Source organism: Nisaea sp., from assembly GCF_034670185.1.
GTDB lineage: Bacteria > Pseudomonadota > Alphaproteobacteria > Thalassobaculales > Thalassobaculaceae > Nisaea.
Genome location: NZ_JAXMNY010000001.1, coordinates 1879844 through 1936228 on the forward strand (window position 1 = coordinate 1879844; position 56385 = coordinate 1936228).

55 protein-coding genes and 1 riboswitch (2 of these 56 only partly in view) are annotated in these 56385 nt (G+C 59.9%); of the genes, 29 read left to right on the plus strand and 26 right to left on the minus strand.

Going from position 1 to position 56385, the window contains the following annotated elements; all coding sequences use genetic code 11:
• The 3 genes from VOI22_RS08905 to VOI22_RS08915 form a co-directional block, all read left to right on the plus strand.
• Positions 1-205, plus strand: partial view of a pentapeptide repeat-containing protein gene (locus VOI22_RS08905; protein WP_323796151.1) — the 3' portion only. 1052 nt of this gene lie to the left of the window's left edge; the window shows 205 of its 1257 coding nt (coding positions 1053-1257); its start codon lies beyond the left edge, outside the window; the stop codon is at positions 203-205.
• A 157-nt stretch (positions 206-362) separates the two neighbouring features.
• Positions 363-716: a hypothetical protein gene (locus VOI22_RS08910; protein ID WP_323796152.1), complete on the plus strand. Its 354-nt coding sequence runs from the start codon at positions 363-365 to the stop codon at positions 714-716.
• A gap of 88 nt (positions 717-804) precedes the next feature.
• A complete protein-coding gene (locus VOI22_RS08915; protein ID WP_323796153.1) occupies positions 805-2055 on the plus strand; it encodes a pentapeptide repeat-containing protein in 1251 nt (416 codons plus the stop codon).
• A 6-nt stretch (positions 2056-2061) separates the two neighbouring features.
• On the opposite strand, the gene VOI22_RS08920 is transcribed toward VOI22_RS08915, so the two are convergent.
• On the minus strand, positions 2062-3126 hold the full coding sequence (locus tag VOI22_RS08920; RefSeq protein WP_323796154.1) for a GntG family PLP-dependent aldolase: 1065 nt from the start codon (positions 3124-3126) through the stop codon (positions 2062-2064).
• 107 nt (positions 3127-3233) lie between these two features.
• Between VOI22_RS08920 and VOI22_RS08925 the strand changes: the two genes are divergently transcribed.
• Positions 3234-3647 (plus strand): hypothetical protein, encoded by a 414-nt coding sequence (locus VOI22_RS08925; RefSeq protein ID WP_323796155.1) that lies wholly within the window; start codon positions 3234-3236, stop codon positions 3645-3647.
• Here VOI22_RS08925 and VOI22_RS08930 read toward each other — a convergent pair.
• Positions 3644-4147, minus strand: coding sequence for a GNAT family N-acetyltransferase (locus tag VOI22_RS08930; protein WP_323796156.1), 504 nt, complete (start codon positions 4145-4147; stop codon positions 3644-3646). The genes VOI22_RS08925 and VOI22_RS08930 overlap by 4 nt on opposite strands.
• Before the next feature lie 460 nt (positions 4148-4607).
• Between VOI22_RS08930 and VOI22_RS08935 the strand changes: the two genes are divergently transcribed.
• The 4 genes from VOI22_RS08935 to VOI22_RS08950 all read left to right on the plus strand — a co-directional run bounded on the left by VOI22_RS08935 (position 4608) and on the right by VOI22_RS08950 (position 10560).
• Positions 4608-6263 (plus strand): ABC transporter substrate-binding protein, encoded by a 1656-nt coding sequence (locus tag VOI22_RS08935; protein WP_323796157.1) that lies wholly within the window; start codon positions 4608-4610, stop codon positions 6261-6263.
• Positions 6264-6376: 113 nt separating this feature from the next.
• Positions 6377-7312 carry an ABC transporter permease gene (locus VOI22_RS08940; protein WP_323796158.1) on the plus strand — a complete coding sequence of 312 codons (936 nt, stop codon included), beginning with the start codon at positions 6377-6379 and terminating at the stop codon, positions 7310-7312.
• A gap of 16 nt (positions 7313-7328) precedes the next feature.
• Positions 7329-8483, plus strand: a complete 1155-nt coding sequence (locus VOI22_RS08945) for an ABC transporter permease (protein WP_323796159.1) — start codon at positions 7329-7331, stop codon at positions 8481-8483.
• Positions 8484-8496: 13 nt separating this feature from the next.
• Positions 8497-10560, plus strand: a complete 2064-nt coding sequence (locus tag VOI22_RS08950) for an ABC transporter ATP-binding protein (protein ID WP_323796160.1) — start codon at positions 8497-8499, stop codon at positions 10558-10560.
• A gap of 102 nt (positions 10561-10662) precedes the next feature.
• Here the strand turns inward: VOI22_RS08950 and VOI22_RS08955 are convergent, their stop codons facing one another.
• Positions 10663-11139 carry a helix-turn-helix domain-containing protein gene (locus VOI22_RS08955; protein WP_051284277.1) on the minus strand — a complete coding sequence of 159 codons (477 nt, stop codon included), beginning with the start codon at positions 11137-11139 and terminating at the stop codon, positions 10663-10665.
• A 477-nt stretch (positions 11140-11616) separates the two neighbouring features.
• On the opposite strand from VOI22_RS08955, the gene VOI22_RS08960 reads away from it, so the two are divergent.
• Complete coding sequence (locus tag VOI22_RS08960) at positions 11617-13167, plus strand: trimethylamine methyltransferase family protein (protein WP_323796161.1); 1551 nt, start codon at positions 11617-11619, stop codon at positions 13165-13167.
• A 51-nt stretch (positions 13168-13218) separates the two neighbouring features.
• Here VOI22_RS08960 and VOI22_RS08965 read toward each other — a convergent pair whose 3' ends face one another.
• Positions 13219-14184, minus strand: a complete 966-nt coding sequence (locus tag VOI22_RS08965) for a fatty acid desaturase (protein ID WP_323796162.1) — start codon at positions 14182-14184, stop codon at positions 13219-13221.
• A 129-nt stretch (positions 14185-14313) separates the two neighbouring features.
• Here VOI22_RS08965 and VOI22_RS08970 point away from each other — a divergent pair, with 129 nt between their 5' ends.
• From VOI22_RS08970 to VOI22_RS08985, 4 genes are all read left to right on the plus strand, one after another.
• Complete coding sequence (locus VOI22_RS08970) at positions 14314-15174, plus strand: helix-turn-helix transcriptional regulator (RefSeq protein WP_323796163.1); 861 nt, start codon at positions 14314-14316, stop codon at positions 15172-15174.
• Positions 15174-15977 carry a phosphate/phosphite/phosphonate ABC transporter substrate-binding protein gene (locus VOI22_RS08975; RefSeq protein WP_323796164.1) on the plus strand — a complete coding sequence of 268 codons (804 nt, stop codon included), beginning with the start codon at positions 15174-15176 and terminating at the stop codon, positions 15975-15977. Before VOI22_RS08970 ends, VOI22_RS08975 begins: the two co-directional genes overlap by 1 nt.
• A 73-nt stretch (positions 15978-16050) precedes the next feature.
• Positions 16051-16755, plus strand: coding sequence for a glutathione S-transferase N-terminal domain-containing protein (locus VOI22_RS08980; protein WP_323796165.1), 705 nt, complete (start codon positions 16051-16053; stop codon positions 16753-16755).
• Between the two features lie 29 nt (positions 16756-16784).
• Positions 16785-17333 carry a carboxymuconolactone decarboxylase family protein gene (locus tag VOI22_RS08985; protein ID WP_323796166.1) on the plus strand — a complete coding sequence of 183 codons (549 nt, stop codon included), beginning with the start codon at positions 16785-16787 and terminating at the stop codon, positions 17331-17333.
• Between the two features lie 366 nt (positions 17334-17699).
• On the opposite strand, the gene phnE is transcribed toward VOI22_RS08985, so the two are convergent.
• The 3 genes from phnE to phnC all read right to left on the minus strand — a co-directional run bounded on the left by phnE (position 17700) and on the right by phnC (position 20621).
• A complete protein-coding gene (phnE, locus tag VOI22_RS08990) occupies positions 17700-18617 on the minus strand; it encodes a phosphonate ABC transporter, permease protein PhnE (protein WP_323796167.1) in 918 nt (305 codons plus the stop codon).
• Between the two features lie 93 nt (positions 18618-18710).
• Positions 18711-19727, minus strand: a complete 1017-nt coding sequence (gene phnD, locus VOI22_RS08995) for a phosphonate ABC transporter substrate-binding protein (RefSeq protein WP_323796168.1) — start codon at positions 19725-19727, stop codon at positions 18711-18713.
• 33 nt (positions 19728-19760) lie between these two features.
• On the minus strand, positions 19761-20621 hold the full coding sequence (gene phnC / locus VOI22_RS09000; protein ID WP_323796169.1) for a phosphonate ABC transporter ATP-binding protein: 861 nt from the start codon (positions 20619-20621) through the stop codon (positions 19761-19763).
• Between the two features lie 225 nt (positions 20622-20846).
• On the opposite strand from phnC, the gene VOI22_RS09005 reads away from it, so the two are divergent.
• Complete coding sequence (locus tag VOI22_RS09005) at positions 20847-21158, plus strand: hypothetical protein (protein ID WP_323796170.1); 312 nt, start codon at positions 20847-20849, stop codon at positions 21156-21158.
• A gap of 8 nt (positions 21159-21166) precedes the next feature.
• On the opposite strand, the gene VOI22_RS09010 is transcribed toward VOI22_RS09005, so the two are convergent.
• Together VOI22_RS09010 and VOI22_RS09015 are read right to left on the minus strand one after the other, a co-directional pair.
• On the minus strand, positions 21167-21625 hold the full coding sequence (locus tag VOI22_RS09010) for a MaoC family dehydratase (protein ID WP_323796171.1): 459 nt from the start codon (positions 21623-21625) through the stop codon (positions 21167-21169).
• Between the two features lie 4 nt (positions 21626-21629).
• A complete protein-coding gene (locus tag VOI22_RS09015; protein WP_323796172.1) occupies positions 21630-22694 on the minus strand; it encodes a tartrate dehydrogenase in 1065 nt (354 codons plus the stop codon).
• 156 nt (positions 22695-22850) lie between these two features.
• Positions 22851-22954: riboswitch (TPP riboswitch) on the plus strand.
• Positions 22955-23030: 76 nt separating this feature from the next.
• Here VOI22_RS09015 and VOI22_RS09020 point away from each other — a divergent pair.
• The 10 genes from VOI22_RS09020 to VOI22_RS09065 all read left to right on the plus strand — a co-directional run bounded on the left by VOI22_RS09020 (position 23031) and on the right by VOI22_RS09065 (position 33026).
• Positions 23031-24146, plus strand: a complete 1116-nt coding sequence (locus VOI22_RS09020; protein WP_323796173.1) for an ABC transporter substrate-binding protein — start codon at positions 23031-23033, stop codon at positions 24144-24146.
• A 26-nt stretch (positions 24147-24172) separates the two neighbouring features.
• The gene (locus VOI22_RS09025; RefSeq protein WP_323796174.1) at positions 24173-25066 is read left to right on the plus strand and encodes a branched-chain amino acid ABC transporter permease; all 894 of its coding nucleotides are present in this window, start codon (positions 24173-24175) and stop codon (positions 25064-25066) included.
• Positions 25059-26726, plus strand: a complete 1668-nt coding sequence (locus tag VOI22_RS09030; protein WP_323796175.1) for a branched-chain amino acid ABC transporter ATP-binding protein/permease — start codon at positions 25059-25061, stop codon at positions 26724-26726. Before VOI22_RS09025 ends, VOI22_RS09030 begins: the two co-directional genes overlap by 8 nt.
• Positions 26723-27442, plus strand: coding sequence for an ABC transporter ATP-binding protein (locus tag VOI22_RS09035; RefSeq protein ID WP_323796176.1), 720 nt, complete (start codon positions 26723-26725; stop codon positions 27440-27442). Before VOI22_RS09030 ends, VOI22_RS09035 begins: the two co-directional genes overlap by 4 nt.
• Positions 27443-27497: 55 nt before the next feature.
• Positions 27498-28184 carry an orotate phosphoribosyltransferase gene (locus VOI22_RS09040; RefSeq protein ID WP_323796177.1) on the plus strand — a complete coding sequence of 229 codons (687 nt, stop codon included), beginning with the start codon at positions 27498-27500 and terminating at the stop codon, positions 28182-28184.
• Positions 28185-28210: 26 nt separating this feature from the next.
• Positions 28211-28834: a glutathione S-transferase family protein gene (locus VOI22_RS09045; RefSeq protein ID WP_028464419.1), complete on the plus strand. Its 624-nt coding sequence runs from the start codon at positions 28211-28213 to the stop codon at positions 28832-28834.
• An 89-nt stretch (positions 28835-28923) separates the two neighbouring features.
• Complete coding sequence (locus tag VOI22_RS09050; RefSeq protein WP_323796178.1) at positions 28924-30624, plus strand: peptide ABC transporter substrate-binding protein; 1701 nt, start codon at positions 28924-28926, stop codon at positions 30622-30624.
• A 38-nt stretch (positions 30625-30662) separates the two neighbouring features.
• A complete protein-coding gene (locus tag VOI22_RS09055; RefSeq protein ID WP_323796179.1) occupies positions 30663-31631 on the plus strand; it encodes an ABC transporter permease in 969 nt (322 codons plus the stop codon).
• Complete coding sequence (locus tag VOI22_RS09060) at positions 31628-32563, plus strand: ABC transporter permease (RefSeq protein WP_323796180.1); 936 nt, start codon at positions 31628-31630, stop codon at positions 32561-32563. The genes VOI22_RS09055 and VOI22_RS09060 overlap by 4 nt, the downstream gene beginning before the upstream one ends.
• Before the next feature lie 76 nt (positions 32564-32639).
• The gene (locus VOI22_RS09065) at positions 32640-33026 is read left to right on the plus strand and encodes a hypothetical protein (protein ID WP_323796181.1); all 387 of its coding nucleotides are present in this window, start codon (positions 32640-32642) and stop codon (positions 33024-33026) included.
• Positions 33027-33041: 15 nt separating this feature from the next.
• Here VOI22_RS09065 and VOI22_RS09070 read toward each other — a convergent pair whose 3' ends face one another.
• The 5 genes from VOI22_RS09070 to VOI22_RS09090 all read right to left on the minus strand — a co-directional run bounded on the left by VOI22_RS09070 (position 33042) and on the right by VOI22_RS09090 (position 36485).
• Entirely contained in the window at positions 33042-33653 is a 612-nt protein-coding gene (locus tag VOI22_RS09070; RefSeq protein ID WP_323796182.1) for a hypothetical protein, read from the minus strand.
• 98 nt (positions 33654-33751) lie between these two features.
• Positions 33752-34186: an antitoxin Xre-like helix-turn-helix domain-containing protein gene (locus VOI22_RS09075; RefSeq protein ID WP_323796183.1), complete on the minus strand. Its 435-nt coding sequence runs from the start codon at positions 34184-34186 to the stop codon at positions 33752-33754.
• Between the two features lie 237 nt (positions 34187-34423).
• A complete protein-coding gene (locus tag VOI22_RS09080; protein ID WP_323796184.1) occupies positions 34424-35230 on the minus strand; it encodes an ABC transporter permease in 807 nt (268 codons plus the stop codon).
• Positions 35227-35826, minus strand: a complete 600-nt coding sequence (locus tag VOI22_RS09085; RefSeq protein WP_323796185.1) for an ABC transporter ATP-binding protein — start codon at positions 35824-35826, stop codon at positions 35227-35229. Before VOI22_RS09085 ends, VOI22_RS09080 begins: the two co-directional genes overlap by 4 nt.
• Before the next feature lie 14 nt (positions 35827-35840).
• Positions 35841-36485, minus strand: a complete 645-nt coding sequence (locus VOI22_RS09090; RefSeq protein ID WP_323796186.1) for a cysteine hydrolase — start codon at positions 36483-36485, stop codon at positions 35841-35843.
• 165 nt (positions 36486-36650) lie between these two features.
• On the opposite strand from VOI22_RS09090, the gene VOI22_RS09095 reads away from it, so the two are divergent.
• Positions 36651-36965 (plus strand): multidrug efflux SMR transporter, encoded by a 315-nt coding sequence (locus VOI22_RS09095; RefSeq protein ID WP_323796187.1) that lies wholly within the window; start codon positions 36651-36653, stop codon positions 36963-36965.
• A gap of 10 nt (positions 36966-36975) precedes the next feature.
• Here VOI22_RS09095 and VOI22_RS09100 read toward each other — a convergent pair whose 3' ends face one another.
• Genes VOI22_RS09100 through VOI22_RS09110 form a run of 3 tightly spaced genes read right to left on the minus strand, consistent with a single transcriptional unit; the run spans position 36976 to position 40452 of the window.
• Positions 36976-38148 (minus strand): M20 aminoacylase family protein, encoded by a 1173-nt coding sequence (locus VOI22_RS09100; RefSeq protein WP_323796188.1) that lies wholly within the window; start codon positions 38146-38148, stop codon positions 36976-36978.
• Positions 38149-38206: 58 nt separating this feature from the next.
• Positions 38207-39478 carry an amidohydrolase family protein gene (locus VOI22_RS09105; protein ID WP_323796189.1) on the minus strand — a complete coding sequence of 424 codons (1272 nt, stop codon included), beginning with the start codon at positions 39476-39478 and terminating at the stop codon, positions 38207-38209.
• Between the two features lie 59 nt (positions 39479-39537).
• Complete coding sequence (locus VOI22_RS09110; RefSeq protein ID WP_323796190.1) at positions 39538-40452, minus strand: ribokinase; 915 nt, start codon at positions 40450-40452, stop codon at positions 39538-39540.
• A gap of 67 nt (positions 40453-40519) precedes the next feature.
• On the opposite strand from VOI22_RS09110, the gene VOI22_RS09115 reads away from it, so the two are divergent.
• Both VOI22_RS09115 and bluB read left to right on the plus strand, forming a co-directional pair.
• Positions 40520-41947 carry a mannose-1-phosphate guanylyltransferase/mannose-6-phosphate isomerase gene (locus VOI22_RS09115; RefSeq protein WP_323796191.1) on the plus strand — a complete coding sequence of 476 codons (1428 nt, stop codon included), beginning with the start codon at positions 40520-40522 and terminating at the stop codon, positions 41945-41947.
• The gene (bluB, locus tag VOI22_RS09120) at positions 41944-42594 is read left to right on the plus strand and encodes a 5,6-dimethylbenzimidazole synthase (protein WP_323796192.1); all 651 of its coding nucleotides are present in this window, start codon (positions 41944-41946) and stop codon (positions 42592-42594) included. Before VOI22_RS09115 ends, bluB begins: the two co-directional genes overlap by 4 nt.
• Positions 42595-42600: 6 nt before the next feature.
• Here bluB and VOI22_RS09125 read toward each other — a convergent pair whose 3' ends face one another.
• Positions 42601-43188 carry a GNAT family N-acetyltransferase gene (locus VOI22_RS09125; RefSeq protein ID WP_323796193.1) on the minus strand — a complete coding sequence of 196 codons (588 nt, stop codon included), beginning with the start codon at positions 43186-43188 and terminating at the stop codon, positions 42601-42603.
• A 206-nt stretch (positions 43189-43394) separates the two neighbouring features.
• Here VOI22_RS09125 and VOI22_RS09130 point away from each other — a divergent pair, with 206 nt between their 5' ends.
• A complete protein-coding gene (locus VOI22_RS09130) occupies positions 43395-44012 on the plus strand; it encodes a TetR/AcrR family transcriptional regulator (protein WP_323796194.1) in 618 nt (205 codons plus the stop codon).
• 10 nt (positions 44013-44022) lie between these two features.
• Here the strand turns inward: VOI22_RS09130 and VOI22_RS09135 are convergent, their stop codons facing one another.
• From VOI22_RS09135 to pobA, 4 genes are all read right to left on the minus strand, one after another.
• Positions 44023-45639, minus strand: a complete 1617-nt coding sequence (locus tag VOI22_RS09135) for a hypothetical protein (protein WP_323796195.1) — start codon at positions 45637-45639, stop codon at positions 44023-44025.
• A 97-nt stretch (positions 45640-45736) separates the two neighbouring features.
• Positions 45737-47299: a hypothetical protein gene (locus VOI22_RS09140; protein ID WP_323796196.1), complete on the minus strand. Its 1563-nt coding sequence runs from the start codon at positions 47297-47299 to the stop codon at positions 45737-45739.
• On the minus strand, positions 47286-48941 hold the full coding sequence (locus tag VOI22_RS09145; RefSeq protein ID WP_323796197.1) for a tetratricopeptide repeat protein: 1656 nt from the start codon (positions 48939-48941) through the stop codon (positions 47286-47288). Before VOI22_RS09145 ends, VOI22_RS09140 begins: the two co-directional genes overlap by 14 nt.
• A gap of 67 nt (positions 48942-49008) precedes the next feature.
• Positions 49009-50184 carry a 4-hydroxybenzoate 3-monooxygenase gene (gene pobA, locus VOI22_RS09150; protein ID WP_323796198.1) on the minus strand — a complete coding sequence of 392 codons (1176 nt, stop codon included), beginning with the start codon at positions 50182-50184 and terminating at the stop codon, positions 49009-49011.
• 154 nt (positions 50185-50338) lie between these two features.
• Here pobA and VOI22_RS09155 point away from each other — a divergent pair, with 154 nt between their 5' ends.
• Positions 50339-51256: a helix-turn-helix domain-containing protein gene (locus VOI22_RS09155; protein ID WP_323796199.1), complete on the plus strand. Its 918-nt coding sequence runs from the start codon at positions 50339-50341 to the stop codon at positions 51254-51256.
• Between the two features lie 9 nt (positions 51257-51265).
• On the opposite strand, the gene VOI22_RS09160 is transcribed toward VOI22_RS09155, so the two are convergent.
• The 4 genes from VOI22_RS09160 to rpe all read right to left on the minus strand — a co-directional run.
• The gene (locus tag VOI22_RS09160; RefSeq protein ID WP_323796200.1) at positions 51266-53221 is read right to left on the minus strand and encodes a nucleoside-diphosphate sugar epimerase/dehydratase; all 1956 of its coding nucleotides are present in this window, start codon (positions 53219-53221) and stop codon (positions 51266-51268) included.
• Positions 53222-53320: 99 nt separating this feature from the next.
• Positions 53321-54346, minus strand: coding sequence for a glycosyltransferase family 4 protein (locus VOI22_RS09165; protein ID WP_323796201.1), 1026 nt, complete (start codon positions 54344-54346; stop codon positions 53321-53323).
• A 45-nt stretch (positions 54347-54391) separates the two neighbouring features.
• Positions 54392-56014 (minus strand): heparinase II/III family protein, encoded by a 1623-nt coding sequence (locus tag VOI22_RS09170; protein WP_323796202.1) that lies wholly within the window; start codon positions 56012-56014, stop codon positions 54392-54394.
• 27 nt (positions 56015-56041) lie between these two features.
• Positions 56042-56385, minus strand: partial view of a ribulose-phosphate 3-epimerase gene (rpe, locus tag VOI22_RS09175; RefSeq protein WP_323796203.1) — the 3' portion only. 322 nt of this gene lie beyond the right edge of the window; only the last 344 of its 666 coding nucleotides appear in the window; its start codon lies beyond the right edge, outside the window — the gene reads right to left on this strand; it ends in the stop codon at positions 56042-56044.

Consider the following 56385-nt stretch of genomic DNA (forward strand, 5'->3'; position numbering starts at 1 on the left):
ATGGCCGGCCAACCTGTCCGGCACCAAGCTGGTGAATGCAAACCTCAAGGACGCTGATCTGAGGAACGCAAACCTCGCCGGGGCGGATCTTTCTGGTGCCGATCTCTCCGGCGCGGATCTGACACGGGCGAATTTGACGGACGCGATCTTTAAAACCGAGCAACTTGCAGGCGCTAAAACCGATGAGAAAGTCGGCGATAGCTAATCTTGAAAAATCACGAAATCAAGCGGCACAACGACTTCGCACGGCCAGTTTCCAAGGAAATTCTTCTTGACCCTAGGGCATGGAAACGTGCGAATGCTTCGCTTGAACAAAACGTAATGTTTTACTCTACAGACTGGCCATTCGGGATTGCCCCGCATTGATTGATGAAGAGCAAAAAGCCGAGCAACTCACCCAGCTCAGCAACGAGATCGAAAAGCTTATTGATCGCGTCGCCGATGATGTGAGGGAGCAGAGAGGCGCAGAGGAGGAACGACGGGCGAGCGGATTCGTGATCTATCTGCTAAGAAATACCGAGAACGCGCCGTTTCAGACTCTTCTGCTCAAGAAAGTGGGTATCGCCACGAACGATATAGCCCAAACTCCGGGCTTCACAGCCCTCAAGGACTATTGCGAGCGCCTTAGCTTGCAGGCACGTGTCGAGGATGCCATCAGGCCATCTCGTGAATTTATCAATCCGTGCCTTGGTATTATCGTGGACGGTTGGCCATGATCGTTGTTGAGCTGAACCGGACTTTCGGGGGGGCTCTATACTGTCCGTTTATTGGCGACCCCGTACTGATGGAAAGAAATCTTAGTCGATGACGCCGGACGATATCCTTAAAGCCATTGAGAGCCACGAGCGCTGGCTGAAGCGAAAGCCGGGCGGCGTGCGCGCCGATCTGTCCGGCCTCGAGGTCACGGGCTTTCAACTGGCACGCGTGAACCTGCAGTCCGCGCGTCTGTCAGGCGTCAATTTCTCAAACACGCTGCTGTCCGGCGCCGACCTCAGTTATGCAGACCTGTTTTGCGCCAATCTGGATGATTCGGACCTGACGAACGCTGTCCTGATGCGTGCCGATCTGCGCGGTGCGAGCATCCGGGGCGCAAATCTCGGTGGGGCCAATCTGAAGGAAGCCGACATGCGTGGCGGCGCCATCATCAATGACCTCACAGGCGAACGGCCGACCTTTATCCGCGCCGATGCGTCCTCCTCGACCATGGATGACGCCGACATCAACAACGCCAATCTGTCCGGAACCAACCTGTCAGATTCCAGCATGATCGGCGCCAACCTGGAAAATACCCTTCTCTGCGGCGCAAACCTCAGCGGTGTAAACCTCGAAAATGCAAACCTGACAGGAGCGGATCTGTCCGGCGCCAACCTCGCGAATGCAAAGATTATCGGCGCGAATCTCAGAGGCGCGAACCTGCGCGGCGCCCTGATTTCAGAAACTAGCTTTGCCGGATCCGACCTCAGCAGCGCAATTCTTGAGCGCGTCAATCTTTCGACCGCAAATCTCAGCGGCGCCCAATTGGTGACGGAGTCAGGAGACCGCAGCCGCTCTCTCCGCGACATCGTCAACGATCATGAACTCTGGATACGCGAACAAGGACGCGGCGGCACTCGCGCGCAGCTCGCCGGAGCGAACCTGAAAGATGTCGATCTGAGCGATATCAACCTGTCCGGCGCTGACCTGCGCGACGTGGATTTGTCCGGCGCCAAGATGCGCCGCGCCCAACTGGTGATGACAGACCTCACCGGGGCCAAGCTCAACCGGGTCGATCTTCGGGATTCGGATCTCTCCGGCACGAAGCTGATGTCAGCCGACCTTACGGATGCACAGCTTAATGGCGCATTGCTTTATCCGGTGGAACTGAAGGACGCCAATGGCAATCCGACCGGACGGTTCTGGCCGTCCGACCTGGAAAGCGCCCTGCTCCGCAATGCCGATCTCTCGGGCGCCAAGTTCAAAGGCGCCAATCTTACCGGAGCAGACATGAAAGGTGCCCGGACGGTCGGCACCCAGTTTACGGACACCGACCTTGAGCAGGCACTGACGGACGCCTGAGGCTACTTAGGCCGCTTCCATCACAGCCTTGAGTGCCGTCAACGCAAGCTCAATGCCGCTGCGTGTGACATCGATATGGGTCACGGCGCGCATACGGCGCGGTCCCATTGAGCCGATCCGCACCTTGTGCTCCCGCATCAGGCGCTCGGACAACCCCGCGGCATCGAGATCCGGTGCTGTCACATCGAAATACACCATGTTGGTCTCGATCTCGTCGAGCGCGACGGACAATCCCGGGATCGACGCAATTCCTTCGGCAAGATAATGAGCGTTGGCGTGATCCTCGGCCAGCCGGTCGATATGGTGATCGAGAGCATAGACGCCGGCGGCGGCGATAATTCCTGCCTGCCGCATCGCTCCACCGAACTGGTGCTTGAAGAGCCAGCTTCGATCGATGAATTCTGCACTGCCGGCCAGCACGCCCCCGACCGGGCAACCCAAGCCCTTCGAAAGATCGATCCAGAGAGAGTCGCACAGAGCGCCATAGGAGGATGCCGGCGTCCCGGACGCAACAACCGCGTTCAGCAGCCGTGCACCATCCATATGGACCTTGAGCCCGTGCCCACGCGCACAATCGGCAACTTCGGCAACGGTTTCGAGCGGCCAGACAGCGCCTCCGCCGAGATTGGCCGTATTCTCGATATTCACCAGTTTCTGGCGCTGACCGTGGTGGCCACGCGGCGCACGAATGACGGTCTCCAGGTCGGCCGCATCGAAAATACCGCGGCGCCCTTTCAATGTCCGTACCATAGCCCCCGCAAGAGCTGCGGGTCCGCCCGCCTCGAAATGCAGCGCATGTGCACTCTCTTCGAGGATGATCTCCTCTCCCCGGTCGACCCAGACCCTGTAGGCTATCTCGTTGCACATGGTTCCGGACGGAAGGAACATCGCGGCTTCCGTACCCAGCAAGGCAGCGACGCGCTCACACAGAATGTTTACGGTCGGGTCTTCCATCGCCTGCTCGTTTCCCACTTCCGCCTCGGCCATCGCCTGCCGCATCGCCTCAGTAGGACGCGAGACCGTATCGCTGTACAGATCGACCGCCGGGCGGCTTGCTTCGTTCGTCATCATTGATACGTTTCCTCACCGGCCGCCCCAGCGACGCGCCTATTGAATGATCAAGTTATCGATCCAACGTTAAGAGCGTCATCCCGAAAGGGAAAGGAACAGGACTGCACATGGCCGAAACAAATCCGAACAACAGCAATCAAGTCACCCGGCCGCGAACGCTCCCGTTCTCCCTCGAGCTTTCGGAGAACGACCGCCTCGCCGTCCATATTGTCTACGGGCTCTATGGCGCCGCGATCGTCTTCGGCTTGCCATCCGTTTTCGGTGTCATTCTCGCGTATCTGAAACGCCGCGATCTGGACGGCACAGAACTGGCTGGACACATCACTTGGCAGATCCGCACCTTCTGGATACAGGTCATCACCATCGTTCTGACAGCAGCTTTAACGGCAACATGGATACTGATCCCGTTTGCCTGGCTGGTTGGCGGCCTCGGCTGGCTCTGGTTCGTCTACCGCGTGGTCAAAGGCTGGGTCCGGCATTCGAATGACCATCCGATACGAGACCCCTACGCCTTTTTCTAATTCTGCATAGTATTCCCGCTCAGGTCCATCGCCAGAAGAGAGACTTCCTTGGTCCCACCTTCCGTTTCCTGACGGCCGACCTCTGTGAAGCCAAATGCATGGTGAAAGCGGAGGGAGCCCTCGTTTGGCGGCCGCACATTGACCTCACAGGTCAGCCGCTCAGCCCGGCCCTCCGCGAATTTGGCAAAATCCTCATAGAGTTTTCGCCCGACGCCCAGTCCACGTGCTGCAGGCGAGACAACGATCCGGTCCACATAAAGAAATGACGCATACCTGTCCCTAAACCACCGATAGTTGAGGCTGTCATAAGCACGTCCGGGCAGGAAGCCGATGAGGAAACCCGCAACCGTGTCACCGTCCCTGGCGACACGAAAATAATCAGCCGTCTCCAGGAACCAGATAAAACCGCTATTATCGATACTGTTGACATGCGGGATCTCGGCTTCGTTCAGAATACCGACGAGGGCCAGATCTTCTCTCAGAGCGTCTTCTACGCGCATTCTACGTCCTTTTTTGAACAGTTGCGGATCGGCGGAATTCCGCTCTCACACCAGTCGATTCGGTTCTCCGGCACACTCGATGTCGCTAATAGATAAATTCTTTGACATCGGCATTACCCGTTGCTCATGATGACTATTAAATAACGAAACGCAGCGTCTTTGCGGTCATTCGAACATGAATGCATGCCGTGCTAACAGTGTTGAATCTGCGTTCGCAGTCGAACAGTGAGAATAATATAGAAATGAACAAAGCTCGCTCACACGTTCGATTTCAATGGATCTGAACAGGAGGCGAAATACCGGCAGGAATGTTCCGATAACCTTGAACGCCTGCTGCAGCGTTATTTAGCACTACTGGCCATCAAATGTTCCACAAACGACACTTTGTCTGTCGCCTTGAGAGCATTAAGATCTGCGCCACGCGTGCTCCGGCGCACCATTACAAAACTGGGAGACAAAAATGAACAGGGAATTCAAAGACCGTTCTGGACGGCCGCTGCACCATATGGTCAGCAGCTGGGCGACCGACACGAAAAAAGGCAAGATGGACCGGCGCGAATTCCTCGCGCTTGCCAGTGCGTTCGGCGCGACAACGGCAACCGCTTACGGCCTGCTCGGCATGGCGGCACCCAGCACAGCGCAGGCCGCTGGCAAGAAGGGCGGCACGCTGAAGGTTTCCATGTCTGTTCGCCGTGTGGTTGATCCCCGGATCTTCGACTGGTCGGAGATGGGCAACGTCGCGCGGCAGGTTTGTGAGAACCTGGTAAGCTACACATCGGCTTACACTTTCGAGCCCGCGCTGCTTGAAGGTTGGGAAGTCAACGAAACCGCGACCGAATATGTCCTGAAGGTCCGCAAGGGCGTTACCTGGAACAATGGCGATGCATTCGATGCGGATGACGTCGTCTATAACATCACCCGCTGGTGCGAAAAGGACGTCGAAGGCAACTCGATGGCCGGCCGCATGGCAACGCTCATCGACCCGAAGACAAACAAGGTACTCGACGGGGCTGTGACCAAGGTCGACAGCCACACAGTCAAACTCACCCTGCCGAAGCCTGACATCAGCATTATCCCGGGCATGACTGACTATCCGGCGCTGATCGTGCATCGCGACTTCGACAAGAACGGTGCAGATCTGTCCAAGGCTCCGGTCGGCACAGGCCCGTTTGAGCTGGACTCGCTCGAAGTTGGTGTCTCTGCCCGCTGCGTGCGGCGCAAGGATGGCAAATGGTGGGGTGGCGAGGCCTATCTCGACGCCATCGAATGGACCGATTACGGCACCGATCCGGCGGCCGAGGTCGCAGCCTTCGAAGCAGGCGACGTCCACGTCAACTACCAGACCACGGCGGATTTCGTCGAAATTCTCGACAGCCTGGACCTGAAGAAGTCGGAAGCGATCACCGCGGCGACCATCGTTGCCCGCATGAACGTCTCCAACAAGCCTTATGACGACGTTCGCGTTCGTCAGGCTCTTCAGCTTGCCGTCGATAATTCCATCGTCCTGCAGATCGGGTATGGCGGAGCCGGCAGCGTGGCCGAAAACCACCATGTCGGACCGATGCATCCGGAATACTTCAAGCTGCCGATGATCAAGCGGGATCCGGAAGCAGCGAAAAAGCTTCTGGCAGATGCCGGTCAGTCCGATTTCGAGCATGAGCTGATCTCCATCGACGATGACTGGCGGAAGAACACCACCGACGCCATCGCCGCCCAGATCCGCGATGCCGGCATCAAGATCAAGCGGACGATCATTCCGTCATCCTCGTTCTGGAACAACTGGACGAAATATCCGTTCTCGACGACCAACTGGAACATGCGCCCGCTCGGCGTGCAGGTTCTGGCGCTGGCCTATCGCTCGGGCGAAGCCTGGAACGAAGCCGGCTGGTCCGATCCGGAGTTCGACAAAACACTCGAAGAAGCCCTGTCCATTGCCGACGCCGACAAGCGGCGTGCGGTGATGGAGAAGCTGGAAAAAACGCTCCAGGATGCGGGCATTATCATCCAGCCTTACTGGCGGGCGCTCTACAAGCACATGGCCGAGTCCGTTCAGGGCGATGCGATGCACCCGACCTTCGAGATGCATTTCGAAAAAGTCTGGCTCGACGAAGCCTGATCCGACATTAACGAGCCCGCCCCGGCCTGGACCGGGGCGGGCTTTTAACTCCCGAAAAGGGAGAAGAATAAGGGCAAACAAGGCCCGCCCGGAACGGGGCACACGGGGGCAATATGCTGCTATTCATCCTGAGACGACTGGGGGTCATGGTCGCGACCATGATCTGCCTGACGTTCGTGGTTTTCTATCTGGTCAATCTCGAGCCCAACCTGAAGAAGCTCGCGCTTGAACAGAACAACAACCGCATGACCGAGGAAGCCGTCGAAAGCTGGCTGCTGAAGGAAGGCTACAGACGGCCTATCCTGGAGCGCTATGCCGTATGGATTGGTAACGCGGCAACAGGCGATTTCGGCCACTCCACCCGCTTCCGCAAACCGGTCGCAGAGGTTCTCGCTCCCCGTATCGGATATACCGGAACCCTGATGTTCTGGGTCATGATCACCATGGTGCCATCCGCCCTCGTCATCGGTGTGCTGGCAGGGATGAGAGAGGGATCGAAAACAGACCGGAGCCTCTCGGTCGTGGCCATCGCCTCGACGGCGACGCCCGAATATGTCTCGGGCATCCTCTTTACGGTTCTGTTCGCCTCCTGGCTCGGCGTCCTGAAAGGCGTCTCGAAAGCCGGCGGCATCGACTTCAACAATTTCGCGCTGCCCGTCATGACCATGGCGATCTACGGCACCGGATATATCGCCCGCATGACCCGCGCGTCGATGGCAGAAGTCATGACGGCGCAATATATTCGCACGGCGCGTCTCAAGGGATTGTCATTCCGCGCCCAGGTGCTGCGCCACGCGCTCCGGAATGCGCTGATTGCCCCCTTCACCGTTATCATGCTCCAGTTTCCCTGGCTCCTGACCGGTGTTGTCATCGTTGAAAAACTCTTCAACTACAAAGGCTTCGGCTGGACCCTCGTGGAAGCTGCAGACAATAACGACATTGATCTGCTGCTTAGCTGCTCATTGGTGTCGGTCGTCGTCGTGCTGCTCACGCAGCTTATTTCAGATATCGGGTACGCCTATCTCAACCCGCGCATTCGCGTGAATTGAGGGGGGAGATAAGGCAATGCTGGAATATATCGGATTCTTCGAAATCTGGGGAACAGTGATCAGCCAGTTCTGGCCGGTCTGGCTGTCTCTCGCGGTCATCCTTTCCGTCAGCTACTACTTCCGCCACAGCCTCAACCTCTACGGTCGCCTGTTCGGCAGCACCATCGGCATGGTCGGGCTTGTGATCGTACTGTTCTGGGTCATGACGGCTATTTTCGCCAACTGGGTCGCGGTCTTCGATCCGTTGCAGCAGTTCGCCATGCTGAAACGCAAGGCGCCCGGGGTGATCGACGCTGAAACGGGCAAGGCCCTGCTCTTCGGGGCAGACAATCTCGGGCGGGACCTGTTCAGCCGGATGGTGCATGGCTCCCGTTTTGTGCTCATCATCGCGCCGGCGGCAACGTTGTTCGCCTTCATCGTCGGTATTACCATCGGCCTCCCGGCTGGCTATTACGGCGGCAAGATCGATGCGATCATGTCGTTCCTCGCCAATCTGGTGCTGGCTTTCCCGGTGATTCTGCTGTTCTACCTGCTTGTCACACCGGGCATCCGGGAAACCCCCATTCCTGTGGCCATGGCCGGGTTCTTCTTCATCTTCCCGATCATATTCTTCAGTGTGCTGTTCTACAGCCGATACGCTACCCGCCCCGGATTGCTGACGGTCCAGCTCATCTGCGTGCTTCTGATCGGCGGCTGGCTCTATTCCGGACTGGTCTTCAATGCCGACCCTCTGAGCATCATCACTCTTGAGCCGAACGAGCTGAACATCTTCGCCTCGGTCGTCTTCGTGAATGCGCCGACAGTGTTCCGTATCGTCCGCGGCATCACCATGGACATCAAGACACGTGACTATGTCGCCGCCGCCCAGACACGGGGAGAGAACGCCTGGTACATCATGCTCTGGGAGATTCTGCCTAATGCTCGCGGCCCGCTGATCGTCGATGCCTGCCTGCGGATCGGCTACACGACGATCCTGCTCGGCACCCTCGGCTTCTTCGGCCTCGGCCTTGCGCCCGAAAGCCCTGACTGGGGATCGATGATCAACCAGACCCGGGCCTTTATCCGGATCGTTCCCACCATCGCCCTGCCTCCAACCCTGGCCCTCGCAATTTTCGTCCTCGGACTGAACCTGCTGGCCGACGGACTGCGCGAGCAGTCACTGAAAGATTGAGGGAGGCACGACAATGACAGAACCGATCCTCGAGATTACGAACCTTTCGATCTCCTTCTTCGTTCGCGCCGGCGAAATCCCGGCCGTGATGGACTTCTCCTGCAAGGTTATGCCGGGTGAAGCCATGGGCCTGGTCGGTGAATCCGGTTGCGGTAAGTCCACAGTCGCCCTCGGCGTCATGCGGGACCTCTCCAACCGGGGAAAGATCACCGCCGGGTCGATCAAGTTCAAGGGGCGCGAGCTGACCACCATGAGTGAGAAAGAGCTGCGGAAAATCCGCGGCTCCGAGATTGCCATGGTCTATCAGGAACCGATGGCCAGCCTGAACCCCGCCATGCGGGTCGGCAAGCAGCTCATGGAAGTGCCTATCCTGCATGAGAACGCCTCAGTGGACGAGGCCTATGACCGGGCTCTGGAGATGATGGAACTGGTGCGGTTGCCCGATCCGGAGCGGATGATGGATTCCTATCCACATCAGCTTTCCGGAGGCCAGCAACAGCGCATCGTCATCGCCATGGCGCTTCTGTCGAAACCGGCCCTGCTGCTCATGGATGAGCCGACGACAGCCCTCGACGTGACGGTCGAAGCGGGTATCGTCGATCTGGTGAAAGAACTCGGGAGCCGTTTCGGCACATCGATGCTGTTCATCTCCCACAATCTTGGCCTGATTCTCGAGACCTGCGACCGGATCACGGTGATGTATTCCGGTGAGGCAGTTGAGACCGGGTCCGTGAAAGATGTCTTTGACCGGATGCGGCATCCCTACACCCAGGGCCTATTCCGATCGATCCCGCTGCCGGGCGCGGACAAATACTCTCATCCCCTGGTCGCCATTCCCGGTCAATTGCCACTGCCGCACGAGCGGCCGAACGGCTGTAATTTCGGACCACGCTGTTCCTTTTTCGAAGCCGGAAAATGCGATGTCGGCGAGATCCGGATGCACGATACCGGCATGGCTGAATCCCACTTCACGCGCTGCGAGCGGGTGTCGGAAATCGATTGGGACGCGCCGCTTAAACACGAGGGCGTCGTCGAGGCAACGGTTCCGGGAGAGACCATCCTCTCGGTCGATGGCCTGAAGAAGTATTACGAGGTTGCCGCGAACCAGATGTTCGGCGGCGGCGAGACCCGCGTCGTGAAAGCCAACGAGGAAATCACCTTCTCGGCCCGCGAGGCGGAAACCGTCGCAATCGTTGGCGAGTCCGGTTGTGGAAAATCAACACTCGCCAAGATCCTGCTCGGCCTTGAGACCGCGACGGAAGGCACCGTTACCCTCGGCAACACCGATATCGGCGGCACCGATATCGGCGACCGGGACACCGGCACCATCAGCTCCATCCAGATGGTGTTCCAGAACCCGTTCGATACCCTGAACCCGAGCCACACGGTCGGCTCCCAGATCGTCCGCACGCTTGAACGCTTCGGCATCGGCAGCACCCCGAAAGAGCGCGAAGACCGGATGCTGGAGCTGCTCGATCTCGTCAAGCTGCCCCGTGAATTCGCCAAGCGTATGCCGCGACAGCTTTCCGGCGGCCAGAAACAACGGATCGGCGTGGCCCGCGCCTTTGCCGGGGCGCCGAAAGTCGTGGTAGCGGACGAGCCTGTATCCGCCCTCGACGTTTCCGTTCAGGCGGCCGTGACGGAGCTGCTGATGGACATTCAGCGGGCTTCGCGCACAACAATGCTGTTCATCAGCCATGACCTTTCCGTCGTGCGCTATATCGCTGACCGGGTGGTCGTGATGTATCTCGGCCATATCGTGGAACAGGGCACGACCGAAGAAGTCTTCTCCCCGCCCTATCATCCCTATACCGAGGCCCTGCTTTCGGCGATCCCGATCGCGGACACGAAGGTGGTGAAGAAGCATATCGTGCTGGACGGGGACATCCCGTCGGCCATGAACCCGCCGTCCGGATGCCCGTTCCAGACCCGGTGCCACCACAAGAGTGAGGTCCCCGGGAACAAGTGCGAGACGGAGCTCCCGGCAACGCGAACGCTGGCCGGCGGTCACCGGGTCAAGTGCCACCTGGCGGACGACATCCTCGACAAGATGGAGCCGGTTGTCGCCCTCGCCTGAGCCAGAGCGCTGAGCCGCGATGCGACCGAAAAAAGAAAGCGGGCGGCCAATGGCCACCCGCTTCTCTCGTTCAAGGGCCTGTTTCCAGGCCTTTGGAACTGTTTATGCGTCGCCCGGCAGAGCCTGGGAGACGGACTTCACCATTTCGGTGATGCGCTTGCGCACACCGACATTGGTGATGTTGTAGTAGGCACGAACCAGCTCCAGCGTTTCACGCCGCGCCATCGGGTCGTTCGGCTTTTCCTCGTACTCGGTCGTCGAAGAACCAGACCGCACTTTGCGCGGAGAGTTCGCCGCCGTGTCGTCCGTCATGTCATCAAAGAAGAAGCTGACGGGAACGTCGAGGATCTGCGCGATGTCCCACAGGCGGGATGCGCTGATGCGGTTGGAGCCACGCTCGTATTTCTGGACCTGTTGAAAGGTAATATTCAGCGCCTCTCCCAGTTGTTCCTGGCTCATGCCAAGGAGAGTGCGGCGCAACCGAACACGCCGTCCCACATGGACGTCAATCGCGTTGTTGTTCGTAACGCGATAGTTCGGATCATCACTACCATTCAGTGCTTGCTTTGCTGCGGCCATTCTCAGTCTCTAGCGGTTGAGTGAAGTTGATTCTCAGTCACGATATTCAAACATAGGACCGAGAGTGCCGGGTTTCTACAACGCCTCGGTGTTATTTCCAACAAAAACTAAAGGATTCGTAGAATAGTATCTGGTGACAACCAAATTAACACTAAACAAAATTAACTATAATTCTTAACTAGGTTTAAAAGTTTCACTTACAACTCAAAAATAAAGAAAATTACTCTTAATTTATCTTTGCTTTTTTTACGTTACCGCAACGAACGCCCGATATAGCGCGGTTTCACAGGAAGTAGAAATCAAAAATAGAGAGAAGAGAAATCTGAACGATCATTTCTTCATTCTGATTTCCATCACCTCTCGTTCCAAATGCGACCACCGGCATTAACGTTTTGTCGCCGCATGGCTAGACAGTTACCCCCTCAAAATGGGCACCATTAAGGCAATAAAAAGGTCTTTTTGGAGGCGCCAATAACAATGACCGAAGCTCCGAACCGTACAAGAAAGCGCGAACGAACAAGAAAACGCTCGGATTCGGCCGTCACGGATCGGAAAATCAGACAAGCTGAATGGCACCGGCTTCGCTCCCCCTATCCCCCGATGGGTATCATCTCGGAGGATGAGCTGGAGGCCATCCACACCACGTCGCTCCGCATCCTGAGCGAGATCGGAATTGATTTCCTCGACCAGACGGCACGCGACATTTTGAAGCAGCACGGTGCTGAGGTCGAAGAAGGCTCAGAGCGCGTCCGCTTCGATCCGGGGATGGTGCTTGAATATGTGGCCAAGGCTCCTTCGGAATTCACGCTTCATGGAGGCCGGCAGGAACGGGATCTCGTCTTTGGCGGCAACAACATCAATTTCGCCAGTATCGCCAGTGCCCCATTCTGCAGCGATCTCGAAGGTGGGCGCCGGGACGGCAATTACGCCGACTTCCAGAACTTCGTCCGCATGGGCCAGACCGCGAACATCATCCATCTGTTTGGCGGCTATCCGGTCGAACCGGTAGACCTGCCGCCCCAGACCCGGCATCTGGATTGCCATTATTCCTTCCTGACTCTGTCAGACAAGGTGCATCACGCCTATTCGCTCGGGCGGCAACGGCCGAGCGATGCAATCGACATGCTGTGCATCGCCCGCGGAGAAACCCGCGACACTATTGTCGACCGGCCCGGTCTGCATTCCATCATCAACACCTCCTCGCCTCTCCGGGTCGACATCCCAATGCTGCAGGGCCTGATGGAGATGACCAGTCATGGCCAGGCGATCTGCGTCACCCCATTCACCCTGTCAGGCGCAATGAGCCCGGTGACCATCGCCGGCGCCCTTGCCCAGCAGAATGCGGAAGCTCTCGCGGTCATCGCCTTTACCCAGATGATCCGCGCCGGTGCCCCGGTGATCTATGGCGGCTTCACCTCGAACGTGGACATGCGCAGCGGCGCTCCCGCCTTCGGGACACCGGAATATGCCAAGGCCGCTTTTGTCGGTGGCCAGCTTGCCCGAAAATACGGACTGCCCTACCGCTCGACAAACGCCAACGCCTCGAATGCCGTCGATGCGCAAGCAGCCTGGGAATCCATGATGTCGCTCTGGCCCGTTGTGCTCGGGCAGGCCAATCTGGTGATGCATGCCGCCGGATGGATGGAAGGAGGCCTCACCGCCTCGTTCGAGAAGTTCGTGACCGACCTTGAACTCCTCCAGGGTATGGCCGCGTTCCTGCAACCGCTGGAGATCAACGAGGCGAGCCTCGGCCTGGATGCGATCCGCGATGTCGGCCCTGGCGGGCATTTCTTCGGTACCGCGCATACGCTGGAACGCTATGAGACAGCTTTCTACCAACCGCTGCTCTCTGACTGGCGCAATTACGAAAGCTGGGAGGAAGCCGGCAGCCCGGATGCGTTGACGCGAGCGAACCGGACCTACCGCGCCATGCTGGAAGAGTTCGAGGCACCGCCAATCGACCCGGCGATAGACGAAGAGCTGAAAGCTTATATGACCAAGCGGCGGGAAGATCCCCGGATCGAATAAAGGTCCAATAAAAACGGCGGCATTCAAATAAATCCGCCGTTCTTTACTGGATCAATAATGAGGGTGTGCCGGGTGTTCTTTCGGCCGGAACAGCCACCGACGCGCCACGTCCCGGTATCCTCGATAGACCCGCTCCTCGCGGCGGCCAGTCAGACGTCTCCGGAGCACTTCATAGCGCGGCAGCGCGTACCAGGGCACGCCCGGGCTGGCATGGTGCGCGACATGTAAATTGTTGTTCAGGAAGAGCAGCGCCAGCGGCGCTTCCGCTTCGACAATCGCCGTCCTGTCCACCGCTTCGGGCGCCGCGTGATGTTCGGCGAACGAGCGAAGCAGCAACACCCCCGTCCCCGGATAGGCAAAGCAGATTACATAGAGCCAGAGCGGCATGTCGCAGACCCCGACAATCCAGACCGCAAGCACGGCCAATCCAATGGCATGGCCGGTCCAATCCTTCAGACGCCCCTTTCCTCGCGAAAAGTCCCACGCCTCACGCCAGAGAAACAGGCTTGCGACAAAGAGCGGACCGAGCACAAGCCGTCCAGCGAGCGTGTTCACGGCGCGATAGACCATCCGCCGCGGCTCGGAGAACCTGCTCCATGCTTCGGGCGTGACGTAAAAGGATTCAGGATCCTCGATCGGATCGGTCAGATATTCGTTACGGTGATGCTTGAGATGGCTGTCCCGATAGATGCCAAACGGCACCCAGAGTATCAGCGGCAGCCCGGCAAGCAGGGTATTGAGCCAGCCAATTCTGGTCGGATGACCGTGAATTGCCTCGTGCTGGTAACTCGCATGCCAGGCGACCACCGGCGCCCCAAGAAGGGGCAACAGCCATATAGGCAGTGCAGCATGCCAATAGGTCAGCGCGGCGAAAAGGCCGTGAATAACGCTCCAGAGTGTGACGGTCTGCCACTCGACCGACGGGATGGACAGCGTAAAAGCGGAGTCAACATTACCAGGAGAAACAGGTACTTCCGGGACTTGCTGAGAAATCTGTGCGGGATGACGTTCAAACATGCCGCAAAGCTATGCTGCACCGCACAGCCGCAACAACGGGTGTTTGCGCTATTTTTGCAGCGTTTGTTGACTATTTTCTCAATATGCAGATAAAACACAACATTGCTTATTTTCCCATCGGGAACTGCCTTGGACCGCCGAGACACAGTCGAAATCTTCCGGACCCGCCTCGCGGAAAGCATGGAACGCGCCGGTGTGAACCGGTCCGGCCTTGCCCGGCGTGTCGGCGTTGACCGCTCGACACTGTCCCAGTTGCTGTCACCCGACAATGAACGCCTGCCCCGCGCGGATACCGTTGCGGCGATTGCCTCGGCACTGCAGGTCAGCCTGGACTGGCTGCTCGGTCTGACCCAGCAGGAGCAGCTCGGCGCCGAGATCCTGCAGCGCTCTATCCACATCACCGAAGCGTCACGGGCTGCCGTGGATCGAAACATCGCGGAATGGCATGCGGAAGCCGCCGGGTACAAGATCCGCTATGTCCCGAGCAACCTGCCCGATCAGGTAAAAACACCGGAGATCCTGGCTTACGAGCATGGCGTCGTTGAGGCGTTCGAGCGGGACAGCGCGCTGGAACGGACACAGGACCAGCTCGCCTACACACGCCGCCCCGAAACCGATATCGAGATCTGTATGTCGCGGCAGGCTCTGGACGATTTCGCCGCCGGGGCCGGTATCTGGCACGATCTGGCCCCGGCGCTCCGATACGAGCAGCTGCGGTACATGCGGCAGTTGCATGACGAGCTGTATCCCAGAATGCGCCTCTACCTGTTCGACGGACGTAGAGTGTATTCCGCCCCACTGACCATCTTCGGCCCGCTGCGCGCCTCACTCTTCCTTGGCCAGAGCTTCTTTGTCTTCAACACCACCGAACATATCCGCACCCTGACCCGCCATTTCGATCAGCTGATCCGCGACGCGGTCGTCCAGAGCCATGACCTGGACGACTATATCGAGGGCCTGCTCTCGCGCTTTCCGGAACACACCGCCTGATGATCGCCACGCTCGACATGTACGACTTTCCGGAAACTCGGGAAGCGACGAACTCTTGGTGGGAAGCACTGGCGCGCGGACTTGCCGCCGAAGGCCTGTCCGGAATTCCGCCGCACCGTACGCGCTCACCGGAAGAGAGCGCACCATGGTCGGCGCCGAACCTGTTCTTTACCCAGATCTGCGGCTATCCACTGCGCAAGCGGTATCGTGACGCGCTGCGCGTCGTCGGCACGCCGTGCTACCGGGCAGAGGGTTGCGACGGGCCGCGATACAGCAGCGTGGTGATCGTTCAACGCGGTGCCGGGATTACGTCGATTGAGGCTCTTGAAGGTGCACGGCTGGCCTATAATGGTGCCCTTTCACAGTCCGGCATGAGTGCCTTCCGCGCCCTGCTTGCGGACCGTGGGATCGAGCCCGGTTTTTTTGGCGACGCCGTATGCAGTCGCGGTCATCGGGCAAGTGTTTCGATGGTCACCTCGGGAGAAGCCGACACGGCCGCAATCGATTGCGTCACCTGGGCCCTGCTGCAGAAACATGCCCCACAGGAATGCGATTCGGTCGAGGTTCTTGCCAGGACACCTAATGCGCCGGGCCTGCCCTATGCAGTCCCCGCCAGCATCGATGACCAAACGCTCGCTGCCTACCGGCGCGGAATCGAACGGGCGATCGCCGACCCGTCCGGACAATCCGCCCGCGATGCGCTCCTGATCGACGGATTCTCTCCGTTGAACGATGCCGATTACGAAGAAATCGACGCCATGGAAACACGTGCGCGAGAGCGAGGACTGCCTTCCCTCTTCTGAGCTTGTTGCATCGCGCCCGGCACGGCAAGATCGCCACCGGAAAGACAATCGCCGCTTGTGAAGGAAACACACCATGGCCATTACCTTTTACGATCTGTCCGCCAGGAATGGTGCCCGCTTCAGCCCCTTCGGATGGCGTGCCCGCATGGCCCTGGCCCACAAAGGCCTCGAGGCGGATGCAACGGTCGAACACGTTCGTTTCGGAGAAAAGGACAAGCTGGAATTCAGCGGTCAGAAACTCGTCCCGGTTCTGAAAGACGCCAACACCGTGATTTGCGATAGCTGGGACATCGCCTGCTATCTCGAGGAGAACTATCCGGACAGCCCCAGCCTTTTCGGCGGCGAGGCCGGTCGCGGCGCTGCGCTTTTCATTACCGAATGGACAAACCGTACCATCAACCCGTTGGTTGCCGGCTGCATCGTCCATGACGTCTACCTCGCCTGCGACGAGCGCGATCAACCCTATTTCAAGGAATCTCGCGAGGCCCGCTTCGGAAAATCGCTGGAAGAAATACAGAAGGGGCGTGAGGACAGGCTTCCCGATCTGCACAAGGCCCTGGCTCCAGCACGGGCCGTGATAGAGAAACAGCCCTATATCGGCGGCACGGGTCCGAGCTTCTCGGATTACGCGCTCTTCGGAACGCTCATGTGGGCGCGGATATCCAGCCCGTTTGAGCTGCTTGCCGAGGATGATCCTCTCTGGGCATGGCGCGAACGGCTGCTCGACGCCCATGATGGGTCCGCCCGCAAGGAAAAGCTCTGCGCCGACGCCGCCTGAGCCAAAACAAAGAACTGGAAATCAGCACCATGTCACGCGTACCCGCCCTCAAGCCCGAGGACATGTCCGACGCGCAGCGGACCATCCACGACGCCATCGTCAACGGCCCCCGCGGTCGTGTCGAAGGTCCCCTGAAGATCTGGCTGCATAGCCCCGCCCTGGCCGACAAGGCACAGCAGCTCGGCCAGTTCGCGCGTTTCGACAGCACGCTCGAACCGCGCCTTTCCGAGCTTGCCATTATGATCACGGGCCGGTTCTGGGGAGCCCAGTTCGAGTGGTCCGTGCACAAGCCTTTCGCCCTGAAGGCAGGCATCTCGGAGGAAATACTGGACGCGATCCGGGACAGGAAAACGCCACCCTTCAAGAAGACGGATGAGCGGGTCGTCTATGACGTTTCCCGCGCGCTGCATGAAACCCATAAGATCGGCGACGCTCTCTATGCCGAAGCTATCGAGATACTGGGTCAGCAGCGGGTCATCGATCTTGTCGGGTTGCTCGGCTATTACACTCTGATCTCCATGACAATCAATGCTTTCGAGGTTCCTCTCGAAGGCGATCAGGTGGCCGAACTCGATTAAACCCAATGCCTTGCAGGGCGCAAATGACCAACGCGCCCTGCAATCACGGTAAAAGCCATTATTTTAATAGTAAATTATTTTTCAATTTTAGAACTGGTTAATATTGCATTAACTCCCGGCCCACGATAGCATTGTCACCAGTGAGTAGGAGAGTGCACATGATAACTCTTGCGATGGTGATAGTGACGTGGTGCGTGGTCGCACTTGTCGGTGGCGTGCTTCTCGGGCGCGGTATCCGCGAGAACTAATCGCGAATTAAGCTCCAGTCTCCTGTTCCAGGTTTCCATACCCGGCTGCCGATTCCTGGAACGCTTCCTTGATCCTGATCGCCTCAATCCCGGTCTTCTTTGCAGGCGGGCTCTTTCGTCAAAGAGGCCCGGCTCTCAGAACGATTTCAATTCCAATGATAATCGCGGTCAGCATCGCCAGATAGCCGACGAACTGCGCGTGATCCTCACCATCGATCACCACCTTGCGCAGCCGCGCACCAAAAATATCGAACAGTGAGACAGTCGCCAGAATGATCAGCAGGATCGCGGCGCCTGAACCATAGTCGAAGCCCCGCAAGGATTCAGACAGCGACATGCCAATGCCTCCTGCCCCGACGATCCCCAGCACTGTGGCCGAGCGCACATTCGCTTCGAACCGATAGAGCGAAAAGGAAATCCATAGTGGCAGAACCTGCGGGATCACCCCGAAGACAATTTCATGCAGGCTCGTCGCCCCGGTAGCCCGGATACCTTCGACCGGTCGCGGATCGATGGCTTCAACCGCCTCGGAGAAGAGTTTGGCGAGTGTGCCCGTTGTATGAATGGCCAGCGCCAGCACCCCGGCAAGCGGGCCGAGCCCGACAGCAGCGACAAAAACCAGTGCGAAGACCAGCTCGTTGATAGCCCTGAACGCATCCATCAGGCGCCGCACCGGAAAACTGAGCCAGGTCGGAGCCAGGTTTGACGATGCCATCAGACCAAAGGGGACCGCGAACACGACCGAGAGGAACGACCCCCAGACCGCCATCTGCACGGTCTCCAGCATCAGATCGAGATAACTCCGCCAGTAACGGAAATTGGGCTCCAGAAAATCGGACAGCAACATCGCCATGTTACCGCCGCCGCTGAACACATCCCCGATACGATTCATGTCCGACGGCACGAAGCTCCAGACCAGCATGATCAGGAAAGTGCCCCAGAGCAGGTAGTCGAACGCCTGCTCCTGGCGGCCACGGCCGGGCACGACGATGTCCTCCAGGCGGGGCTGGGTTCCGTTGGCGGCACTATTATTCATGGCTGACACTCATGGGACTTGGTTCCCGAAAAGAAGCGGGGGCCATGTGGCCCCCGCATATCGGCCCGGCGAAACACCGGACCAGGATCTGGGTTACTTGCGAGGGCGAGCCTCGGCGGCGCGGCGGATATCCGCGATCTTCTCGTCGATCTTGGCGATCTTCTCTTTCTTCTCGGACTGGGAGAAAGTGTCGTCGCCCTCGATGGACATGCGCTGACGGATTTGGTCCATCTCATAGAATGGCCAGAGCTGGGCATTCGAGGACGGCACGAACGGGCCCATATCGATCATGGCGAGGATTTCACGAGCCGTGGTCACTTCCGCATCGCTGCCGAGGCGGCCATAAGTCATGAAAAAGCTCATGATCTTGGCTTTCAGACCCTTGTTCAGTTCCGGGCGCCAGGCCATCGGATCGGACGCGATCAGCGGGGAGCGCCAGATTTCCTTGATCTCGGCAAACAGTTCCGGTTTGGCGAATTTCAGACGCTTGTAGAGGCCACCGGAGGACGCAACGGCCGCATCGACCTGCTTGGTCGCGACGGAGATCAGGTTGGTCTCATGGTTTGCATTGCGGACAATCTTGAAGCATTCCTTCGGATCAACGCCTTCCTTGGCGAAGATAAAGGTAGACGGCACCAGGAAGCCCGAGGTTGAGTTCGGATCGCCAAGGCCAAAATTCAGGCTCTTGTCGCACTTCATGACGTCTTCGTAGCTCAGACCAGAATCCTTGTGCGTGACCATGACCGACCAGTAACCCTGATCGCCGTTGGATTCGGTCGTCTGTGCAAAGATCTCGGCACCGGCGCGGTCGACAGCGACCATGCCGGACTTGTTGCCGTACCAGGCGATATCGACCTTGTCGAAGCGCATGGCCTCGATCACACCCGCATAGTCAGCCGCGAAGAACGGCTTCACCGGCATGCCGAGATCCGCTTCGAGCGCCTGCAGGAACGGCCCCCACTTCTCGCGTTGGGCGGAGCTGTTCTCCGTAGCGATGATGCCGAAGTTGATTTCCTTCGGGTCTTCCCTGTCGGCCAGGGCCGGCACCGCGCTTGCGGCAAGGCCTGTGGCCAGAACCGCGGCGGCGGTCAGGCGGGTGAAGATGGTCATGGGATCAGCTCCTCTTGATGCTGGAAAATGGTTTCAGGCGGACACAGCAAGCCGCTGCTCCGCCACTTCATGTGCCTCTGCGAAATCCTCGGCATCGGGGAGGATCAGCTCTTCGCTGGCCTCGCCGTAGATTTCACGGAGAAAAGCAGTGGTGAGATCGTGGGACGGCCCGTCGAAAACGACCCGGCCGTCCCGCATGGCGATAGTGCGCTTGCAATAGCGCCGGGCGTATTCGACCTGATGCAGCGAAACGAGCACGGCCGTGCCTTCCGTCCGGTTGATATCGGAGAGCGTCTCCATCACCCGGCGGGCGGAGGCCGGATCGAGAGAGGCAATCGGCTCGTCGGCGAGAATGGCTTCGGTTTCCTGCACGAGACATCGGGCGATGGCCGCACGCTGCTGCTGCCCGCCAGAAAGCGTCGCCGCGCGCTGCCGCGCCGTCGCCGCGATGCCAACCCGCGTGAGTGCCTGCATGGCGCGCTGCTTTTCCAGTTGGGAGAACTGCATGAAAACGCCGCGCCATTTCGGCATTCGGCCGAGACGGCCTGCCAGCACATTGGTCAGCACCGTCAGACGCGGCACCAGATTGAATTGCTGGAAAATGACACCCAGGCGGCGGCGCACCTGCGACACGTCGCCGGTCAAGCGGCCACCGGCCTGCACCTGATCGCCAAATACAGCGATTGAGCCCCCGTTATCGCCTTTATTGGCGACGATCAGGCCGCCAATATGCCGGATGAGTGTCGACTTACCGGAGCCGGAGGCTCCGATCAGCGCCACCATCTCGCCCGCTTCGAGCGCAACCGAGACTCCGTCGAGCGCCCGGCGCCCGTTCGGAAATGTTTTGGAGACGTTCGTGACCTGAATAACAGGTTGGCTCTGAGTATGTGACATGCGGCCCCTTCCCAAGGACCGCGACATTACTCAAGAGCGTTGACCGGCATGCCGCAGAGTTATGACGATTTCAGGACTCCATCGTGACTCAATCCCCACAAAAAGACGCGGAAGAGTCCCTGATATGTCATGTACGGCCGGACAATCCATAAACTGAATCATTTCAGCCAAGAGACTTAATGGTTCTATATTGGTAGAATTAACTCTCTCTTAGGGGGTAATTTCATGGAAAATTTGGCTAAATTCGTGTTCGAACGCACTATGATAAACATTGTGCCGATTCTGATTGGTGTATTGGTTGGCATCGCAATAGTCAGGGGTGCTCTCGCCAGTCGAGGCTCGATATTTAGATCCATCGTTGTTGGGGTTTGCGGGTATTTAGCTGGTGTCGTCAGCTATTCAGTTTACGATATTCCAGAGCGCCCTATAGAGCTGGTTGAAGCGCTTACGCTTTCGATAGGAATGTTTGGGCTGCCATTCCTAGTCGCATTGATGATCTTCCGAAAACGCAAAATAAACATTGCGTCAGACCAGTAACGCCAAAATTAATCACCTTTTCCTCGGCAAGAAACGATCTGCGGGCACTCCATCGTCATGACCGCTTCGCCATCCTGATTGAACGTCGTGTATTTGAACCGGACAAAGCCCCTGTCCGGTTTGGAGCGGGACTGACGTTTCTCCAGCACTTCCATCTCCAAGCTCAGAGTATCGCCCGGCCGCACCGGTTTCAGCCAGTTCAGCTGATCGATGGTTCCGGCACCGAGATTGGTCGCCTGCAGTCCGTTCGCCTGCCAGGCCAGCCTGAAGCTGACGGCAAGGGTCTGGAAACCGCTGGAGATGACGCCGCCGAAATGGCTCTCCTCGGCATCCGGCACGCTGATATGGAAGGGCTGCGGGTCATACTTCCAGGCAAAATCGATGATCTCGGATTCCGTCATGGTCTTGCGCTGGGAACGGAGGACCTGGCCGATTTCCAGGTCCTCGAAATAAACAGGAGACTGCATAAGCTCAGTCCCGAAGCACGGCGGCGATGGCATCGCCAAGATCGGCTGTCGTGGCCTGACCGCCAAGATCCGGGGTCTTCGGCCCACCACCTGAAATCACCGTCTCGCAGGCAGCAACGATGGCGTCCGCCGCTTCCTGATGCCCATGATGCTCCAGCAGCATGGCGCCGGACCAGATCTGGCCGATCGGGTTGGCAATCCCCTTGCCGGCGATGTCCGGGGCAGAGCCATGCACCGGCTCAAACATGGAGGGATACTTCTTCTCCGGATTGATGTTCGCGGACGGCGCGATAGCGATGGATCCGGCAACGGCCGGGCCGAGATCGGACAGGATATCACCAAACAGGTTGGAGCCGACGACCACATCGAACCAGTCCGGATGCAGCACGAAATTCGCGACCAGAATGTCGATATGATACTGGTCCGTCGCGAGATCCGGGTATTCCTTCGAGATCGCCGCGAAGCGCTCGTCCCAGTAAGGCATGGTGTGAATGATGCCGTTGGATTTGGTCGCCGAGGTTACCTTCTTCTTGCCGGTGCGTTGGCAAAGCTCGAATGCGAAACGCATGATCCGGTCGGTTCCGGTCCGGGTGAAGACGCTTTCCTGCATCGCCATCTCACGGTCCGTACCCTCGAACAGGCGCCCGCCAATGGACGAGTATTCGCCCTCGTTATTCTCGCGCACGACATAGAAGTCGATATCTTCCGCCGTCCGGTTCGCCAGCGGACAATTCATGCCCTTGAGCATCCGGATCGGGCGCAGGTTCACATACTGCTCCATCTCCCGGCGGATCGGGATCAGCAGGCCCCAGAGCGAAACATGGTCCGGCACACCCGGAAAACCGACGGCGCCGAGGAAGATCGAGTCGAATTCCTTCAACTGCTCGATCCCGTCGATCGGCATCATCATGCCGGTCTTCTTATAGCGCTCGCAGCTCCAATCGAATTCGGTGAAATCATACTCAATGCCGAACTTCGCCCCCGCTGCCTCCAGCACCTTGATGCCTTCCGGAATGACCTCCCAGCCGATACCGTCGCCCGGGATCACCGCGATATTGATTTTCGACATTGGGTTTTTCCTCCGCATCAGATTTTCTTGTTGGCCGCATAATAGGCTGGGGACGCGGTCGGACAAACCACTCCGTGGAACTAATCCGGTTCAATCTGCTCACGGCTTCTTCCCCGACCGTCTCTTGACAAGTTTATGACCGGGCCGCAGGTTGGCCTCGTGATGCTGGGGTGTTTCGGAATTCGTAGCCGGAACTGAGAGGATACCCATCGAACTTGATCCGGGTCATGCCGGCGCAGGGAGACGTCACGAGACTGCAGATGCGGTCGCGTTCATTCCTCTCGCCCCGATTTTGAATCTGCCGTTCCGTCGAACGGACCTATTGGAGTGCCGGGAATGTTCCTGAAAACCGCCGCCGTCGCGCTGACCGCGCTTATGGCCATAAGTCTGACCGCAAAAGCCGAGACAATCCCCGTGCTGGTGCCGATCACCGGCTTCCTGTCTCTTGAAGGAACATCCCAGCGCAACGGCGCGGTACTGGCCATCGAGCGTTATGGCAAGGATCTCGATCTGGAACCCGAAGTGACCGACACAGGCACCTCTCCAGAAGGTGCCGTCACCGCGTTGCGCCGGGCGCTGGAGGGCGAGCCGAGTGCCGCCGTTGCCTCCATGCTTGGCACGCAAATGCTGGCCATGCTGCCCATCGCCGGTCGCGCCGGCGTTCCGCTGCTCACCGTTTCCGGCACGGCGAAGATCACCGAGATCGGCATTCCCTGGGTGTTCCGTTTCTTCCCGGGCGACAGCGTGGTGAAGGTGGCGCAGGCCCGGTACGCTATCGAGGAACTCGGCGCCAAACGCCCGGCTCTGCTCCATCAGACCACTGCCTACGGGCAGAGCGGTGCGGAGCATTTGCGCCGGATCATGAATGATCTCGGGGCGCCGCTGGTGTTTGAGGAAGCCATCGACGTCTCGGTGAAGGACATGCTGCCTGCCCTGACCCGGATGCAGGAGGCCAAACCCGACCTGATCCTGCTGCACCTGCATTCCGGCTCTACCGCTTTGGTGATCCGCCAGGCCAGGGACCATAACATCGCCCTGCCGATCCTTGCCGGCTCCGCCATGCACCAGCCGACCACGGCCGCCCTGCTGGACCCGAAGCAGCTCGCCGGTGTTTGCGCCGAAAGTGCGTCCTCGCCGATTTCTGAGCCAGAAGGTCCGGTTGAGGATTTTACATCGGAATATCGAGCCCGTTTTGGAACCGAGCCCGACGCTTTCTCGCTGGCCCAGTATGACGGCGCGGCCATGATGATCGCGGCGCGGAATTCAGGCGCCAGAACCGCAGAAGAAGTGCGAGACTGGCTGGCCAGCAACAGCTATGACGGGCTCGCCATGACCTACAAATCCGACGGCGAGGGCAACATGGCGCATGACGCGGTCATCGTCTGTTACGATGGCAAAAGCGCGGTACCGGCGATCAAGCGGCGCTACGAGAATGTCAGCGGCGTGAAATAGAGCCGCACCCGGCACCCGCCCCAGCCATGTCAACCATTGCTCTCACCCAGATCCTGCTGAACGGTCTCGCCCTCGGCGCCGCCTATGCCCTTATCGCGCTTGGCTTCGTCATCGTGCTGAACGCCGTGGGGGCGGTGAATTTCGCCCAGGGCGAGCTGGTCATGGCGGGCGGTTTCGCCGCCATCGCGCTCGCCCCGTTGATCGGCGAAGCGACGGCGCTGCCAGGGCTGCTCCTGCTGCCGCTGGTGATGGGGCTGATGGGACTCGTCGGGGCCGGCTTCGCCTGGATTGCCTATTTCCCCGTGCGCAAACGCCATCAGGTCGCGGTCTTCGTCAGCACCATCGCCGCCGGACTGGTGCTGCAGCATCTGGCGAACGCCCTTTTCGGCGCCGCGCCCCGGGCCGGGCCTCCGCTCATCGCGGGCGCCCCTATGACCATTGGCAGCCTGTCCATCTCGCTGCAGCAACTCGCGGTGATGGCCTGTGCAGCCGCCCTGATCTCCGGGACTGGCCTGTTTCTCGGCCGGACCCAGACCGGGCGACACATGCGCGCCGTGGCACAGGATTCTGAAATGGCGGCCGCCATCGGCATCCACCCGAAGCGTATGATCACCCTCTCCTTCGCGCTCGCCATCGCGCTTGCGGGCGCGGCCGGATTGCTGCTGTCCAACCAGTTCTTCGTCAGCCCTAACGATGGCGGATTGTTCATGCTGAAAGCCTATATCGCGGTAACCATCGGCGGCTGGGGCAGGCTCGACGGGGCGGTGATCGGCGCAATGTTGATCGGCATTTTCGAGACCCTTGTCGCCGCGCTTACCTCCTATCTGGTAGCAGAGGCCCTGCTCTATGCGCTGCTACTGGTCATGCTGGTGTTCCGACCGTCGGGGCTTCTGCCGGAGCGGGCACGCGCCCGTGTCTAACCCGCGCTCCCGTCTGATTCTCGGCGCCGTAGTTGCCGCGCTGGCGCTCTATGCCCTGTTCTACGCAGGCGATTACGCTCTGCATGTCCTGACCCGTGCCGGGATCTATGCCATTGCCGCGATTGGCTATCAGCTCATCTTCGGCCGCCTTGGTGCACTGTCACTAGCTCAGGGCTGTTTCTTCGGGCTTGGCGCCTATGCGGCAGGTCTTGGTGCGCTGGAACTCGGCCTTGGATTCCCCCTGACACTGGCCGCAGGCATCCTGTTGCCGAGCGTTCTGGCCGCCCTCATCGCAATTCCCGTGCTCCGTCTCGCCTCGCACTATTTCGCGCTCGCCACCCTCGGCATCGCCCAACTCGCCCTCCTCGTCGCCACGAACTGGACAGAGGTCACCGGCGGCGCGAACGGCCTGTACGGAGTGCCGCCCATCGAGATCGGCTCGGTTTCCTTCGGGCACGGCTTGCCGCTGACCATACTGGTCTGGGCCTGTGTCGGCCTGGCACTCCTTATTTCGCACAGGATGACAGCCGGACGGCTTGGGCTGGCGGTCGAGACCCTGCGGGAAGCGCCTCTGGCCGCCACCACGCTCGGTATCGACGGGGCGGCAATCCGTTTCCGATTCTTCATCGCCAGCGCGGCTTTTGGCGGACTTGCCGGAGCGCTGCAGGCACACGCGGTCGGCGTCGTTTCACCGGACGTCTTGCAGTTCCACGTCCTGGTACTGATCCTCGCCATGACCGTGATTGGCGGACGCACCTCACCCGTCGGGGCCGTGCTTGGCGCCCTGCTGCTGGTTCATCTGCCGGAGTGGTTCCGGGATTTTGCAGATTATTATCTTGTGGTCTATGGCGCGGCCCTGCTCGCCGCCATCGTCTTCCTGCCGCGCGGACTTGCCAGTCTCTTTTGGGAAAGCAAGGCATCCGCAATCGTAACAGGCGACGCTGCGGCACCGCATGCGCCCGCTCCGCTCAGCCTGTCCGTGGAGACTGTGTCCAAACAGTTTGGCGGCGTAACCGCGCTGGACGGCGTCTCCCTCACCCTCGCCCCTGGCGAAATTCTCGGCCTCATCGGCCCGAATGGCTCCGGTAAGACGACATTGGTCAACCTGATCTCCGGCATCGAGAAACCGGATGGTGGGCGAATCCGTCTCGGCGACAGTGACATCACCGGCAAACCACCAGAATTCATTGCCCGCGCCGGTCTCTGCCGCAGTTTCCAGCATCCGCAGATCGCACCGGACCTGACCGTGCTGGAGAGCGTTGAGGCGGTTGTCTCCGAAGGCGAGAGCCCTCAGGCCCGACTGAGCGAGGTCGGCCTCTTAAGCCGCGCGAACGAACGCGCAGGAACCCTGCCACCGGCGGCCCTGAAGCATCTCGAAATCGCCCGCGCCCTTGCCGCTGGCGCCTCCGTCCTCGCTCTGGACGAGCCGGCCGCCGGGATGAACGAGGTGGAACGCGCGGAGCTTTCAGCTTTGCTGAAGCGGCTGGCGGATGCGGGCCATGGCATCCTGCTGATCGATCACGCGATGGATTTCCTGCTGCCCCTGGCGGACCGGGTGATCTGCCTCAGTGCCGGACAGGTCGTCGCCGAGGGAATGCCCCGCGACGTTGCCCGTGACCCGGCGGCCATCAGCGCCTATTTCGGGGAGAGCCCGCTGTGAGTGCCGCGCTGCTCTCCTTCCGGAATGTTTCCGTACGGCGCGGCGGCGCGATGGCGGTGCGCAACCTCACTCTCGATGTTGCGCCAGGAGAGATCGTTGCCCTGATCGGCCTGAATGGCGCCGGAAAATCGAGCCTGCTGCGCGCCGCCATGGGCCTGGAAACGCTCACGGATGGAGAAATCCTGTTCCGGGACCAGTCACTCTCTGGCACCGACACACCGGACCGGGCGCGGCTCGGCATCGGCTATTGCCCCGAAGGACGCCGCCTGTTCCCCGGCATGACGGTTTCGGACACCCTGCATGCCGCAATGGCTGCATCGCACGCCGAACGCCTCGGGCGGATTGCCGAACTCGGCGCCCTCTTCCCTTTGCTCGGCACCATCCTCGAACGGGAAAGCTGGAGCCTCAGCGGCGGGCAGCAACAGGTTGTCGCCATAGCGCGCGCGCTGATGCAGCGCCCGGAAATCCTGTTGCTGGATGAGCCATCGCTTGGCCTTGCCCCCGTTATCTGCCAGGAGCTGTTTCCCGCCATTCGCCGGCTTGCGGATGATGGTGCCGCTGTGCTTCTGGCGGAGCAGAGCACAGCCACGGCCCTCTCCGTGGCCGATCGGATCGCGGTGTTGCACCGGGGCACTCTGGTCCTGAATGAGCCCGCAGCCGCACTTTCTCACGAGCGCTTGAAAACAATCCTGCTTTCCGAGGGTGAACAGCGCTGACGCTTGGTTTATGCTCGCCGAAAATCGCCTAGCCCGCCTTTGGAGATCCCCGTCGATGGACGAGAGCACAACCCCCGACTTCCGCCAGAGCATCGCCGAGACCGCAGCGAATATCCTGCTCGAGATCGAAGCCGTGCATATCCGCCCGGAAGAGCCGTTCACCTTCACTTCCGGTCGGCTCAGCCCGGTCTATGTAGATTGCCGCAAGATCATCAGCTTCCCCCGCGCCCGGAAGCAGCTGATGGAGATGGGCGTCGAACTGCTTGCCCAGAAGGCCGGGTTCGAGCAGTTCGATGCCGTGGCCGGCGGTGAGACGGCAGGCATTCCTTTCGCCGCCTGGATCGCCGACCTGCTCGGTTTGCCGATGCTCTATATTCGCAAGAAGCCGAAAGGTTTCGGCCGCAACGCCCGGATCGAAGGCACATTCGAAGATGGCGCGCGCATCCTTCTGGTCGAAGACCTGGCAACGGATGGCGGCTCCAAGCTCTCCTTCATCGACGCCATCCGCGAAGCCGGTGGCGAGGTTGCTCACTGCTTCGTGGTTTTCCACTACGGCAACTTCCCGCAAAGCACCTCCTCCATGAAAGAGAAAGGCGTCGATCTGCACGGTCTCTGCACCTGGTGGGATGTGCTGGCGGCTGCGGAAAAGCGCGGCTTCACCGAAGCGCAGCTCAGCGAAGTGCGTCAGTTCCTGCGCGATCCGGACGGCTGGGCCGCTACCCGCGAAACCGTCGACGTCTAATAAGAAACCAATCTGGGGGAAGAGTGATGCTGAGGATTCTCGGCCGTAATAATTCGAGCAACGTGCAGAAGGTAACCTGGCTCTGCGAGGAGCTGTCGATACCGAATGAGCGCGAGGATTTCGGCGGGGCCTTCGCCAACACGAAAGACAGTCATTACCTCTCCCTGAACCCCAATTCCCGGGTTCCGACGATCATCGAGGACGATTTTGTCCTCTGGGAATCGAACGCCATCGTTCGCTATCTCTGCAACAAGTACTCGGCTGGCGACATGGCGCCGGCAGACCCACGCGCCTATGCGGATGCGGACCGCTGGATGGATTGGCTGCAGACTACCGTTCTGGCCCCGATCACGGTGATTTTCTGGGGCCTGGTCCGGACACCTGAAGCAGAGCGTGATCTGGCGGCAATCGAAGGCGCGCGGGATAACATGATCCCGATCTGGAAGATCCTCGATGAGCGGCTGACGGGTCGCGACTACATCATGGGCGACAGACTGACAATGGCGGACATCGCGATTGCCATCAATTGCTACCGCTGGATGACCCTGATCCAGGACCGGCCGTCCATGCCCGCTCTTGAGGCTTGGTACGACCGGATCGCCGCGCGTCCAGCCTTCAGGAAACACGTGCTGGATATTCCGCTGACCTGATTTATCAATACCGGAGCGCGGCGCTGGAAATCCCCCGCCGCGCCTCTTATTCTTTCAAGATCAATCCACCGAGACGGAGACAGCCCCCGATGCGACGATCCGCCCGCGTCCTGACCTTCTGGCTGCTCCTGTTTCTTTCCGCACTTTCCCTTCCCCGCCCCGCAGACGCGCGTGAACAGCTCGTCATCGGAATAACCCAGTTCCCGACAACGCTGAACCCGATGATCGATTCCATGCTGGTGAAGACCTATGTGCTCGGCATGGCGCAGCGGCAGATGACAATCTTCGGGCATGACTGGGAGCCAATCTGCCTCTGGTGCACGGAACTGCCGACCTTCGGGAACGAGCGGGCGGAACGCTTTGCTGTGCTCGACGCGACAGGGAAGGAAACCGGCCGTGAGGGCGTGCGCGCGACCTACACGATCAAGCCGGGCGCCATCTGGGGTGACGGCACGCCAATCACCACCGATGACGTCCTGTTCAGTTGGGAGGTCGGGCGCCATCCGGAAACCGGTGTCGCGGATGCCAACAGCTACCAGGAAATCCTCGATATCGAGGTCGAGGACGACCGTATTTTCACCATCGTCCGGGACAAGATCGACTACCGCTACAACACGCTTGGCGATTTCCAGCTCCTGCCCGTCCATCTGGAGCGCGACGCTTTCGCCAACCCGCGGGAGTACAAGAACCGAACCCTCTACAAAACCGCGCCCGGCACGCCCGGCCTCTATAACGGCCCCTATCGGGTCACGGAGGTGAATGAGGGCGCCTATATTGTGCTGACCCGGAACGAGCACTGGCAGGGCAAGCAGCCGGTCTTCGAGCGTATCGTGGTCAAGACCATCGAAAAGACGGCGGCGCTCGAGGCCAACCTGCTTTCCGGCGCCATCGATTACATCGCGGGCGAAGCCGGGCTCACCCTCGACCAGGCGCTCGGCTTCGAGAAGCGGCATGGCGATACGTTCGACGTTATCTACAAGCCCGGACTGATTTACGAGCATATCGAGTTCAATCTCGACAATCCGGTGCTGGCCGATATGAAGATGCGCCGCGCCCTGCTTCACGCCATCGACCGCAAGGCGATCTCGGACAAGCTGTTCGCCGGGAACCAGCCGGTGGCCCACGGCGCAGTCAACCCGCTGGACTGGGCTTACCATGACAATCTGCCCCTCTATCCCTATGACCCGTCGCGCGCCAAGGCGCTGCTGGAGGAGGCTGGCTGGACAGAGATCAAGAATGGCGTTCGCCACAAGCCGGACGGCACGAAACTCAGCCTCGAGATCATGACCACCGCTGGCAACCGGATCCGGGAGCTGGTCGAGCAGGTACTACAGGACTACTGGAAAAAGGTCGGGGTCGAGGTGACGATCCGCAACGAGCCGGCCCGGGTGTTCTTTGGCGAGACCGTCCAGAAACGCAAATTCCCGGCCATGGCCATGTTCGCCTGGCTGTCCGCTCCGGAATCCCTCCCGAAAACCACGCTCTATTCTACGTCCATCCCGACCGAAGCAAACAACTGGTCTGGTCAGAACGTCACCGGCTACAGCAGCCCGGAAATGGACAGACTGATCGATGCCATAGAGGTTGAGCTCGACCGGGAAAAACGCCGGGCGCTCTGGGCCGAGCAGCAGACCCTCTATTCCACCGACCTGCCGGTCCTTCCGCTCTATTTCCGATCCGATGCCTATATCCTGCCAAAATGGCTGAAAGGGCTGAGACCGACCGGACATAAGTACAGCTCCACCTATTGGGTCGAGCAGTGGCGCGACGGATCAAGTGCGAGCCAGTAACGCCATGCCAGTAACGTCATGAGAAATCCCGGACCGCCATGACCGGATTTCTGGTTCGCCGTACTCTTCAGGCCTTGATCGTGCTCGGGGTCATGTCCTTCGTGACTTATGGGTTGTTGGCCCTGATGCCGGGCGATCCGATTGACCTGATGCTGGCCGGCGATCCGAACATGACATCCGCCGATGTAGCGCGCCTGCGCGCCCTGCACGGCCTCGACCGGCCCTTTCTGGAGCGCTATGGCGATTGGCTGGCCGGCGCACTCAACGGCGATCTCGGTTATTCCAGGCTGTTCGGTGCACCGGTTCTGGATGTCCTGGCACCAAGGCTGCTCAACTCCCTGCTGCTGATGGGACTGGCATTCCTTCTTGCCGTCTCGATCGCCCTGCCTGCGAGTGTCGCTGCTGCGCGCCGTCCCGGAAGCCTCACGGACCGTTTGATCAACCTGCTCTGCTTCGCCGGGATATCCGTTCCGGCATTCTGGCTCGCACTGCTGATCATCCTGCTTTTCGCCGTCACGCTCGGCCTGTTCCCGGCAAGCGGCATGAAGACAATCGGCGATGGCGGCTTCGTTGACCGGGCAGCCCATCTTGTACTTCCCGTCATCACGCTCGCCGTCGCCAGCATCGCTCAATATACCCGCCACGGCCGGGCGGCGATGATCGAGGTATTGCGTGAGGACTACATCCGCACGGCGCGGGCAAAAGGCGTCGCCGAACGCACCATCCTCTGGCGCCACGGCTTCCGCAACGCGCTGATCCCGGTGGTTACAATCATGGCGCTCGATTTCGGTGCTCTCTTCTCCGGCGCCCTGATTGTCGAGACAATGTTCGCCTATCTCGGCATGGGAAAGACGATCTACGATGCGGTGATGGGCAACGACTACAACCTCGCCCTTGTCGGCTTGCTGCTGGCCACCGCCATTACCCTGGCCGCGAACATCGCCGCAGACATCGCTTACGGCCTGATTGACCCGCGCATCCGGCTGAACGGAGGGCGCCAGGTATGAGCATCGCCCCCTTCCACTTCCACCTGCTTTCAAGGCGCCGGCACAGTCTTTTCGCGCGACTGGTGCGCAACGGCTCTGCTGCTGCCAGCCTGACCCTGCTCGCAAGCCTGCTGCTTGCCTGTTTCAGCGCGCCATTGATCGGCGCCATTTTCGACATCAACGCCACATCCATCGACCTCTTCAATATCTCCGCGGCTCCGTCCGCCGCCCATCCGCTCGGTACGGACGAGATCGGCCGGGATCTGCTGATGCGGCTGCTCGACGGCGGCCAGGTGTCGTTGACGGTCGGGATCGCCGCCGCACTGAGCGCCACCGCCATCGGCACAGTGGCCGGGCTGATCGCGGGCTATCGCGGCGGCATTGCTGACGCCGTGCTGATGCGGCTCGCCGACGGGGTAATTTCCCTGCCCTTACTGCCGCTGCTGATCGTGCTTGCGGCCATAGATCCGGCGAAGGTCGGCTTGCCGCCGGAGTTGGTGAAGTCGGAGAGTTTCAGCCTGTACCGGATCATCGCCATTATCGCCCTTGTCGGCTGGACCACGACGGCGCGGCTGGTGCGCGGCACGATCCTCAGCCTACGGGAACGGGATTTCATCGAGGCTGCCCGTGCCCAGGGTCTGCCAACATCCCGTATCCTGTTCCGCCATCTGCTGCCGAACGCGGCATCGCCCATTCTGGTCGCCATGACCCTGACCGTCGGCAACGTGATTCTGTTCGAAAGCGTGCTCAGCTTCCTCGGCCTCGGTATCCAGCCGCCCATCCCGAGCTGGGGGAATATGCTGACCGGCGCGCAGGACCTGATCTCAGCCGCTCCCATGCTCGCCATCTGGCCAGGCCTGCTGATTTTCGCCGCCGTCATCGCCTTCAATTTCCTCGGCGACGGACTCCAGGACGCACTAAATCCGCGGGCCCGGAACAGACGCGGAAGATGAGCTGCCGCGCCGCATTGACGCCTTGCCACCCCGCCTCTAGCTTGGCGCCATGAACCGCATCCGCGCCCTCTTCCTCATGCTGATCTTTTTTGCCGCATTCGGCCTTGCGGCCTGTGAGGAAGAGCAAGCGACCGTGCTCAATCGACGTGATGGCAAAGCCCCACCCGGCGCGGGTCAGACCGGTGAGCTTTGCGTGCTGGTGCGCAACAGGGCTCCCTTCACCATCACCGGCCGGGTCCAGCTCAAGACCCGGGAGCGGACCAGCTTTCGTCTGGCACGCAACGGTCGAACCAAGATCTGTCTGGCGGGGACACTGTACGGTGGCGACACGGTCTCGCTGGTGCTGACCAATTTCATGACCCTGCCGCTGTTCTCTTGCTATGTGCGCTTCGATCAGTCGATCGACGTCTATGCTCGGCCGCACCCCGATGGCGGCTGGCTCTACAACGCCCCCTGCAGCTAGTCCGGCAGTAAGGACCTAGAGCAATCCGTCTTTACGTCCGGTATCCACCGGTATCGACGAGACCGGAATGTTTCCAACGATGAACCGCTCGCAAACATCCCCGCCGTAAGAGACCGGAAGAACCACACGGCGCCAGATCTTTCCGCTGAGCCAGATAGGCGCCAGGTGCTCAGAGTAAATCGGCCGGTTCGACTCATAAACAGCCAGATAGACAGCGCGATACATCAACGCCAGCTCGTGCCGGGTTGTGCGGTTCATTTCGGAGACTGTGCGACCGGTCCAGTCTTTTGACGACGAGTCTGAGATTTCGGTCCCGTACAATCGGTAGCGGGCGTCGAGACCATACCGGAGCACGTCCAGAATCATGATGTTGCCAACAGCAGGCAGCATGGACAGCATATCGAAATCGGCACGATTATGCAGACCTGTCTCCGGATCGGCCTTGTCGAGCCAGAGCTTGTAGAGAAACGTGAGCTTCGACTCAGGCAGACTGTCCATCTCCTCAACGAAGCTGATCTTGTGGACGTCGCAGCCGAACTCTGCCCGGAACTGCCCATCGAGAATGGCGCGTCCGGCCCTACGGATCTCATCATCCGTAAGCTCTGGTTGCTCTACCTGTGAGTGCATTGAATTATCTCGATTTTTCATATGCCTACCGTGGCAAGAGCGCCAAAAAATGGAAATCGATTTGCGCCCGGATTAAACAAGCGGTTTTGAAAAGCGGATCACATCCCCGCTGCTTCCTGCACTACTTTCAAGTGGCGGCGGACAGCCTGTATTTCGTTGATATCACCAATCGCCATGAAGTCCACCGGCGGCTTGCCTTGAAAAGGATCGAGCCGGTTATTCGCTGTCGGCCAGCTTTCGCCGTTCGTTTCCCCGAAAATCTCGGTCAAACTGCGGTAGATCGCGACGAATGCGGATGTGCGCTCAAGCTGTTCAGCCGAAAGAATGCCTTTCCAGCTGCCCTCGTCCATAGCAGCCCAGGTCGCCTCATCGACATTCATCAGCTTGGCGGCCTTGCGCTGCGGCAACGACCAAAGATCGAACAATGTCGCCACTGTCTTGACCGCGACTGGTGTCAGTTCCTTGCGATCCTTGGTTCTTTGCAGGCGATCGTTTTGCGACCTATCGCCATGGTCCCCGGAAATGTGATTCATAGTCCAATAAACCCTTGCCGAAGTATTTCGTGTCGGCTCCCCTGCGTGCGCGGTGGCACATGCCCGCCGTTCAAGCGGCAGGTCAATCTTTAGAAGTCAATAAAAGCACAGCACTCATATCATTGTCGTAACAAATATACTTCATGCGACCTTAAATTCCAAGTATCGCACATCTTAATTAAAATAAAACTTTACCGAAATTCAGTGAAAAATTTTCTAAACAAATACTATATTTCGTCAATCTGACGCCATATCGGTCAGCCTGTCCAACCTCAACCTGTGACGATGATCAGAAAGGCGCCGACTGATGGCGAATACAGCCCCGGTAACTCCAATTGCCGTTGCCCCGGCGATGAGGAACATGACCAGAAGCTGATACTTCACTGCCTCGACCGGGTCGATCCCGGCTAGGATCTGACCGGTCATCATCCCGGGCAGAGACACCAGGCCCGTCGCCGCCATCGAATTGATGGTCGGGGTCATGGCGGTCTTGAGCGCGGACCGGACCATTGGCTGCGTCGAAAGCCGGAATGATCGGCCAAGAGTCAGCTGCGCCTCTACGGCATTCCTGCCATCAGCCAGCGCGCCGGTTATCGACCGAATGGCCAGCGCCACGCCAGTCATGCAATTGCCCAGCACCATGCCGAGCAACGGCAACAGATATTGCGGGTGATACCAGGGGTCGGCCGCAACCTGTGTGATCAGGGCAAAACTCATCACCAGCAGGGCCGCCAACGTCATCACGCCGGCACCCAGGCCATAGGCCCAGAAGCCTTTCAGACGCCGGTCCTGCCGCGCCATTGCCTCGTATCCGGCGAAACCAAGCATCACCAGCACGGCAAACCCGGTCCAGAAAGGCGAGACACTGGCCAACAGGAAGTCGAGGATCAGCCCGATCAGCAGGAGCTGCACAACCATCCGAGCCGCAGAGATGGCAAGGCTTCGCGCAAGACCGAGCGAGAGGGCGACAGAGATCGCGCCGTTGATCAGAAGCAGGGAGGCCGCCAGTGCAAGATCGGCATAGTCGAGCGTCACGTAATTCATGCACCGCTCTCCGGAACCAGCTTGCCCTCTTCAAGACGATAGCCTTGCCGGGCGACGCGGGTGAATTGCCTGGGATCGTGGGTCACAAAAAGACAGCATCCGCCAGCCTCGCAATGCTCTCCGACAAACTCCTCGACCACCGCCGTTGCCGCTTCGTCGAGAGCGGATGTCGGCTCGTCCAGCAACAGGCAGCGGGGACGGTTCTCCAGAAGTCGGACGAGCCCGAGACGCTGACGCTCCCCGGAGGAGAGGCGGGAGACAGACCAGTCTCCCGCTGCCGGGTCCAACCCCAGCCGTTCGGCCATGGGCTGACAGGCACTCCAGTCGGTAAAATGCGCCGAGACACGGTCAGCCCACCAGCCGGGCTCCGCAGGCAGATAGCCGACCTGCCGCCGCCAATCGGGCGCCGGCATGCTGTTACGGTCCTGGCTGTCCAGTGCGACAGTTCCGTCAGCGGGGTCGAGATCCGCAATCGTCCGGAGGAAAAGCGATTTCCCGGAGCCGGAGCGGCCATGCAAGGCGACACATTCTCCCACCCCTATTTCCAGATCAAGCGGTCCAAGGTGAAGACGTGTCAGGCCCTTGATTACCAGCATTTCGAAGGCTGCATTCAGGCGGCCTCGATTTTTCCTGCGTCATAATCTTCCATGGCGGTCAGGACCTCTTCAAGCGACCGACGCGCTCCCGTCTGCAGATATTCCATCGCCCGCAGTGAGGCCTCATGGGCTTCCGTACTGGAGCCGGCAACGCAATCCTCGATAACGCGGCAGAAATAGTCTGACTGATGGCCGTCGACAAACGTGTAATGCACGCATACATCGGTCAGACCGCCGACCAGAAGCAACGTGTCCACCTTCAGGCCCCGTAACAGGATTTCGAAATCAGTCCCGAAGAAGGCGGAATAGCGACGCTTGCGGATGAGATAATCCTCCGGACGAAAATCCATTTCCGCAACCGCGATGTCCGTATTGGGGTTTCCCTCCAGACAGTGCACGTCCTCGTCGCCATCCAGCTCACGTTCGAAATCTACAAGGTCCGGACGATGCACTTCCTGGATGAAGATCACCGGAATATTGCTCTCCCGCGCCTTATCGATCGCGGTTCGGGCAAGAATCATCCGCTCCTTGTATCCGGGCATGTTGTCGATCGAGCGGACTTCACTGTCGTCAATGAAAGTGCTCGCCTGAATGTCGATGACGATCAGGGCCGGCCGGCCCTCGATCAGGCCGCGCTTGGACTTCACTGCATTGGCCATGGCTTATCCTCGGAAGGGCTGCTGCTCTGGACTATCCTTTCAGCCCGGCGCCGCTTGCGCAATGCCTTGCTGAGGCTCGGCACCAAGGCTAAACTCAGCGATGCAGGACGACCTCCCCGCATCGGGCAAATTCATCGGGACGACCCGATCTAACGGGAGGCAGAGATGCCTTGGATTCTCCTGGCACTTGCCGGACTTCTCGAAGTGGTATGGGCTTTCGCCATGAAGCAGTCCGACGGATTCACGCAAGTGGTACCGACAACCATCATGGCCATTGCCATGGCCGGTTCCTTTGCGCTTCTGGCTATCGCCATGCGCAACCTGCCGCTCGGCACCGCTTACATGATCTGGACAGGCATCGGCGCCATCGGTGCATTCCTGGTCGGCGTACTGATCCTCGGAGAAACTCTCACCCCGATGCGCGCGGCTGCGGCATGTCTGATTGTTTCCGGAATGGTCATGATGAAAGCGGCTGAGTGACCGCAGCGACTTAACCCGCCCGCGGCAACTGATCCTCGACGAGCTGGCTCCAGTAGCTGGCACCCCAGGGCAAAGCCTCATCGTTGAAATCGTATCCGGCATTGTGCAGCATCTTGCCCTCGCCGCCACCGCCATTACCCATCCAGATATAGCAACCCGGCTTCTTCTCCAGCATGAAGGCGAAATCCTCGCCGCCCATGCTCGGGGTCGGGTCGCGCACGACCATCTCGTTGCCGACCAGACGCTCGGCGACCTGCGCGGCGATCTCCGACTCGGCCTCGGAATTCACGGTCGGCGGGTAGCGCTTTTCATAGCGCAATTCGGCGGTCGCACCGAAACCGGCGCAGACACCATCGATGATCTGCTTCATCTTCGGCTCGATCATGTCCCGCACTTCCGGCCGGAAAGACCGGGTGGTACCGGCGAGCTGAACCATGCCGGGGATGACGTTGTAGGCGTCGCCACCATGGATCTTGGTGACGGAGACCACCACAGCATCCATCGGATCGACATTGCGGCTGGCAATGCTCTGCAGGGCCGTGACCACCTGGGCGGAGACCAGGATCGGATCGATACCGAGATGCGGCATGGCGCCATGCCCGCCGACACCCTTGATGTCGAGTTCGAACATGTCATAGGCGGCCATCATCGGGCCCGGACGCACCGCGACGGTGCCGACCGGCATGCCCGGCCAGTTATGCATGCCCCAGACTGAATCCACTGTGAATTTGTCGAACAGGCCTTCCTCGACCATCACCCGGCCGCCGCCCTCGTTCTCTTCAGCCGGCTGGAAGATGAACTGGACTGTGCCGGAGAAGTTCCGGGTTTCCGCGAGATACTTGGCCGCGCCGAGCAGCATGGTGGTATGCCCGTCATGGCCGCAGGCATGCATCTTGCCGGGATTTTCCGAGGCATACTCGGCACCGGTCTGCTCAGTGATGTCGAGCGCGTCGATGTCCGAGCGCAGGCCAATAGCACCGCCCTCGCCATTGCCTTTCAGCGTGCCGACCACGCCGGTTCCGGCAAGTCCGCGATGGACCTCAATGCCAAAGCTTTCAAGCTTCTCGGCGATAAAGGCCGCGGTCCAATGCTCCTCGAAAGCTGTTTCGGGGTGCCGGTGCAGCTCACGCCGCCACGCAGTCATTTCCTCGTGGAACTCGGCGATCCGATTATTGATGGGCATTGGATAATCCGCTCCGTTGGTTGAATTCAAAAGGCCGCGTTTGCGGCCCAAGTTCAGATCAAAAAGCCGCGTTAGCGGCCGAAGCAAAGCGGAGCACATTGTCCGCAGGGCTGCGTGTCTCGTGCTCGGTGGAGTCAGTCCTGATCCGGGCCGGAACGCCATTCTTCACCACCATACGATGGTTGGCCCGATCCGCAACCCGGTCGATATCGGCCAGCGGATCGCCATCGACGATCAGCAGATCGGCATGATTGCCTACGGCGACGGTGCCGCGTTCCTCCAGCCCCATAAGGTCGATGCCGTTGCGGGTGGAGAAGATAATCGCGTCCATTGGCGCAATACCGATATCGACCATGTAACGCAGCTCCAGAGCGTTCTTGCCGTGCTTGTTGAACGGCGTGCCCGCATCGGTGCCCATGGCGATCTTGCCGCCCGCCTTGTAGAACATCTGGATCGACTGGATATGCCGTTCCTCGACCCGGATGGCCTTTTCCACGGCTTGAGCCGGGATGCCGTTATCCTTGTTGGAAACGATGTTCTTCACCGCCGCCAGGGTCGGCACCAGATAGGTCCCGGCCTCCAGCATTTCCTTCAGGCACTGCTCGTCCATGAAGATACCGTGCTCGATGGAGGCAACGCCGGCGCGGACGGCGTTCAGGATACCAAGACCGCCCTGGGCATGGCTGGCGGCGCGCTTGTGGAACCGTTTGCCTTCAGCCACCCCGGCGGCCATTTCCTCGGCCGTGAAATGCGCATCTTCCGGACTGACACCCGGGGTCATCACGCCGCCGGTCGCCATCAGTTTGATCAGATCAGAGCCGGCATGGATCTGCTCGCGCACGGCCTTGATCACCTCATCCGGCCCGTCCGCAATGCGGCCGTTGCGGTTGCCGTGTCCGCCGGTCATGCAGATGATCTTGCCGGAACAGAGAATGCTCGGACCGATCTGGGCGCCGCTATTGCAGGCATCGCGCACCGCGAGCTCCAGATAGTCCTTGCCGCCGCAGTCGCGCAGCGCGGTGATGCCGCCCATCAGCGAGATCTGCGCGTGCTTGTAAGCCGCCATGGTGATCTGGCCCGGCGTCATCATCGACTGAACCGAAACCGGGTTGCCCTCGCCGCCCATGCAGAGATGCACATGACAATCGACCAGCCCCGGCAGCAGCGTGCCGCCGGTGAAATCAACCCGCAAACCGGTAAAACCCTGGAAACGATCACGCGGCGCCACCTCGGCAATCCTGCCGTCACGCACCATCACGCCGTGATTTTCGAGATTAGCGCCCTCTCCGTCGAGAATTGCACCGCCCTCATAAAGGGTTTCAGTAGTCATGATTTATCCTCACCGGGCCTGTCGGGCCCGCTCTTTGTTCGCTGCGTTTGTTGTCGTCTTTAGACGTGTAATACGGAAGGCAGGTCGGCCAGGGCCGCGTTGATCCGTGCCTCATTCAACTCCGGAGACTGGGCTCCTGGCAAGGTACAGATGACACCGCTCGCAGCCGCCGCGCGCCGCGCCGCGTCCAGCAAGCTCGCTCCCCGATCCAGTGCGGCAGCCAGAACGCCGCAGAACGTATCGCCCGCGCCCACAGTGTCGACCGGCTGAATGGGCAGCGCCGGCACCTGGAAACAGTGTCCTTCCGACGCGACGACAACGCCTTGCGCCCCGATGGTCATAATTCCCGTGCCCCGGCAGAGCCCCGCGAGACCGCGGGCGAGATCCGCGTTCTCAAGTCCGGCGCTGGCCCCGAGCAGGCCCATAGCCTCCTCCTCGTTTGCGATAAGGATATCGACATCGGCGATAGCAGCCGTTGAGAGCGGACCAAGCGGGGCATCGTTCAGAATCACCCGGCATCCCCGTGTTCGGGCACGCCGGATTGCTATTTCGGTATCAGCCTGAGGCAATTCCATTTGCAGAAGCAGGGTTGCTCCTTCGGCCAACAGATCGTCCGACAGCCAATCCGCCGAGGCCTTCATGTTAGCGCCGCTGGCAACGAGGATCTGGTTCTCCCCGCTCTCCTCGACCGAGATGACTGCTGTGCCGGTTACGCCTTCCACGGCATGAATGCCGGAAATGTTCACACCGGCATCAGCAAGCGCGTCCAGACAGGGCGCCGCGTTCGCATCCTGCCCGACAGCACCGACAAAGCGGACAGCGGCACCGTCCCGGGCAGCGGCGGCGGCCTGATTCGCGCCCTTCCCGCCGGGGCAGAAAGTGAAACTGTCGGTCAGCACGGTCTCCCCGCGCCGGGGTAATTTGGCAAAGGAAAAGAAAAGGTCGGCGTTTATGGATCCGAACACGACGATCATGATCTGCTTCCGTCCGGTGCTGTATGTTAGTAAGTCTTTCTAGATACAGAAATTGCGAAGTTTACACATGATTTATCCAGTCATTCTTTCTGGCGGCTCCGGCACGCGGCTCTGGCCTGTCTCGCGCGCACTCTATCCGAAGCAACTGCTGCCAATGCTGTCCGACAAGACAATGCTGCAGGAAACCGCGCTTCGGTTTCCGGAAGGCACGGGCTTCGGTGCGACCTCCGTGATCTGCAATGCCGAGCACCGCTTCGCCGTGGCGGAGCAACTGCAGAGCGCCGGTATCAAGCCCTCCGCGATCATGTTGGAGCCAGAGGGCCGGAATTCCGCACCTGCCGCCGCGATCGCCGCCCTGCATGTGCAGAGCATCGATCCCGAGGGACTGGTGCTGCTGCTCGCCTCCGATCACCGGGTCGAGCGGCCGGAAGCATTCCGAGCGGCCGTCGAAACCGGCGCTGTTGCAGCCCGCGCCGGACAGATGGTCACCTTCGGCATCACGCCTGACCGGCCTGAAACCGGCTATGGCTATATCCGGCGCGACGGCACGCTGGACGGTATGGACGGCTGTTACGCCATTCAGGGCTTTGTCGAGAAACCGGATCGTGGGACAGCGGAAGCCTATCTCGCTTCCGGAGATTATTACTGGAACAGCGGCACCTTTCTGTTCCGCGCCACCGATTTCCTGATCGAATTGAAACGCCTAGCGCCGGATATCCTCAAAGCAGCCAAAGCAGCGCTGGACAAGGGGCTCTCCGATCTGGACTTCCGCCGGCTCGACGCAGACGCCTTTGCCAAGGCGCCTTCTATCTCACTCGATTATGCGGTGATGGAAAAAACCGACCTCGGCGCGGTTGTCCCTCTCGACGCAGGTTGGTCCGATGTCGGTTCCTGGAGTGCCCTCTGGGCCGTACAGGACAAGGACACGGACGGTAATGCCGTGCAAGGCGATGTCTGGCTTCACAATACGAGGAATACACTGGTTCGAGCGGAAACCCGGCTGGTCACCGTGATCGGTGGCGAGGACCTGATAGTGGTCGAATCCCCCGATGCCATTCTGGTTGCGTCGATGGAGGCGGACCAGGACGTCAAGCTGGCGGTCGAGGTGCTGAAGGAAGCGGGACGCCCGGAGGCAATCAGCCATGCAACAACGCACAGGCCATGGGGTAACTACCGGAACATCGACAGCGGTGACGGGTACCAGGTGAAGCGGATCACCGTCACACCGGGCGGCCGTCTCTCCCTGCAGAGCCACAAACACCGTGCCGAGCACTGGACGGTGATCAAAGGCAAGGCCCGGGTCACGCGGGGGCCGACGATGGACCGACTGGATGTGGTTCATCTCGATGCGGACCAGTCCATCGACATTCCGCTCGGCTGGATCCATCGTTTGGAGAACCCGACGGACGAGCCGCTGATCATCGTCGAGGTTCAGTCCGGCTCCTATCTCGGCGAAGACGATATCGAACGCTTCGACGATCAGTACGGACGATGACCGGCGAGGGCCGAGTTCCGGAATTCGACGCCGCCTTTCGGGCGCAGTTCGAGCAATTGCTGCGTTGGCGCCGGGATGTTCGGGCCTTCCTTCCAAATCCCTTGCCTGAAGGTGCATTACAGCGGCTGGTGGAGATCGCTTCGCTCGCCCCATCTGTGGGCTATAGCCAGCCCTGGCGCTTTGTCACCGTCTCCGATCCCGAACGCAGGAAGATCATCCGGACCGCTTTCGAGGATGCGAACAGAGAAGCGCTTGAAGGCTATGACGGCGAGCGAAAGCAGCTCTATGCCCGCCTGAAACTTGCCGGGCTGGATCAGGCGCCGGAGCAGATCGCCATCTTCACCGACCATGGAACCCCACGCGGTCATGGTCTTGGTCAGCAAACCATGCCGGAGGTGCTGGATTATTCGACCGTGAACGCCATCCACACCTTCTGGCTCGCCGCCCGCGCAGAGGGTATCGGCGCGGGCTGGCTTTCGATCCTCGATCCGGTCAGCGTAACCGAGGCGCTGGACGTACCGGAGGACTGGTCCCTCACCGCCTATCTCTGTGTCGGCTATCCGGCGGAAGAGTCGGAACGGCCAAAACTGGAACAGGTCGGCTGGGAAGAGAAAGCGGGCGAGAGCAGCACGATACTGCTCCGCTGATCGCTCTCAGAGATCCTTGATCATCAGGACCAGATTGTCGCCCTCGACTTTCCAGCCATCCTTCACGATCGGCCTTTCGGCAACCGGACAGAACCCGACTTTCCGATAAAGACGCTCGGCCCGAATATTCCCGTCCGTGACAATGATGCTGAGTTGCACGAGGCCCACAGCACGCGCCTGACGGGCAGCCGCCTCCAGAAGCGCCTTACCATACCCGCGCCCCTCAAACGGGTCGTATGTCGCCAGCACATTCACGTACCAGGTGCACAATGCCTCGTTCTCCAGCTCGAGCATGGGAACGAAGACTGGAGGCGTGTCCGCGTCGATTGGCGTGGGTTGCGCCCCGAGCGGATACCCGATCAGAGCAGCCACGATCCCGGTCCCGACGACCGCGACCGTAGCATTGCGATACGAGAAGCCGCCTTCTTCGCGCTGTGCCCTGCGACGTCCCACATCCCAAACGCTCTCGCCCTCTTCCGCCATCCAGCCCCAGACTGTCAGTGGCAGTCCCTCTCCGGCACGATTGATCAGTTCCGCGAGGGATAAGGCGTCGCTCGCCTCAGCCCGGCGCAAAATATATTGATGCTCTTTCATCTTTCGATCTCCGGAAATTATCGCTTCTGTTTCGGAAGCGCGGAGCATCGGGAAATACCGGGGATCGGCATAGTGAACGCGTTGTGCGGTTTCTCTCTTAATTTTTAGGCTGAATTTCAGGTAGTTAGTCTTGGGCACTGCGCACCTTTGCGTAGAGCGGCAAAAAAACCGTACTTTCAGTCAAGTATTCGAGAGGAGCAACAGTCATGCGGAAAGGTGAAAAGACCCGTGAAAGGCTGATGGATATCGCCGAGTCCTCAGTTCTCGCCAAAGGCTTCTCTGCAACCTCCATCGACGAGATCATTGCCGAGGCGGAGATCACCAAGAGCGGATTTTTCTACCATTTCAAGGACAAGAATGAGCTGGCCCAGGCTCTTCTGCAGCGCTACGTGGAGCGGGAGAACGTCCTGCTCGACAATTTGTTCAAGAAGGCAGCAGATCTTCATGACGACCCGCTGCATATCTTTCTCATAGGGCTGAAACTCTTCGCCGATCTGATGGCGGACATGCCGCAAGGACACCCGGGGTGTCTGGTTGCCACTTACTGCTATCACGAGCGGCTGTTCGACGCGAAAGTGATAGAACTGAACCGTCAGGCTGTCCTGAACTGGCGCCGCCGGTTCGCCAAGGCCTTCCAGGATATCTGTGACCGCTATCCCCCGCGTGACGACGTCAGCGTGGACGCGCTTGCCGATATGGTCTCGAACACGGTCGAAGGTGCGATCGTGATGTCCAAAGCGCTGAAAGATCCGAAAGTGATGGTGGAGCAGATCCTGCTCCTCAGATCCTACATCAAGCTGTTGTTTCAGCCGGTACCGGGGTGATTGCCGATCGCTAGCGCGTCCGGAAGCGCGTGGGCTGGATCACCGCAACAACGATTAACGGAAGTGCCAAAGTCAGAATTGCAACGGTGATCAGCAACATCCCGAGCTCGCTATAATCCGCTGGAACCTGGATTTCCCCGGTCGCCCTGTCCCGCACCTCGCGCGTAACCAGGAATGTCTGGTTCAGATATTTCGTGCCGAGGGCACCAGCCGAGAGGCCCAGATTGATGAAGGACGCCATGATGGCGAAGAAGGTTGCCTTCAGATGCACCGGCGCGGTCTTGGCAATCCAGGCGAGCACGGGGATCAGCGACACCTGCCCGAGCGGTGATTCAATTGCTGTATCGATCAGGGCGATGAACCGGGCATCGACCACCCCGCCGGTCAGCGGCGCCGTCCATTCGTGGATACCGTAGTAGAGGCCAATATCGGGCAGGGACAATATCCCGGCGAACAACGAGAGCAGGACGACAATATAGGCAATTGACCGCGTTGCCATAAGCGGTCGCAGGACCACCATCCCGACCATCGCAAGACCGGCGCTGATCAGCGTGAGAACCGAGAAGAACTGCTGATCGAAGCCAAGCTCGTCGATGTTGAACCAGGCCGAGCCCGCACCCGGCGAAGGAATGGCGCGGAATACGAAGACGATAATCGCCGTCCCGACAAGTGCGAGCCGCTGGGCTGGCTCAAGCTCGGGCAGCAGCCGGGTAATCAGGAAACAGACGATTGCCATCGATCCGGCGAAGACGACCTCCTCCGAATACCCGAAACCGCTAAGACCAACACTGATCGTGAAGGCGGCAAAGACCAGGCTTCCGCCGAGGATCCACCAGTTCGGATCAGCCTCTCCGTCCGGCCGGAACAACATTGCGTCAACTTCGGATGGCGGCACGCCAGTCGCGATCAGATCACGTGCCCGCCGGCGCAGCATGACACCGCCGAGAATAACGCCCACAACCGATATCACCGGCACGCCAAGCGCGAGCAGATAGATATCGGCATAGATGCCGACTTTCTCCGCCTCGCTCATGGCTTCCACACCGTCGAACATCGTGATGTTGACCACCGCCACCAGCGCGATCCCCCCGATCAGCGCAAACCGACCGAGCATCTGCATGGTGGTGTGCATGGCCTTGACGTCATCTTCCGCGAACGGTTCCCCATGCTCGTCCAGGGCCGGAACCGCTTCCACAGTCATGGCGTCGGCAACCGCGTCCTGCAGGATGTATCCGGTCGGTGACAGCAGCGCGCTCAGCACAAACCAGGCTGTCGTCGGCATGACGGCTGCCATGGCTGTGGTATGCGCGATAAGCCCGTACATGATCAGCAAACTGACCGAGACCAGAACTGCGCCGAGATAGACGAGAACCGACTTCCACTTCCAGATGATGTCGACCAGGTGACCCACCGGCATTTTCAATGCCCAGGGAATACCAGCCCAGAACCCGAGGGCAGCAAGGAATGCCGCAGAAAGGTCGAGATATTCCTTCACGAAGAAGGTGCCAACGATCGACGTCAGGCCGGAGATGCCATAGGCGAGGTAGACCATCAGGGGCGGCAGATAGGACCAGCGCATCTGCTCCAACAGCCCGATGATGACCTCGTGCAGCCAAGTCTTTCTCATTTGCATCGCCATGTCTGCCTCAGTTAATCCTGTCACTCTGCCCGACGCCGAACATCGCACCTAAGCCTTTGTGAGCCTGCTCAAGGCCACCTACTTTTCATTCGCGGGATTGCACCCAAGCGGACAGTTCAGACTGAACCTGTCGGAAAACGGTTTTCCAGTCGCCAGGCACCGGTTGCCTGAACAGGTGGGCATTGGGATATGCCGGTGTCCGGCTACCCTTCCGCAGCCAGATCCAGCTCGGGCCAAGTCCAGAAGCGAGCAGAACCCAGACTGGTGTCGTGGTCCGGGCGGCAATATGGGCCGTCGTATTGCCGACCGTAATCACCAGATCGAGTTCAGCAACTCGTTCCGCAAAATCGAGCGTCTGACTATGGGGATCGAAGCCCGGTATGGATTCGATCTCCTGGAACATCTTCCGATCCCGCGCGCCTTCACCATATTGCAGCGAAACGAAGCGGCATCCCGGAGTCTTCAGAAGTCTCGCCCAATCCTCAAGAGCCGTGGATTTGAGGCCACCGATAATTGGAGCACCAGACCACCAGGAAATGCCAATGCGCAGCTGATGACTGTTCCGGCGCGGCCTCTGAAGAACCCGTTCCCTGCCACATTCGCTCAAGTCCGCCGGCCCGCTCGCAAAAAAACGCCCAACGAAATCGAACGGGTAGCAGGCTGTTGCCCGCCACTCCGCGCCACCAGTCAGGACTTCATCGATTGAATCGATCACCCTGACTTCAGGATACAGTTCTCGAAAAAGCGCGCGGTTCCTAGGGTCAATCAGGAGCGTAACCCGACCCGCGGCCTCCACCACCCGCTGCAGGAAAACCGAGAACTGCAACTCGTCACCAATCTGATCCATGCTCCAGAGGAGCAAAGACCCATTGGCGAGCGGGCGGCCGTCCCATTTAGGGAGACCTTCAGTCGGCGGTAGCCATGCGGGTAGCCTGAAATACTCGAGACGGCGCCAACCTTCCTGAAGAGCGCCTACAATCATCAGAGCGCGCCCCAGTTCGCCTTGCGCTTCTCTGCTCTGCGGATTAACGACGACCGCGCGCCGGAACCAACCGACTGCCCCATGAGGGTCGTTTTTTCGCCGATGCCAGAGGCCGCAATTGCGCAGAGATAAAAAATCGGCAGGCGTCGCACTCAGAGCTCTACGAACCGCCTCTTCGGCATCCTCGCCACCCACAATCAACGCTTTGAGGCGCGCTATATTACCTAGTGTTCCGGTGTGCAGCGGGCGTGCGATCTGCGCTCGTCTGAAGTTCCCGAGCGCGTCCTCCGGCTGGTTGGCCCTGTCATCCGCGTTGCCGAGATTGTAGTGACCGTCGCCGTTTTCCGGTGCCATAAGCGCCGCGCGCCGGAGCATGGAGATATTGTCCTCCGAGAGCCCGGCCAGCGTGAAAAGCTCGCGGTGCAATGGAACGACGGATCGTCCCGGAAGTGCCGCTGCCGCCCAATGCGCAAAGCGGCCGGAATCCGATGAAGCGCCAATGGTTCTTGAGGAAAGGCTGAGATAGTAGCAACTCGCCGGGTCGAAAGGCGCCAGCAGCAATGCCCGTCGCGCCGCTATCAGGCTGGCCGTCGATTGACCCGCTACGGCGGCCTCAGCGGCCTTCTGGCGAAAATGCGCCGCGTGACGCGTGTCAGCCTCCACCATGCCCGAACAACATAGTGATATTGATCCGCCGATGGATATAGCCGTCCTTGAACTTGAAACGGTCTGTTTCGTGGAACAGCCGCGAGTCGAACAGCAAGGCCCGATTCTCACGGTTAGGCACCCGAACCGGGTTATCCCTCTCATCGCCGAGGAAGTCGTAAATCTCTTCCGCCGGTGCAGCATTATAGCGCTCGAAAGTCCAATCTTGCGGGGCTGGTTTCCGGAACACCAGCAGACCACCGGTTTCGGGCTCCAGATTGGACTCTGCGTGATTAATCCAGAAATTGACGTTCACGGCGGCAAAATCGGCGTGTGGATTGATGCCGGCCATGTGCTGATCGTATTTGTAGGCCCACATCATTTTCAGATTATGTGGACCAAGAATGCGCGGCAATCGTTCGCGCAAGCCGCGCCCGATGGCGAACAACAATGGATCGTTGAAGCCGGAGCGGTAGTAGGCACCGAGATAACCAGCGCCTTTCAGCTGATGCCAGATCGTCGATTCGAAACAGAACCGGCGCAGCCGGGCGAGAGCGTCTTCACTCAGCAAGGCATCGATGGCAATCGCACGTGGATCGCCATCCAGATAGCTTTCTTCAATCTTGTTCCAGTCCAGGTCGGCGTTGAGAGGATCGGTATCCCCCCAGCCCGACGCGGCAATATAGACGAGACGATTGTAAGATCGCTCAATCCGACCATATTCGGCATCATCGAGATTGAAGGAAATTGCCCCGCGCTGCTCCTCGCTCAACCCGTCCAGAAGAGCTTGGTAGGCTTCCCATTCCGATTTGAAATTGTCCGGCAGAACGTCACGTTCGGACAAATAGCGGTATTGCTCGGCATCATGCTTCAGACGATGGCGGGCACAGGTCCGGTCTACCGGTTGTACCGGCATCAAGGGCATTTCAGCGTATTCGGGAGCATCCTCTAGCGGACGACCGTGAACAAGCCGCGCGCGCCGGGCATAAGGCTCGGCAGCAGCCTCGAACCTGCCCTCATCGATAAGCGTGACTCCGAGATTGAACCAGATGTCGGGATTGTTCGGCTCCCGCTTCAGCAAAATCCGGTAGAGCGCCTCAGCCTCGATGTTTCGGCCATTCTGCTGCAGCAGAAATGCGCGATGCATACTGGCCCCGAGATCCGAAGAATCCGCATTGAGCAAGCGATCCGTTGCCCGCTCGACAAGAACCGCGTCGCCCGCGCCCTGTGCAGCCCCCAACAGCAGGCCGCTCTGCTGATCCGGAGCGATGGCAAAGGCGCGTCCTGCCGCCAACAGGGCGCCAGCCGTATCGCCCTCGGCAGTAGCAGCTTCGCTTTGCAGCGTATAGGGGCCGATGCCTTCCGGCGCCAGAACCTGGGCCTTGACCGATGCAAGCCGGGCAACCTCCTTGCTGCCCGCCCGATGGGCCGCAAGAGCCAAATTCGAATGCACGGCAGCCACCCCCGGAAGCCCTCGGGCAGCAGCGGCATAAGCTCCTTCGGCCTCCTCGTTTCGTCCCTGCTTCAGGCGAATAATGCCGAGATAGAACTGCGCTGCCGGCTGGCGCGGGTTTTCCGCAACAATGGCAACAAGACCCGGCTCGGCGGCGTCAATGTCGCCCGCCTCCACCTGCTTAATCAAAGCGTTAATATCGTGGCTCATGCATCGGTCATAGCGCGTTCAAGGCTTGGCGCCAACTGGCGACATCATCCTTTATCGCCGATTTCGTTCAACCGAACGGAAGGCCGACATAATTCTCCGCGATGGTCTTCCGGCCCGCTTCCGAGCTCGTGAAATAGTCGAGGTCGGCAATCTGGATTGCCTCATCGAACGGCTCTCCGTCAGGGAACTTGTGCAGCAGGCGGGTCATGAACCAGGAGAACCGCTCTGCAGCCCAGACACGTTTCAGCGCAGTTGCCTCATACGCATCCAGCAAATCAGTTGAACCGCTCTTGAAGAAGGCCACGAGCGCATCGTTCAGCACCTTCACGTCACCGGCGGCAAGATTGAGCCCCTTTGCTCCGGTCGGCGGCACGATATGCGCGGAGTCACCGGCCAGGAACAGACGGCCATGGCGCATGGTCTCGCAGACGAAACTCCGCATAGGGGTTACATCCTTGCGCAGGATCTTGCCTTCGTTCAGGCGGAAGCCGTCTCCGGATTCCAGCCGTGTGTGAAGCTCGCTCCAAACACGCTCATCGGGCCATTCATCAAGGTTCTCTTCCGGATGGCACTGCAGATAGAGCCGCGTCACCTCCGGCGAGCGCATGCTGAACAGGGCGAAGCCGTTCTGGTGATAGGAATAGATCAGCTCATCCTGGGCTGGCGCCGCCTCGGCCAGAAGACCGAGCCAGGCAAAAGGATAGACTTTCTCAAACAATTTCAGGCGGTCCTGCGGAATGGTCTGACGTGAGACACCGTGAAAGCCGTCGCACCCGGCGATGAAATCGCAAGTCAGCACAACATCCTCACCGTGCCGGGTAAAGCTCACCGACGGACTGTCGCTCTCGATATCATGCAGCTGGACATTCTCGGCCTCGAAAAGGATCTGCCCGTCGAAATCCTTCTTCAGCGCAATCAGGTCTTTCACCACCTCCTGCTGGCCGTAGACCGTCACTTTCTTGCCATCGGTGAGTGAGGGAAAATCAATCCGGCGCTTCTCACCGCGGAACACAATATCCACCCCTTCATGAGGCAGGCCCTCGCGTCCGAGACGGTCTCCGGCGCCGATGGAGTGCAACAGCTCAACCGTCGGGTGCTCAAGGACGCCTGCCCGGATCCGGCTCAGCACATACTCTTCCGAGCGAGCCTCGAGAATCACGCAATCGATGGCATTTTGGCGCAAAAGTTGAGCCAAAAGAAGGCCGGCGGGACCGGCTCCGATGATAGCGACCTGTGTTTTCATTCTCTGGATCCTCCTGAATATCTTGAGTTTTATCCGGGAATTAGAAACCCGCTAAGAGAGGTTCAGGACAAAGAATTGCACTTTCCGGCCAAACTGATCTTTATTAGAAGCGAGCGCGCTAGTTTTTTGAGCACCCGGAACCGGCAATTTTATTATGAACTCCATTCCCTCCTTCAATCTCTATCTCGACGGCGATGGAATTGTAGAGCCACGGTTCCTGCATATCGAAACGATTCCAATGCGCAGCCGGGAGAACGATTGGACAATCCGGCCACACCGACATCCGGAGCTCTTCCAATTTCTGCTTCTCACCGCGGGCGCTGCCGACATGCAGCTTGAAGGCTCGACGGCACGCCTCGTCGCGCCCGCCTTAACGGCCGTCGCGCCGAACGCCATTCATGGCTACGTCTTCCGGCCAGACACTGAAGGCTATGTTCTGACAATCGCGGAAGCCTACCTGACCGAACTGGTCAAACATGCTGATGATGCAGCGGCGCGGGACGCTGTTCGAACGTCAGCGATTGTGCCGCTTGCCGAAGACTTGCGAACGGTTGAAGAGATACGTCTTGCCTGCGAGCGGGTGATACTCGAAAGCCGGCGGGAACAAGCGGGCAAAAACGCTCTGGTAGCGGCAGATTTGCTCCGCATCCTCGGCCTGTTCATCCGCCTCACCGAAAGCGCCAGAGAGTCCAAGAATGCCGCCGCTGTACCGGACAATTTGTTCGAACGGTTCCGGACACTGGTGGAAGAATGCTTCCGCAACCAGCTCACGATTAAGGATTATGCAGAACGTTTGGCAACGTCCGAACGGACCCTCCGCCGGGCAACACAAACGTGCTCCGGACGCACACCCCTTGAGATACTAAAACAGCGAACCTTGCTCGAGGCGCAGCGCGACCTGCTCTACACGGCAAGGTCCGTCGCTGAAGTCGCCTACGGCCTCGGATTTGAGGACCAGGCCTATTTCAGCCGTTTCTTCGCAGCAGGAACCGGCCTGACGCCAACCCAGTTCAGAAAGCAGCACAAATCGTATCTGACGGCCACGCCGGAACCCGATACGGCGAATGTCTGAGCAAATTTTCTAGGCCGGGCGCTCGACTGCATGCGCTTCCGCGGCATGTACTTCCGGCTCCCCCACAACCGCACCCGTTTGCCCGCTGAACTCGGGCACAAGCCGGGCCAACAAGCCAAGAACCTGCGCGCCATTGCGCTGCCGCCCACTCACCTCGATCTCATCGAGCACCCGGGACAACACCGCCAGGTCGGCGGTGCGCGGAGAAGCGCGATGAATGCCTTCTATCTCTGTTGCGATCAGGGCCTCGGCGTCGTGGAACAGCTCCTCAAAAAGCTTCTCGCCTGGACGCGGCCCCGTATAGGTGATCTCGATATCGATACCGGGGGTAAGGCCGGACAAACGGATCATCTGTGCCGCCAGATCGGCGATCTTCACCGGCTCACCCATATCGAGGACGCAGATGGCGCCACTTTCCCGTGTCTCGGCGCTTGTCCCCGCATCCATGGCCGCGGCCTGCAGCACCAGCTCCACCGCCTCGCGCACTGTCATGAAATAACGGGTCATGTCCGGGTGGGTAACGGTCAGCGGGCCGCCCCTGGCCAGCTGGCGCTTGAACAGCGGAATGACCGAACCTGTCGAGCCCAGCACATTGCCGAACCTGACAGTGACATAGCGCGGCCCGCCCCGAAGCGCTTCTTCACGATCCTTGGCCTGGCAGTAAGCCTCGGCTGTCCGCTTGGTAGCTCCCATGACATTGGTCGGGTTCACCGCCTTGTCCGTGGAAATCAGCACCATCTCGCCCACGCCGTGCCGCGCGACGGCATCCGCCACATTGCGCGTGCCGATGACATTGGTCATCACCCCGTCGGTCGGGTTTGCCTCGACCAGCGGCACATGTTTCAGCGCCGCCGCATGAAAGACGATGTCAGGCGCGAAGGCAGAAATCCGTTCATCTACTGACTGGGCATCGCGGACATCGGCGAGCAATGCCTTGCGAGGCAGGTCAGGGAACTTTTCGGAGATTTCGAGGTCGATCTGGTAAAGCTGGAATTCACCGGCATCAAGCAAGGCGAGCTCCGATGGCCCGAGTGCAGCGATCTGGCGCGCAAGCTCTCCGCCAATGGTCCCGCCGGCGCCGGTGATCATCACTTTGCGGCTGCCGATCAGATCAGAAACCCCTTTGCGGTCCAGAACCTTCTGCGGCCGACCGAGCAGATCTTCCACACTGACGGAACGTACTGTGTCCACCGATCCGTCGGCGCCTTCCAGCGACGCCATCTTCGGCATCCGGCCAACGGCGAGGCCAAGATTGTTCGCTCGATCCAGCAGATCCCGGATCACTGCGCCCTCGATGGACTGCCGGGTGATGACGAGGCGCTGCGGCGCTGTATCCCGCTTGCGCAGGTCGGCTACGACCTTATCCAGCTCATCCAGAGTGCCCAGCACCGGTACACCGCGGATCATGCGGCCAACACGACCGCCAAGATCGTCAACAATCCCGACAACCCGGTACGGCGCATCCTTCTCGCGGCCCATTTCACGAATAAAGGCATCCGAGCCGTCCCCGGCCCCGATCAGCAACACCGGAACACGATCCGCAGCGTTTCGCTCGAACAGGCTGGAGAAAGCTCCGTCCTTGACCAGCCGGTAGGCGAAGCGCGGCCCAGCGAGCAGCAGCGTCAGGACGAAAAACTCGATGATCAGGAAAGAACGCGGGAAATCGTCCAGCCGCGTAGCGAGGAACTGCACGACAAGAAACAGCGCGATGCAGACAACCACCGCCCGGACGATCCGGCTGAGGTCGCTCATCGAGGCGTAGCGCCAGACTGTCCGGTCGAGGCGCATGGAAAAGAACACAACGGCCGCAACGCCGGTAAAGGCGACCAGCCCGAACCCGACCACCTCACGCGGCCAGACCAGAATGTCCTGGCCAAGCCGCAAGGTCAGCGAAATCAGAAAGGATAGAGCCGCCATTCCGACATCGTGCAGGAAGGTCAGGAAACTGCGCCTAGAGCCGAACATTGTCACCGTTCTCAACTTCCCCGCCCAACGGGCCCGAAACGCCAATGACCATAAACCAGTTGTGCCGGGGCGTCTGCCCCTGCCGAGCCGCACACCGTTTCAGACCGCTTGCTCCACCTTCCGTCCGCCCCGGCGGAAGAGAAGGCAAAGCAAGATAACCGCGACCAGCCCTGCAAGCACGGAGAACACCGGATAGGCCGGTGCTACGAACAGGGCCAAGGTAATCAGGATGATATTAAGCGCCAGAATGGCCAGACAGGCACCGGCATGACTGAAGCCTCGCTGCGTTGCCTGCTGATAAAAATGCTGACGATGCGCCTCGAAGATATTTTCCCGCCGGAGCCCGCGTTTGACCAGCGTGAAGGTCGCATCGAACAGATAATAGCCCGGCAGCAGCAACACCACTGCCCAGCCTGAAGACCCATCCGAAGCGGCGCCGGTCTCAAGCAGCATCCAACCGGCGAAGAAGCCGAGTGGGATGGAGGCGACATCGCCGATAAATATCTTCGAGGGTTGCCAGTTCCAGACCAGAAAACCGGCAATCGCCGCAACCATTGCCAGCGCCGGAAGCTGAATAAAGGCGCCAATCCCGCCAAGCACGGACAATCCGAGCAGACCGCCACCAATGCTGATCGTCTCGATCCCGGTAATGCCGTCGATGCCGTCCATGAAGTTGAACAGATTGACGAACCAGAGCCAGGCGAAACCCGCGATCGGAAGCTCGACCCAGACCGGCACCAGCCCGTCGGTGAACCCCGTGTCCGGGACCGTCACCAGCAACCCGGCAGCAACGGCCACCGCCTGCACCAGCAACCGGAGACGGGCCGGCAGGCTTTTCAGGTCGTCGATGAAGGACAGCACGGCGAGGCCGACTGTCAGTCCGGCAAGCAGCAGGGATTTACCATCGAGGCTTCCCTGCAGCGCCAAACAGCCGATCCAGCCGACAAGCATCACCGTGACAACGGCAATCCCGCCACCACGCGGCTTCGGCACGACGTGGCTGCTGCGCTCGTTCGGAACATCGATCACGGCGCGGCGCGTCAACAAAGTGATCAGCGCGCGTGTTCCCAATAGCGAGGCAGTGAACAGGACGGCGAAAAGGATAAAGGCTGTAAGCAGTTGCATGGGCGCTCTTATAGCTTTCCGGCGGCCATAAGGGCCAGCCGATTGTCAGCCCGCCGTCTTGCTGTCTTCGCGCTGAAGGGCCCAACGGATAGCGACCTCCCCGGTCGCCCGGATATCATCCAGCGGCTCACGGATCACCAGTTGCTCGCAACGCTGGAACTGACCGCCCCGCCCAAAATAGACGCTCTCATTCAATGCCAGCCCCCGGTCGCAGCGCAAACGCCAACCAGAGCCGCTGCCGAGCCTGATCAATGCCGCAGATCCGCCCTGGATGATGGAGGCGCGGACTTTCGGATGCAGATGCAGCCGAATGCAGGCTTCCTTCGGCAGATCACCGGGATCGCCGGTATAGACCAGCCGGTCCTCGACCCTGAGATCGTTCCCGGCATGGGACAGATAGACACGGCGGAAATGTTTCAAGCCATGGGTCGGCAGATAGCCGTCATGCTCCGCCTCGATCAACAAGTCCCCGTCATTTTCCGAGCGTCCAGCCCGCACGTTCGCCGGTCGAGCGCCGGTAACGCCGTCCGACTCGATATCGGCTGCGTTGCGATCATCCACAACCAGTGTCGAATGCGCCGCCGTGGCACGGAGCGCACCGTCCCATTTCGGATCCATCGGGCTCGCGCCGCAATTCACGATCATCCGCTGCTTGCCAACACTGAGCTCGAAGGAGAGCATTCCCGCATGGGCGGTGTGATCGGCAGGCGAAGGCTTGCCCGTGTCCATGATCAGACAAGTACGCCCGGCAACAAGGCGTTCAAAACCGCTGTCCGGAGCGGAGGCCAGCGACTTCCGCTTGGTTTCGGCCTGCGCGATCAGACTGTCGATGAACCAGACATCTCCTTCGGTCGCATGATTGAAAAGGGCCAGCCCGCCATCGCCATGCCGCAGCAAGCGCAGCATCGCCGTCATCATGGAGATGCGCTCGTCCAATGCCTCGTCAGCATGTTCCGCCAAACGCAGCGCTTTCCTGATTTCGACCAGATCAGCGAGTACGGAAACCTGCATGGCAGGTGAGCGGGAGACATGCCCGCCATCTGCTGCGACCTGCCGGTCGAGCTCGCGATGCAGCCATTGCAGGGCCTGGGATATCTTGCCCTGACCTTCACCAATCACAGCCATCGCGGCGAACATGCCTTTCGCCGCAAGCAAACGCCGGGCACCCGATGCCGAGGCCTCGATATCGCCGACCAAATGCCTGTATTGGCGGCCGATGGACTGGAAGAAATCGGCGCGGAATTCATCATCGGCGGAGCCGCCGAAGAAGTCGTAATTGCCGATCCAGGAGGACAGGCGTGCGCCGAGAATGTCAGGACGCCAGAGCAGAGCATCCCATTCGTCATACCGGGCGAGCCAGCCATCCACCAGATCGCGGGCCCGCAGCCGGGCAGCTTCACCGCCAAGTTCGCGAAGATCGCGCAGCCAGGAAAATCCGTGCAAATGCTCCAGCGCGCCGGGCTCTCCCGGCTCTGCGTTCCATGGATCTTTCTCAAGCTTGAAACTGCCGAACGCATAGGGCATGCGCCCGTCGAGGATCGCACGCGCGATCGACGTATCGCCCGGCAAATCGTCCGAGAGCCGGTCCTTGAAGCCAAGCAACGGCTTCGCAGCAAGGCGCCAGCGATAAACCGGCGAGGCGAAATAGAGTTCCTTTAAAGTCCGCATGCCCGCCCCCAAAGGCTCAGCAGAAACTCAGCTGTCACCGCGAATGGCCGCTATATTCGCGGCATAAGCATCCGGACCGCCCTTGAAGACTGCGGTCCCGGCAACCAGCACGTCGGCACCGGCGGCAATGCAGCCCGGTGCCGTCTCAATCGTCACCCCGCCATCGACCTCGAGATCGATGGTCCGGCCGGTGGCGTCGATTTTCTTCCGCACAGCCTCGATCTTGCGCAACTGGCTGTCGATGAACTTCTGCCCGCCGAAACCTGGGTTCACCGACATGATCAGGATCAGGTCGCAAAGGTCGATCAGATTGTCCACCACCTCGACCGGCGTGCCGGGGTTGAGCGAGATCCCGGCCTTCTTGCCGAAGG

What these genes read in the sequence shown, in the direction of transcription:
- VOI22_RS08915 (WP_323796153.1), top strand. Translation starts at nt 805, where the DNA reads ATGACGCCGGACGATATCCTTAAAGCCATTGAGAGCCACGAGCGCTGG.
- VOI22_RS08920 (WP_323796154.1), bottom strand. Translation starts at nt 3,126, where the DNA reads ATGATGACGAACGAAGCAAGCCGCCCGGCGGTCGATCTGTACAGCGAT.
- VOI22_RS08925 (WP_323796155.1), top strand. Translation starts at nt 3,234, where the DNA reads ATGGCCGAAACAAATCCGAACAACAGCAATCAAGTCACCCGGCCGCGA.
- VOI22_RS08930 (WP_323796156.1), bottom strand. Translation starts at nt 4,147, where the DNA reads ATGCGCGTAGAAGACGCTCTGAGAGAAGATCTGGCCCTCGTCGGTATT.
- VOI22_RS08935 (WP_323796157.1), top strand. Translation starts at nt 4,608, where the DNA reads ATGAACAGGGAATTCAAAGACCGTTCTGGACGGCCGCTGCACCATATG.
- VOI22_RS08940 (WP_323796158.1), top strand. Translation starts at nt 6,377, where the DNA reads ATGCTGCTATTCATCCTGAGACGACTGGGGGTCATGGTCGCGACCATG.
- VOI22_RS08945 (WP_323796159.1), top strand. Translation starts at nt 7,329, where the DNA reads ATGCTGGAATATATCGGATTCTTCGAAATCTGGGGAACAGTGATCAGC.
- VOI22_RS08950 (WP_323796160.1), top strand. Translation starts at nt 8,497, where the DNA reads ATGACAGAACCGATCCTCGAGATTACGAACCTTTCGATCTCCTTCTTC.
- VOI22_RS08955 (WP_051284277.1), bottom strand. Translation starts at nt 11,139, where the DNA reads ATGGCCGCAGCAAAGCAAGCACTGAATGGTAGTGATGATCCGAACTAT.
- VOI22_RS08960 (WP_323796161.1), top strand. Translation starts at nt 11,617, where the DNA reads ATGACCGAAGCTCCGAACCGTACAAGAAAGCGCGAACGAACAAGAAAA.
- VOI22_RS08965 (WP_323796162.1), bottom strand. Translation starts at nt 14,184, where the DNA reads ATGTTTGAACGTCATCCCGCACAGATTTCTCAGCAAGTCCCGGAAGTA.
- VOI22_RS08975 (WP_323796164.1), top strand. Translation starts at nt 15,174, where the DNA reads ATGATCGCCACGCTCGACATGTACGACTTTCCGGAAACTCGGGAAGCG.
- VOI22_RS08980 (WP_323796165.1), top strand. Translation starts at nt 16,051, where the DNA reads ATGGCCATTACCTTTTACGATCTGTCCGCCAGGAATGGTGCCCGCTTC.
- VOI22_RS08985 (WP_323796166.1), top strand. Translation starts at nt 16,785, where the DNA reads ATGTCACGCGTACCCGCCCTCAAGCCCGAGGACATGTCCGACGCGCAG.
- phnE (WP_323796167.1), bottom strand. Translation starts at nt 18,617, where the DNA reads ATGAATAATAGTGCCGCCAACGGAACCCAGCCCCGCCTGGAGGACATC.
- phnD (WP_323796168.1), bottom strand. Translation starts at nt 19,727, where the DNA reads ATGACCATCTTCACCCGCCTGACCGCCGCCGCGGTTCTGGCCACAGGC.
- phnC (WP_323796169.1), bottom strand. Translation starts at nt 20,621, where the DNA reads ATGTCACATACTCAGAGCCAACCTGTTATTCAGGTCACGAACGTCTCC.
- VOI22_RS09005 (WP_323796170.1), top strand. Translation starts at nt 20,847, where the DNA reads ATGGAAAATTTGGCTAAATTCGTGTTCGAACGCACTATGATAAACATT.
- VOI22_RS09010 (WP_323796171.1), bottom strand. Translation starts at nt 21,625, where the DNA reads ATGCAGTCTCCTGTTTATTTCGAGGACCTGGAAATCGGCCAGGTCCTC.
- VOI22_RS09015 (WP_323796172.1), bottom strand. Translation starts at nt 22,694, where the DNA reads ATGTCGAAAATCAATATCGCGGTGATCCCGGGCGACGGTATCGGCTGG.
- VOI22_RS09020 (WP_323796173.1), top strand. Translation starts at nt 23,031, where the DNA reads ATGTTCCTGAAAACCGCCGCCGTCGCGCTGACCGCGCTTATGGCCATA.
- VOI22_RS09025 (WP_323796174.1), top strand. Translation starts at nt 24,173, where the DNA reads ATGTCAACCATTGCTCTCACCCAGATCCTGCTGAACGGTCTCGCCCTC.
- VOI22_RS09040 (WP_323796177.1), top strand. Translation starts at nt 27,498, where the DNA reads ATGGACGAGAGCACAACCCCCGACTTCCGCCAGAGCATCGCCGAGACC.
- VOI22_RS09045 (WP_028464419.1), top strand. Translation starts at nt 28,211, where the DNA reads ATGCTGAGGATTCTCGGCCGTAATAATTCGAGCAACGTGCAGAAGGTA.
- VOI22_RS09050 (WP_323796178.1), top strand. Translation starts at nt 28,924, where the DNA reads ATGCGACGATCCGCCCGCGTCCTGACCTTCTGGCTGCTCCTGTTTCTT.
- VOI22_RS09055 (WP_323796179.1), top strand. Translation starts at nt 30,663, where the DNA reads ATGACCGGATTTCTGGTTCGCCGTACTCTTCAGGCCTTGATCGTGCTC.
- VOI22_RS09060 (WP_323796180.1), top strand. Translation starts at nt 31,628, where the DNA reads ATGAGCATCGCCCCCTTCCACTTCCACCTGCTTTCAAGGCGCCGGCAC.
- VOI22_RS09065 (WP_323796181.1), top strand. Translation starts at nt 32,640, where the DNA reads ATGCTGATCTTTTTTGCCGCATTCGGCCTTGCGGCCTGTGAGGAAGAG.
- VOI22_RS09070 (WP_323796182.1), bottom strand. Translation starts at nt 33,653, where the DNA reads ATGCACTCACAGGTAGAGCAACCAGAGCTTACGGATGATGAGATCCGT.
- VOI22_RS09075 (WP_323796183.1), bottom strand. Translation starts at nt 34,186, where the DNA reads ATGAATCACATTTCCGGGGACCATGGCGATAGGTCGCAAAACGATCGC.
- VOI22_RS09080 (WP_323796184.1), bottom strand. Translation starts at nt 35,230, where the DNA reads ATGAATTACGTGACGCTCGACTATGCCGATCTTGCACTGGCGGCCTCC.
- VOI22_RS09085 (WP_323796185.1), bottom strand. Translation starts at nt 35,826, where the DNA reads ATGCTGGTAATCAAGGGCCTGACACGTCTTCACCTTGGACCGCTTGAT.
- VOI22_RS09090 (WP_323796186.1), bottom strand. Translation starts at nt 36,485, where the DNA reads ATGGCCAATGCAGTGAAGTCCAAGCGCGGCCTGATCGAGGGCCGGCCG.
- VOI22_RS09095 (WP_323796187.1), top strand. Translation starts at nt 36,651, where the DNA reads ATGCCTTGGATTCTCCTGGCACTTGCCGGACTTCTCGAAGTGGTATGG.
- VOI22_RS09100 (WP_323796188.1), bottom strand. Translation starts at nt 38,148, where the DNA reads ATGCCCATCAATAATCGGATCGCCGAGTTCCACGAGGAAATGACTGCG.
- VOI22_RS09105 (WP_323796189.1), bottom strand. Translation starts at nt 39,478, where the DNA reads ATGACTACTGAAACCCTTTATGAGGGCGGTGCAATTCTCGACGGAGAG.
- VOI22_RS09110 (WP_323796190.1), bottom strand. Translation starts at nt 40,452, where the DNA reads ATGATCGTCGTGTTCGGATCCATAAACGCCGACCTTTTCTTTTCCTTT.
- VOI22_RS09115 (WP_323796191.1), top strand. Translation starts at nt 40,520, where the DNA reads ATGATTTATCCAGTCATTCTTTCTGGCGGCTCCGGCACGCGGCTCTGG.
- bluB (WP_323796192.1), top strand. Translation starts at nt 41,944, where the DNA reads ATGACCGGCGAGGGCCGAGTTCCGGAATTCGACGCCGCCTTTCGGGCG.
- VOI22_RS09125 (WP_323796193.1), bottom strand. Translation starts at nt 43,188, where the DNA reads ATGAAAGAGCATCAATATATTTTGCGCCGGGCTGAGGCGAGCGACGCC.
- VOI22_RS09130 (WP_323796194.1), top strand. Translation starts at nt 43,395, where the DNA reads ATGCGGAAAGGTGAAAAGACCCGTGAAAGGCTGATGGATATCGCCGAG.
- VOI22_RS09135 (WP_323796195.1), bottom strand. Translation starts at nt 45,639, where the DNA reads ATGAGAAAGACTTGGCTGCACGAGGTCATCATCGGGCTGTTGGAGCAG.
- VOI22_RS09140 (WP_323796196.1), bottom strand. Translation starts at nt 47,299, where the DNA reads ATGGTGGAGGCTGACACGCGTCACGCGGCGCATTTTCGCCAGAAGGCC.
- VOI22_RS09145 (WP_323796197.1), bottom strand. Translation starts at nt 48,941, where the DNA reads ATGAGCCACGATATTAACGCTTTGATTAAGCAGGTGGAGGCGGGCGAC.
- pobA (WP_323796198.1), bottom strand. Translation starts at nt 50,184, where the DNA reads ATGAAAACACAGGTCGCTATCATCGGAGCCGGTCCCGCCGGCCTTCTT.
- VOI22_RS09155 (WP_323796199.1), top strand. Translation starts at nt 50,339, where the DNA reads ATGAACTCCATTCCCTCCTTCAATCTCTATCTCGACGGCGATGGAATT.
- VOI22_RS09160 (WP_323796200.1), bottom strand. Translation starts at nt 53,221, where the DNA reads ATGTTCGGCTCTAGGCGCAGTTTCCTGACCTTCCTGCACGATGTCGGA.
- VOI22_RS09165 (WP_323796201.1), bottom strand. Translation starts at nt 54,346, where the DNA reads ATGCAACTGCTTACAGCCTTTATCCTTTTCGCCGTCCTGTTCACTGCC.
- VOI22_RS09170 (WP_323796202.1), bottom strand. Translation starts at nt 56,014, where the DNA reads ATGCGGACTTTAAAGGAACTCTATTTCGCCTCGCCGGTTTATCGCTGG.